The following is a 56,805-nucleotide window of genomic DNA, read 5'->3' on the forward strand; positions in this document are numbered from 1 at the left end:
CAAGCACCTGCAGCGAGCCGGCGCGCACGTGATACACGCCAAAGGCCTGTTCCACGGCCGGCTGGATGCCCGAATATTGGTCGAGCATCAGCACGTTGGCATCGTTGAGGTCGCCCCACCCTACCGTCTCGCGCGTAGCCAGCGGATGCTGCGATGGCAGCACGGCATGGAACGGATCGACGCACAGGCCCTCGCAGTAGAGATCGTCCCCGGCCTGCGGGTTCGTGGCGATGCCGAAGTCCACCTCGCCGCTGCGCACGCACTGCAGCACGGCCTCATGCGAGCGGTCCTTCAGGCTGATGCCGATGCCCGGCCAGGCCGCACGGCAACCCGCGAGCCAGCCCGGCAGCGACATCGACGACAGCACCGGATCGGACGCGATCTGCACCGCGCCCTGGCACGGCCTGGCGGCGCCCTGGCTCTCGCGCAGCGTCTGCTCGACTTCCTCGATCAAGTGGCAGATGCGCTGCGACAGGTGCTCGCCGGCGTCGGTAAGCTCGACCTGGCGCGTGGTTCGGTCAAACAGCCGCTGGTCGATCTCGTCCTCCAGCTCGCGCACGCTGCGGCTGATGGCGGACTGCGTCAGCCCGAGCTCAGCCGCGGCGCGGGTAAAGCTCTTCTGTCGCGCGACAGCCGCGAAGGCCTTGAGCTGGGGAAGCGAAATATTCATGATCACCCCTCCTGTATGCACTGAGCATTGGGCGCGCAGAGCGCGCTTTGCCATGCCCCGCGCTGCGCATCGTGATAGACGCCGGGCCCGGATTCGCGTCACGCGAGTCCGGGCCCGGCTGGTGATTCAGTCGATCTTGCGGGCGGAGAGTCCCGCCAGGTACGCCGCGGGATCGGTCGCCGGTACCAGGGCCTCGGCATGCCCGGTGATAAACCGTCGTCGCATCGGGGCCAGCACGAACCTGGCGGACAAACCAGCCGCGATGGTCACGATCGCCGCCACCGTAAAGACGGCATCCCACCCGCCACGCGCCGACAGGATCGAGGCCAGTGGCACCAGCATCGCCGCCGTGCCCTTGGCCGTGTACAGCGTGCCGGCATTGGCCGCGGCGAACTTGCTGCCGAAGGTATCGGCGCACAGCGCGGGAAAGATCGAGAAAATCTCGCCCCAGAACAGAAACGTCAGCGCCGCGAACGTCATGAACAGATAAGGGTTATGCCCGAACTCCATCAGGCCGAGCAGCGACAGTCCCTCGCCAATGAAGATAAAGAACATGGTGTTCTCCCGACCGATGCGGTCCGAGATAAAGCCGCACAGCGGTCGCGTAAAGCCATTGCACAAGTTGTCGATCGACAGCGTCATGGTGAGCAGCGGCAGCGTGAACCCCAGCATCGTCACCGGCATCGACGCGAAGCCGAAGTCCCGTGCAATGGGACCCAGTTGCGCAGTGGCCATGATGCCGCCCGCCGCGACCGCCACGAACGAGGCGTAGATGACCCAGAAGACTGGCGTCTTCACCATCCGGCCCGGCGTGAACTCGATGGGATTGGTCAGCACCGCCTTGGCCGCCACGGCGCCCACAGGCGGACGCGGCTTGACCAGCAGCAAGGCCATCAGCAGGATGCAAGCGCCTTGCAGGATGCCGAAGGTGATAAAGGCTTGCTCGTACCCCGAGCGCTGGATCATGTTGGCAATAGGAATCACGGTCAGCGCCGAGCCAGCGCCGAAACCAGCGGCGGTCAGTCCGGCCGCCAGGCCGCGCTTGTCCGGAAACCACTTGAGCGCGTTGCCAACGCAGGTGCCATACACACCGCCGGCACCGATGCCTGCGATCACCGCCGCCAGGTAGAGCTGCGGCAGGCTGGTCGCGTGCGCATTGATGACCCAGGCCAGCCCCGCGCACACCGCGCCGCATGCCACTACCGGGCGCGGCCCGATCTTGTCGACCAACCAGCCTTCAAGCGGCACCAGCCAGGTCTCGGTCACGATGAAAATGGAAAAAGCTACCTGGATGGCCGACTCGCCCCAGTGGTGCTTGGCATTCATCGGGGTCACGAATAATGTCCAGCCATATTGCAGATTGGCTACCAGCCCCATGCAGACCACACCGATCGCCAGCTGGAACCAGCGGTTGTGAAGCCAGCTCGGACGGCTTGCGGCCATTGCCGCCGATTTGTCGTGCGCCATGTCGTGTCTCCTGCATAGTGCGTGCGCGCTCTGTGGCGCGACGGGTAGGCTTCTCCGGGAGGGGGAGCCCTTGGTCACTACTTGATTGAGCGCGCCTGACATTGCGGCACGTGCATCCGTGGACTGATGCTAGTTCAAACTAAGTTCGGCACGGCATAAAGTTTTTTATTATGATCATTCACGATCCTCTATACATGGGACGGACGAGTGCATGAAGAACGCCACGCTGCGCCAGTTGAAGGTTTTCGAGACGGTCGCCCGGCACCTGAGCTTCTCCCGCGCGGCGGAGGAGCTGCACCTGACGCAGCCCGCCGTCTCGACGCAGGTGCGCCAGCTCGAGGGCCATGTTGGCCTGCCGCTATTCGAGCAGCTTGGCAAGAAGATCTACCTGACCCCGGCCGGCGTCGAGATGCTGCACTACAGCCGCAGCATCATGCAGCAATTCCGCGAAGCGGAAGACGCGATGTCGCAGCTCAAGGGCATCTCCGGCGGACGGCTCAATGTGGCCGTGATCAGTGCCGGCGACTACTTCTTCCCACGGCTGCTCGCGGAATTCATGCAGCGCCATGACGGCGTGACGCTCAACCTCGCAGTGCACAATCGCGAGGAATTGCTGCACCAGCTCGCGGGCAATCTGACCGACCTGGCGGTAATGGTGCGCCCTCCCGAAGGCATGGACACCATCAGCGAATCCTTCGCGCCCCATCCTTACGTCATCGTTGCCGCGCCCAACCACCGGCTGGTGGGCGAGCGCAACATCCCGCTGGCAGCGCTGGCCGACGAAGCCTTCGTTGCGCGCGAGAAAGGCTCCGACACCTGGAACTCCATGCAGGAAGGCTTCGCCGGACGCTTGTCCAACCTGCGCATTGCCATGGAGATCAAGAGCACCGAGACCATCAAGCAGGCCGTCATCGCCAACATGGGCATCGCGTTCCTGTCGGCACACACCGTCGGGCTGGAACTGCAGACGGGCAATCTCGCCGTGCTCGATATCGAGGGCTTCCCGGTCATGCTCAACTGGTACGTGGTGCATCGCAAGAACAAGCGCCTGCCACCCGTGGCGCTGGCCTTCAAGCATTTCCTGAGGGAAGAAGGCGCCACCCTGATCCAGCGCATCACCGGCGTGGACAACCTGATAAAGCATAAACGATAATTTATGGTTTATTAGTCTAACTTTAATTATCGTTAATTGATCGGAAAACCTATTCTCGTCTCAGGCCTAGTCTTTTCAGGCCCAACCTTTCACTGAGCGCCCGAGGAGTCCGATCATGAACCAGGTCCAGTTCGAAACCCGCACCAGTTCCCATGCCGACACCGCTGCCAGCGCACCGCGCGGGGTCGACGAATCGCAACTCGCCGCCTACAACGCCGCGTTCACCGAGCTTGGCCTGCGCTTTCGCTGGGACAGCGAGATGTACGCCTGGCTATGCGGCATCGAATGCGAGCACAGCCGCATCGCGCGCTACATCGAGCAGTATCACGCGCACCTGCTCAAGGCCTACGATGCCGGCTTCCTCAGCCGGCTGATCCTCGACAAGAAGGCCGACTACCTGCGTGCCAAGGCGCTCAAGGCCAACTGAGCAACGGCGCCTCCTTCCCCGGCGAGCCTGCCCCATGCACCAAAATCGCGCCGCAAGTGCGTCACCGCACATTTCAGGGATGCCAGGCTCGCTAATGTCTGCCTACCAATCAAAAACAAGGAGGCAGCCATGGGGTCACAGACGATGTTCGGCGCCGATGCGCCGGCCGGCACGCTCGCGCAACAGCGCGAAGGGGCTTTCGCCAGCACCGGCGATTTGCCGATGCAGAATTGCCCGATCGAACCCACCTGGATCCGCAGCGGGGCCCCGCAATCACGCGCGGCGCAGCATTCCCGTGCGATTGACGGCCTGGCGTCCACCAATGTGTGGGAGTGCACGGGTGGCACGTTCGAGTGGTACTACGACTGGGAGGAGACCGTGCTGATTCTGGAAGGCCAGGTCAGGGTAACCAGCGCCACCGGGCGCGTGCATGTGCTGCGGGCCGGCGACATCGGCTATTTCCCTGCCAACACGACCTGGCTCTGGGAGGTCGATGGCTATGTGCGCAAGGTAGCGTTCTGCCGCAAGCAGGTCCCGGTCACGTTGCGCTTCGCCACCCGCGTGCTGGCACGGCTGAACGTCACCAACCGCGCTGGCGAGGCCTGCGGTGCCGCCACGGCTGCCCTGCGCCGCGCGATGGCGCGGATTGGCCTGCGCGATACGTCCGCCCTCACCCTGCTGATGACGCTGCCGCTCTGACGCGGAACAGGGCGAGCGCCGGTGAGTACCGGCGCTTGCCTTGTTCCTTGCCGGATGCCAGCGCCCGGGCTATCGACTATCCGCGCATGTGGTTGACCAGCGATCCGATGCCCTCGATCGTGACCTCCACCACGGCGCCATCCTTCATTGAGCCAGCGCCGACCGACGTGCCGCAGGCAATCACATCGCCTGGCATCAGCGTGAGATCCTGCGAGATCAGGCTGACCTGCTGCTCGGGCGAGAAAATCAGGTCGGACAGCGGATAGTTCTGCCGCTGCGCGCCGTCCAGCCGCGTCACCACGCTGGCGGCGCGCCAGTCGAGCTCCGTGACGATCACCGGGCCCAGGCAGCCGAAGGTGTCGAAGCCCTTGGCACGGCACCACTGCGGGAAACTCGGATCCTGCGCGATCAGCTCGCCGGCGGTGACATCGTTGACCACGGTGTAGCCGAAGATATGCGCCGCGGCATCGTCCGGCGCCACGTTGCGGCATCGGCGGCCGATCACGATGCCCAGCTCGCCCTCGTAGACGACCTTGCCGCTGTAGCTGCGGGGCCGCAGGATGGCATCTCCCGGCCCCGCCAGCGAACTCGCCGGCTTGATCAGGAATAGCGGATGCGCCGGCACCGGTTTTTCCAGTTTGCGCGCCAGCGCATGAAAGTTGTTCCACAGCGCCACGATCTTGCCCGGCTCGCACGGGCTCAGCAGCCGCAGTCCCTCGCGCGGCAAGGTCGCGCCGGTGGGCTGCGGCCGCGCGTGGCCCGGTCCGTCGTACTCGATGACATGATCGCCCTCGATCCGGCCAAAGCCGACCTCGCCGTCACCGGTCTGGAAGCGAATCCACGTTTGCATCGCAAACTCCTTGGGCGAGAACGGCAAACTGCCCGTTTCCGCGCTTGTGCCGCATTGTCGAGAAACGGACCCGCGCCTGCGTACATGGCGGGCCCGGTTTTACCGCGTGGCGTTCAGGTCAGATCTTGCCTGCGCCGCGGGCCCACTTGTACTTGGCCCCCAGCACCGCGACCGGGATCTCGGTCGAGTACGCGTAGGACGGCACGCCGTGCTCGTACAGGTATTCGGCAGCCTCCTCCACCTGCACGTCGCCCGCCAGCGAAGCCACGATGGGCTTGTCGATGCCGCGTGCCGCCATCTCCTCCTTCACCTCCACCACCAGCTTGGCAAACACCATCGGCGGCGTGATGATAGTGTGCCAGTAGCCCAGGATGATGGCGTGGATACGCGGATCCTCCATGCCCAGCCGCAGGGTGTTCTTGTATGTGGTGGGCGGCTCGCCGCCGGTAATATCGACCGGATTGCCCGCCGCGCCAAAGGGCGGGATGAACTTGCGGAACGCCGCGTCGAGATCATCCGGCATGGTCATCAGCGACAGGTTGTTGTCCACGCAAGCATCCGACAGCAACACGCCCGAGCCGCCGGCGCCGGTGATGATCACCACGTTCTCACCCTTGGGCGTGGGCAGCTTGGGCATGCCGCGTGCGAACTCCAGCAGATCGCGCAGCGAGCGCGCGCGGATCACGCCGCACTGCTTGAACACGTCATCGTAGATCTTGTCGTTGCCGGCCAGCGCGCCCGTGTGCGAACTGGCGGCGCGTGCGCCCATGCTGGTGCGCCCGGCCTTGAGCACGACCACCGGCTTTTTCTTCGAGACCCGTTTCGCCGCTTCGGCAAAGGCGCGGCCGTCCTTCAGATCCTCGCAGTGCTGGGCGATGATCTCGGTGTTGTCGTCCTGCTCGAAGAACGTCAGCAGATCGTCTTCATCGATATCCGACTTGTTGCCCAGCCCGACGATGGCCGACACGCCCATCTTGGCCGAGCGCGAAAATCCGATGATGGCCATGCCGATGCCGCCGGACTGCGACGACAGCGCGGCCTTTCCCTTGACGTCATACGGCGTGCAGAAGGTCGCGCACAGGTTCTTGGGCGTGTAGTAGAAGCCGTAGATATTCGGCCCCATCAAGCGAATATCGTGCTTGCGCGCGATGGCGACGATCTCCTCCTGCCCGTCCACATTGCCCGTCTCGGCAAACCCGGAGGGAATCAGCACCGCACCCGGAATATGCTTCTTGCCCACCTCTTCCAGCGCCCCGGCCACCAGCTTGGCGGGAATGGCGAAGACCGCCACATCCACCTCGCCCGGCACATCGAGCACGCTCTTGTAGGCGCTCATGCCCATGATCTCGCCGCCCTTGGGGTGGATCGGGTAGATCTTGCCCTGGTAGCCACCGTTGATCAGGTTCTTCATCACCGAGTTGCCGATCTTGCCGTCCTCGTTCGAGGCGCCGATCACGGCTACCGAATCGGGACGCATGATGCGGTTCATCTGTCGGACGATGTCCTCCTGGCTGGGGCGATAGCGCGCCGGCTGCGGCGCGAAATCCACCACGATGCGCACGTCCGCGGCGATGGCGCCGTCCTTGCTGGCAAACACCGGGTTGAGGTCAAGCTCCGAGATTTCCGGGAAATCGCTCACCAGCTCGGAGACCCGCTGGACCATGCCGGCCAGCGCCTCGCGATTGGCCGGATCGGCGCCGCGCACGCCCTTGAGCACATCGGCGGCGGCAATGCCATCGAGCATCGACAGCGCATCCTCCTGGCTGGCCGGAGCCATGCGGAATGTGATGTCTTTGAGCACTTCCACCAGCACGCCGCCGAGGCCAAAGGCCACCAGCTTGCCGAACGACGGATCGGTGACCGCGCCAATGATCACCTCCTGCCCGCCGGCAATCATCTGCTGCACCTGCACGCCGACGATGTTGGCCTTGGCGTCGTACTTCTTCGCGTTCTCGATGATGCTCAGGTAACCGCTCTCCACATCCGCCGCGTTCCTCAGGCCCACCAGTACCCCACCCGCCTCGGTCTTGTGCAGGATGTCGGGCGACACGATCTTGAGCACCACCGGGTAGCCCATCTTGTCCGCCAGCTCGACCGCACCGGTGGGTGACTTCGCCACGCCCTCGCCCGGCACCGAGATGCCATAGGCGTCGCACACCAGCTTGCCCTCGGGCGCCGTCAGTGCATTGCGGCCTTCTTCCTTCACGGCGGCGAGGATCTTGCGCACCGCGTCCTTGTTGTGTGCCATGTCAGGTCTCCATCTGTTCATGGATTGCATAGGGATGAGCCGGTCCGCGCCCTCGCGTGAAACGCGAGGGCGGGCGGCTCGTGAACTCAGTTCGGGAGGTGCTTGAAGTAATGCAGGGACGCCCGGGGCGTCAGACCGCCCCTGCGGCGCGCAAGGCTGCGATCTGCGAAGGCGTGCGCCCCAGCCAGTCGAGGATTTCCTCGGTATGCTCGCCCAGCAGCGGCGAGCGCTCCACCTCCACCGGCGACGCCGACAGGGTAATCGGGCATCCCAGCTGCACGTACTGGCCGCGCTCCGGGTGATCCAGCTCCACCAGGTAGCCGCGCTCGTACATCGACTTATCCTCGATCAGGTCTTTCATCGACAGGATCGGGCCGCATGGCACATCGACCTCGTTGAGCGCCTCCATCACCTCGAACTTGGTGCGCGTGCGCGTCCATTTCTCGATGATGGAGAAGCACTCTTCCAGGCATTTGAGGCGGGCTTCCGGCGTCGCGAACTGCGCATGCGTGATCAGGTCCTCCCTGCCGCACAGGCGCATCAGCGGCTCCCAGCCTTGCGGCTGGACGATCACGTAGACGTAGTCGTTGGCCCCGCCCGGGGCACAGCGCAGCGCGGCGCCGGGCTGGCCACCGCCCGACGCATTGCCGGCGCGCGGCACGAAATCGTCGAACGCCTGGCTGGGATACTCGCGCATCGGGCCGGCGGCCAGGCGCTGCTGGTCGCGCAGCTTGACCCGGCACAGGTTCAGCACCGAATCCTGCATCGCCACTTCCACCCGTTGGCCGCGCCCGGAATGCTCGCGATGCAGCAGCGCGGCAAGGATGCCCACCACGCAGTGGATGCCCGTGCCGGAGTCACCGATCTGCGCACCAGTGACGGTGGGTGGGCCCTCGCTGAAACCCGTGGTGCTGGCCGAGCCGCCCATGCACTGGGCTACGTTCTCATACGCCTTGCAATCCGCGTACGGTCCCGGGCCGAAGCCCTTGATCGATGCATAGATCAGGCGCGGGTTGAGCGTGCGCAGACGGTCCCAGTCGAAGCCGGCGCGGTCCAGCACGCCGGGGCCGAAGTTCTCCACCAGCACGTCGCAGCGCTGCACCAGATCCTCCAGCAGCGCTTTGCCTTCCGGCGTCTTCATATTGAGCGTCAGGCTGCGCTTGTTGGAGTTGAGCATCGTGAAGTAGAGGCTGTCGGCGTTGGGCACGTCGCGCAGCTGGCTGCGCGTGATGTCACCGCGCCCCGGCAATTCCACCTTGATCACATCGGCCCCCAGCCATGCCATCAGCTGGGTGGCCGAAGGGCCGGCCTGCACATGGGTCATGTCCAGGATCCGCACGCCTTCGAGAGCCTTGTTCATGGTCTTGTCTCCTCGCACCGGGGTTACTTGTACATGGTCTGGTTCTTGGTGCCCGGCGCGTACTCGCGCGGATCCACCCAGATATTGATCACGGCCGATTTGCCGGTACGCTGGACCGCCTCGCGCCCGCGCTGCAGCGCGCCGGCGATCTTGCCCGGGTCGCGCACTTCCTCGCCGTAGCCGCCGAGCATTTCGGCGAATTTGGAGAACGGCACGTCCGACAGCAGGTTGCCCACGTTGCCGCGCGCCTCGCCGTACTTGGCAAGCTGGCCGTAGCGGATCTGGTTCATTGCCGAGTTGTTGCCGATCACCGCCAGGTAGGGCACGCCGAAACGGTTGGCGGTTTCCATGTCGAAGGCCGTCATGCCGAAGGAGCCGTCACCGTAGTAACAGAGGATCTCCTTGTTCGGGTTGGCAAGGCCGGCGGCGATGGCAAAGCCGGTGCCGACGCCCAGCGAGCCCAGCGCGCCCGGGTCCATCCACTGGCCGGGACGGCGCGGACGCACCGCCTGCGCGGAGATGGTCACCACGTCACCGCCGTCGCCGATGTACACGGTGTCCTCCGAGAGGAACTCGTTGAGTTCATACGCCACGCGGTACGGATGGATCGGCGTGTTTTCCGAGCGGAACAGCGGCATCAGCTTCTCGGCCGCCACGGCCTCGGCTTCGGTCAACTGGCCCATCCATTTCTGGCGTGCCTGGCGCTTGTCGTTCTTGATGCGCCCGCTGGCAGCCTGCAGCACAGCGCCGAGGATGGCTCCGGGGTCGCCCACCAGGCCAAGATCGATCTCACGGTTCTTGCCGACCGTGCGGTAGTCCATGTCGATCTGCACCAGCGTCAGCTCCTTGCTGATGCGCTTGCCGTAGCCCATGCGGAAGTCGAACGGCGTGCCCACGATGATCAGCACGTCAGCGTTGGCGAAAGCCTGCGTACGGGTGCGGTCGAAGTGATGCGGATCGCCCGGCGGCAGCAGGCCGCGGCTGGCGCCGTTGAAATAGCCGGGAATATCCAGGCCCTTGAGCAGCGCGATAGCCTCTTCATGACCGCGCGCGGTCCAGACCTGCTGGCCGTAGAGGATGGCCGGGCGCTCGGCATTGACCAGGATGTCGGCCAGGCGCTCGATATCCCTCGGGTCGCCGATGGATCGGGTGGAGGCGCGATAGTGGCCGGGGCGCGGAATCACCGCACGCGATACATCGACTTCGCGGTCGAGCACGTCACGCGGGATTTCCAGGTAGGCCGGGCCGGGCGCACCGTTGAAGCACTCTCGCGCCGCCATAGAGATCATGTCCGCCACCCGCTCGGTGCTGGGGATGGTGGCGGCAAACTTGGTGATGGCCGACATCATGTCCACGTGTGGCAGGTCTTGCAGCGAGCCCATCTTGTGCTGCGACAGCGCGCCTTGTCCGCCAATATGGATGATCGGGCTCTCCGAGCGGAAAGCCGTCGCCACCCCGGTCACGGCATTGGTGCAGCCCGGGCCGGCGGTGGTCACCACACAGCCCAGCTTGCCGGTCTGGCGGGCATAGCCGTCCGCCGCGTGCGCGGCAACCTGCTCATGGCGCACATCGATGATGCGGATGCCCTCGTCCACGCAGCCGTCGTAGATATCGATGATGTGGCCGCCACACAGCGTGAAGATGGTATCGACGCCTTCGTTCTTCAGGGCCCGCGCTACCAGGTGGCCGCCGGAAATCACACCGGCATCGCGGGTTTTCTGCTTCAGGGTGTCTTCGGCCGTGGTGGATTCAGGCCGCGTGGGTGCGACTGCAGACATGTCTTGGTCTCCTCGTTGACTGGGTTGCGACAGGCTGTGACCCGGACCTGGTCCGTTGTCACGACATCCTTTCGCCCTTTGCCGCTTGGCTGCCTGGCCGATGCCTGCCCTGCTTGTCACCTGGCCCTGCGACGCTATCGATCCTTTTCTCCGGATCTTGATGACATACGGTATGTGATATATCAACGAAGCTCAAGGAAAATTTCGGTCTTGAGGGAAGTGTTTCGACGACGCGATGCAGCAATTAAGCCAAAAAATGATGATGAATAAGCGAAATTGCTGAGTTCGTGCGCATTCATTCCGATTCCTCACAGGTTGAATCCGCTCACCGCCTCACACCGCCCCTTCAGGGGAAAATGGCCTTGTTTATCTTTGATATATTACATACCATATTTCACGGTGCGTCTTGCTGGACCATCCGGTTCCGCGGCTCGCCGGCACGCGCACTATCGAGAGCGAGGAGACTGTGAACATTCACGAATATCAGGCCAAGGAATTGCTCAGGCGCTTCGACGTCGCCGTACCACGCGGCGCGGTCGCCTTTACCCCCGAGGAAGCCGCCAGCGCGGCGCGCAAGATCGGCGGATCAACATGGGTGGTGAAGTCCCAGATCCATGCCGGTGGCCGCGGTGCCGGCCGCTTTGCCGGCGACCCCGACGGCGAGGGCGGCGTACGCGTGGTGAAGTCCGTCGACGCGGTGCGTGCGCAAGCCGAGCAGATGCTAGGCAAAGTGCTCGTCACCAAGCAGACCGGAGAGGCCGGGCGCGAGGTAAAGCGCCTATATGTGGAGGAAGGCTGCGAAATTGCCCGCGAGCTATACCTGGGCATGCTGATCGACCGCGCCACCTCCCGCATCACGCTGATGGCCTCGACCGAAGGCGGCATGGAGATCGAGGAAGTGGCCGCCCGCACGCCGGAGAAGATCCTGAAGGTTGCAATCGACCCGGCCAGCGGCATCCAGCCCTTCCATGCGCGCCGCCTGGCCTTTGGGCTGGGGCTCACCGGCAAGCAGGTAAGCGCGGCCTCGCGCTTCATCTTGTCCGCCTATCGCGCCTTTGCCGAACTGGACGCCTCGGTCGTGGAAATCAACCCGCTGGTCGTCACGCGCGCGGGCGACGTGATCGCGCTCGACGCCAAGTTCAATTTTGACGACAACGCGCTGTACCGCCATCCGGATATCGAATCCCTGCGCGACGAGACCGAGGAAGATCCCGCCGAGGCGGCAGCCGGACGCCACGGGCTGAACTACGTCAAGCTCGACGGCAGCATCGGCTGCATGGTCAACGGTGCCGGGCTGGCAATGGCCACCATGGACATCATCAAGCTCTATGGCGGCGAGCCGGCCAACTTCCTCGACGTGGGTGGCGGCGCCACCAAGGAGCGCGTGACGGCGGCCTTCCGCCTGATCCTGGACGACCCCAAGGTCAACGGCATCCTGGTGAACATCTTCGGCGGCATCATGCGCTGCGACGTGATCGCCGAAGGCGTGGTGGCCGCCGCGCGCGAGATCGACCTCACGGTGCCGCTGGTGGTCCGGCTAGAAGGCACCAACGTGGAACTCGGCAAGGCCATCCTGCGCGACTCGGGCCTGCCGATCCTGTCGGCCGATCATCTTGCCGACGCTGCCGAAAAAGTGGTCAAGGCGGTAAAGGCGATAAAGGCCGCGCAAGGTCACGTTCAAATACAGGGAGAGCATTGACATGGCCGTACTGATCCATCACGACACCAAGGTGATCTGCCAGGGCTTTACCGGCGTGCAAGGCACCTTTCACTCCGAGCAAGCGGTGGCCTATGGCACATGCATGGTCGGCGGGGTGACGCCCGGCAAGGGTGGCGAGACGCACCTGGGGCTGCCGGTGTTCGACACCGTGGCCGCAGCGGTAGCGCGCACCGGCGCCGACGCTTCGGTCATCTATGTGCCGCCACCCTTCGCCGCCGACGCCATCCTGGAAGCCGTGGACGCCGGTATCGGCCTGATCGTGTGCATTACCGAGGGCATCCCGGTGATCGACATGGTGCGGGTCAAGCGCGCGCTCTATGGTTCGGGCAGCCGCCTGGTCGGGCCCAACTGCCCGGGCGTGATCACGCCGGGCCAGTGCAAGATCGGCATCATGCCAGGCCATATCCACCGCCCCGGCAAGATCGGCGTGGTGTCCCGCTCCGGCACCCTCACCTACGAGGCCGTGGCGCAAACCACCGCCGCGGGACTCGGGCAAAGCACCTGCATCGGCATTGGCGGCGATCCCGTCAATGGCACCAGCTTCATCGATTGCCTGGACATGTTCCTGGCCGATGACGACACCGAAGGCATCATCATGATCGGCGAGATCGGCGGCTCGGCGGAAGAAGAAGCGGCTCAGTTCCTGCAGGACGCGCGCAGCGGCGGGCGCGTCAAGCCCGTGGTGGGCTTTATTGCCGGCACGACGGCCCCGCCAGGACGGCGCATGGGACATGCTGGCGCGATCATCTCGGGTGGCATGGGTACAGCCGAGGCCAAGATCGACGCCATGCGCGCTGCCGGGATCCGCATCGCGCGCTCGCCGGCAGAACTCGGCAAGACGATGGTGGAGGCGATGGGAGCGTAGCGGGTGGCTGCCTGATAAAGAACGGCGGACTATGTCCACCGTTCTTTATTGCCCGAGGCAGCCGCCTCGCGTTTCAGCCTTCAATCCAGGAAGTCGCAGTTCTTCTCGACATAATCCGCCAGATCCAGCGAATGCTGGCGCACCAGCTTCTCGGCCAGTTCGGTGTCGCGCTTTTCCAGCGCCTCGATGATGCGCAGGTGATCGACGATGGAACGCGAAGCGCGATCGCTTTGCGAGATCGTCATCTTCCGGATGGCGCGCACATGGATAAAGATGTTCTTGATCGAATCCATGATGATCTGCGACTTCGACAACTGCACGATCGCCTGGTGGAAGGCGATGTTCGCGTCGGAGTATTCCTCGATATGCTCGGCTGGCGTGGCATCGCGGAAACTGTCGAACATATGGCGCAGTTGCGCAATCTCCTGGTCGCTGGCGTTCAGCGTGGCCAGGCGCGCGGCCATGCTCTCGAGCGCGCCCCACACCTGGATCATCTCGACGATTTCGCGCTTGGTCTTGCGCATGATGTAGATGCCGCGGCGCGGCACCGTGCGCAGGAACCCTTCCTGCTCCAGCAGCGTCATGGCCTCGCGGATCGGGGTGCGGCTCACGCCCAGCGCCTCGCTCAGGACTCGCTCGTCCAGCCGGATTTCCTCGGTCGACTGATAGATGTCGGCGTCGGCAATGGCCTGACGCAGCATGGCGTACGCCTGGTCGCGCAGGCTGGCCCCGGCGTTGATGGGTTGGAGGGACAGGGTCAGTGCAGCAGGCTGGACCGCGGATTGAGTTTGCGCAGACATGAATGGGCTCTTGTTGAAACCAGCACCGCGGCGGACGGGACAGTCGCCTGCGGCTTCCCGCTTAGCTTACCAAAAGCAGCCATTGCATGAGCTGAATGCATAGGAAAATGCACAATTGATATAAATCGGCTGCCAGGGTGGCGGTTTTGCGTATATGGTATATCACATGGTGCGCCGCCGAAACCGGCCGGCGCCACCATTTCGTCCCGGCCGGCCCGGCACCCGCGCTCAAGCCGCCCGCGCCATCCGTTCACGCTGCTTGATCAGGCCCAGCACCGCGTCCACCATCGGCGTGGGCTGCTCCACCAATCGGCCCATTTCCTGCACCACTGTCAGCAGGGGGTCGATCTCCATGGCCCGCCCTGCCTCCAGGTCCTGCAGCATGGATGTCTTGTGTGCCCCGACCGCGCCGGCACCGTCGATGCGGCGCTCCACATCGACCCGGAACCGCACGCCAAATCGTTCCGCAATCGCTTGCGCTTCCAGCATCATTGCGCGCGATAGTCCACGGGTGGCCGGATCGGCGGTGATGATATCCAGCGTGGCATGCGTGAGCGCGCTGATCGGGTTGAAGCACAGGTTGCCCCACAGCTTGAGCCAGATCTCGTCGCGGATATTGTCGCGGATGGGCGCTTCCAGTCCGCCGGCTACCATCATTTCGCTCAGGTGGCTCACCCGCGCCGACTTGCTGCCGTCGGGTTCGCCCAGCGGGAACTTCTTGCCGTAGACATGGCGGATCACGCCGGGCGCGGCGATCTCGGCGGCGGGATAGAGCACGCAGCCGATCGCCCGCTCCGGGCCCAGGCCGCGCCACTGGCGCCCGCCCGGGTCGACGCTTTCCAGCCTGGTGCCCGCGAGCGGGCCGCCGTGCTGATGGAAATACCAATAAGGGATGCCGTTGACACCCGTCACCACCGCCGTCCTGGGCCCAAGCAACGGCTGCATCAGGTCCACCACGCCCGGCACGGAATGCGCTTTCAGGGTGATGAAGACATAGTCCTGCGGCCCTAGCGTGGCCGGGTCGTCTGTGCAATTGACCTTGGCCACCCTCTCCTCGCCCTCGCTCAGCAGCCGCAGGCCGTTGGCGCGCATGGCGGCAAGATGGGGGCCACGTGCGACCAGGCTGACCTCGGCGCCCGCCAATGCCAGCTGGACGCCGAGATAGCCGCCGATTGCACCGGCGCCATAGATACACACTTTCATGATGTCGTCTCCCGGTGGTTTTATGGGTGTACGTTTTGATATATCACATACTATATTCCACAAAGACCGAACACAACCTCAATCTGCCACCGCCATGGACCTTCCGCACGCCCAAGTCTGCACACACCGATCGCAAAATGGCACGTCAGGCACTTTTATCATCCGTGTTACGAACTCCCCGAGCACTAATGCCGAGCGGAACCGGATGCCCGGCAGGCGGCGGACGCCACCTCGATTGCCGCCCGCGCTGCCGGTGACCGACATAGCGCAAGCGTGATGTTGCCGAGCCTGGAGCGGGTATCATGTGCGACGCAGGTCAACGCACAACAATGCAAAACAACGAACAATCACCACGGGATCCCACCCGCCTAATGAATTCCGCAGATCCAGCCGGCGCGGCCGGCGCCGGCCCCGACGCCTCGCTGCCCCGTGCTGAGCGGGCCTACCAGCACCTGCGCAATGCGATCCAGGCCGGACAGCTGCCGTCCGGTACCCGCCTGCGCGAAGTGGAGCTAGCCGCCTCGCTGGGGCTGTCGCGCACGCCGGTGCGCGAAGCGCTGTCGCGGCTGGAGTCAGAAGGCCTGGTCGTCAACGAGCCCAACCGGGGCATGATGGTGACCCAGCTCGACGCCAGCATGGTGAGCGAGCTCTATGTCATGCGCGAGGTGCTGGAAGGCACCGCCGCCGCGCTCGCTGCGCGCCACGCTACCGATGTGGAAATCTCGCTGCTGCGCGACATCGTCCAGCGTGACCTGGCTATAACCGACCAGCCCGACAAGCTCGCCGCCAACAACCGGCTCTTCCACGAAACGCTGCACCGCTGCGCGCACAATCGCTACCTGCTCAAGACCTTGCGCTCGCTGCACGAGTCGATGGCGCTGCTGGGACGCACCACGCTGGCGCTGCCGGGACGCGCCCGGGTCTCCTACGAAGAGCACATTGCACTAGTGGAAGCCCTGGAGCAACGCGACCCCGCGCTAGCCGAGCAAATCACGCGCCGGCACATCCAGCAGGCGTACAAGGCGCGGCTATCGATGTGGATCGAGGAACAATCCGAGCCCTGAATCCGGGCATGCGGGCATGCGTGCGGCCATCTTCACTCAGGTCGCCGCAATCGCCCGCGCCCCGCGCCACGTCCCCAGGCTAAGCACCGCCAGCGCCCCCAGGATCAACGCTACCGCACCGAACGTCTGCGGCGCGATCTGCTCGCCGCCCAGCCACGCACCCACTGCCAGCGCCACTGGCGGGTTCACGTAGACATAGCTTGACGAAACCGTCGGCGAGACGTTTGCCACCAGGTACATATAGGCGGAAAACGCCACCAGCGACCCAGCCACCACCAGGTAGGCCCACGCCCACAACGCCTGGCTGCTGATTGTGCGCGGCCAGGGCTCGCCGAACGCAACGGACAGGACCAGCAAGATCGCCCCGCCCAGCAACATCTCCGCGGCAAACGCCACCGCACCCTGCGGCAAATCCAGGCGCCTGGCGATCTGCGAGCCGAACGACCAACTGCCGATAGCCACCAGCAAAGCCATCACGCCCGTGGCACTCGCGCGAAACTCCGCGCCGCCGGTCAGCACCAGGATGCCCGCGCTGCCCAGCGCAATGGCCAGCACTTCGTACCAGCGCGGCCGCGCACCGAAGCAAATCCCCCAGAACAGGCCAAAAATCGGCATCGCACCAATCATCACGGTAGTCGCCCCGGACGAGATGGTCTGCTCCGCCACCGCCGTCAGGCCCATCCCGCCGACCAGCAGGAAACCAGCCAGCACGGCGCAATTGCGCAGCTGGCGCAAGCTCGGCATGGCGGCGCCACGATAGCGCAACCATAGCGCCAGCAACAAACCCGCGCAGAGAAAACGCGAGCCCATCATCAGGAACGGCGCAAAGCTCTCCAGGGTGAAACGGATGGCAAGATAGGTCGTGCCCCAGACCAAGTAGGTAATCAGCAGGCAGAGCAGCAAGCGGAGCGAGATGGTGGGCACGGGAAGACCGGGAGAAGGCACAGGGGGCCTTCAAGATAGCGCGATCCGGTGCGCCCGCAAAAGGAAAATGACTCGCAAGGCTTGTGAGGCGATCTCACAAAGGTGCGCAGCGGAGCTGGCACCAATAAAAAAACCGGCCAAAAGGCGCTGCGCTCCTCGGAGCGACGCGTTGGCCGGTTTTGCCGCGCGAAAGAGATCCGCGCCGGTTTGACATGGTGTCGGCTGTCCCTCGCCAGGACAGATGCGTTAGCGCATCGCCGCGACGAGCAGCATCAAAGCCGTCAAACCAAAACTATATACATCAACAACAAACAACAGTTAACTACAACGCGCTACGGCAGCATTCACTCTTGATTCTTGATGTCGGTGCTCGGGCGATCAGCCGTTCGCGAAAACGATCTTTGCCTTGCGTGCCTGGTTCTGCAGGCGGCCCAGCACGGATTGCATGGTGGCGATGGCGCTCTTCACGTCGTCGACGAAGGCCGGGCTGCGGGGACCAAGTTCGCGTTCGATCAGTTCGCGTTCGAGTTGGTCGGTCATCTTGATGTCGGATTGGGTGTTCATGGCTTTCTTCCTCTCAGTGATAACCCTCATCGGGTTTTCCCTAATTGTAGCAAAGAAAATGACGCACAGCAGCATTAGGTGATAGTACGTACGGGCACCACGGCGGATGCCGAGTGGGAAGTACATCCATTCCTGGCCGATTGCACGCTTTTTGGTTGCCACAAAATACGGACACCTATTGGTTGCAACTGCCAATATTATTATTTATTAAGCACTTATTGCCATCTATTGCGATTTATTAAGCTCTTCTTGTATTCATGGAGCCAGAGGATTTTTGGCTGAGAAAATACGTAGCTTATTTGCGACGGCGCTATAAGTGAGCACCGCCCTGTCTCGCCTGAGTGTCGCAATAATCTCTTGGATGCGGATCCGAATGAGCTCGATCCGCTCAGCCTTCATCTCGCTCTGATAACGTTTGTGTGCCGCAGCTGCGGTAGCCCACAGCCCGGGATATCGATATCGCAGATAGCCTTGCGTGACACCGAGGGACGCGGCGACAGCCAGGCCAGACTGAGGACTGCTCAGGATGGAGCCACACTCCGCTTGAAGAGCACAGATCTGTCATGTAGGCCAGGTACAGCTCGCAGCACATCGCCCGCCTTTTTCGGCATACCGACGCGGTTTGGCCAAGCAGCCGCAGGGGCTGGCGCTCCTTGAAAAATGCTGGAAATCGAGATGCCCAGTTCGGACCCCATGGCGACAAGTAACCCCAAACTCGGGCCTCGGTACTGTGTTGGCTCGAAAATCTCGCCTCTCAAGGGCTTTGTTGCATAAATCGAGTCTGAAAACATGAGTTCCCACGTGCTGCAAAACTCAGGCGATGCGGACGGACTGCGGGCGTGCAAGCTCCACCATGCGGTTGAGCACGCCTGCACGGATGGCCACCTCAGTGGCCTGAGCACCGATTTCGCGTGCCCATAGACTGTGTCCCGTCAGTGTCTTGAGGTAGTGCATCAGGGTCTCGGCCAGCGAGCGCCGGTGATTGCCGCCAGTGGCTTTTCATTCGCATCGTCCCGGAAAAAATCCGAGACACTACGCCGCTTCGTCAAAAGACTGACTAACAGGGTCAGCGTTCCAGCCGTTGCGCGTAAACGTCAGGCGTGCTTACGGATTTGCGCAACAACGCCGTGTGCTGCAGGAACCCGGAATTGGCCGGACTGGCGTGAAATCCCGTGACGCTGAGCTAGGACCTGACGGTCGAGCCTGCCTGACTGCCGCCAGCGTCGGCAACCGGCTTCTGCCGTTCGCATTCTGGCTCAGTCTGTCATTCAAGTGGCCGTTGCGCTCAAAAGAGTTGAGGTGAGCCGTGTGGAGCTTGCGTCCGCCAGAGCGCTGCGGCCGAGCAACAAGAACGCCGGTCTCACCCCCGCCGCGTGCCGCGAGACTATCGCGCCACGGTCGATTTCCGCTGGAACTCGCGGATCACCGGGTTGCCAAGGATGGCATCCCTTCCCGCTTCAATCAGGCGATCGACGTCCCTCTCGGGCAGACGAAGTCTGGTCGGCACATCGTTCAGACTTGCAGCACGCTCCTTGTCGAGGGCATCAAACGAGATCCGCGTCACGAAGAATTCGACGTCTTCGCATCGCCAGCCTGGGTGTAGTGCAGCGATCTCCTGCTGCCGAGAATGCGGCATCCCACACCGATACGCCACGAGGTCGTCTCGCCACTGCTGCATCATGGGAACGAAGGCGTCATAGCTCATTCGAACGTTGGTCGCCATTGCCGCGTCGATGGCCGCGCTTGCGACTTCGATTCCCGATGGGCCGGCTTGGCTTTGGTTCCAATCGCCGCGCGGGCCCTGACCCGCGTCAACAACGATAAAAAGTTGCCGCCGCACATTGATCGCATCTTTTTCGCTCATGGGACCGTAAGCCGTGCCCAGCAGCAGTCGTGATTGGAAAATCGTAGCCAGGCCGTAGTTGTCTGTCACCCCGCCATCGACCAGCTTGATGTACTTTCCCTTCGAAATATCCCGGTGACCGCGAACGGCGTTTGCCAACGCGCCAAACAGCAGCGATTGCCCAGGCGCCTGGGCGTAGTCAAGGTTCGGCAGCGGTGCACTACAAGCCTCGGGATGCTTTTGAAGGACGATCGGTGCAAAAAAGAGCGGGACCGCCATGGATGCTGCGACAGCCTCGGAAACGGGAAAGCTCGCGAGATCACTGCATAGCGCATCGAATGCCAACTGGTTGAACGGAAACGCGACCCGGTAGTAGACGTTCGTGGCGTTGATCCAAACGATTGGCTTGCCGCGCCGGAACATGTCGGCGTACGTCGCGCCCTTGAACACGTCTTCGTCGAGCCATGTCCGGAGATCTTCCCGATCGTTGAGCCCACCCGCGAAGAGACGCGCAAGGTTAAGCGGATTCAGGAGACTGAAGCGAAGTCCCGCTTCTCCGTCTTTCAAGAGCACTGATCGAAAGTTCGCCAGGCTGGCCTTGCCGTGCAGACCGTAGTACGCAGCGGTGATGGAGCCTCCGGACACGCTGCTAATCAATGCGACGTCGTCGAGCAGTGACGCGCCGCCAGGACCTCTCACGGCGTCGAGCCCCTGCAGCGCTCCAAAGGCGAAGGCTGCGGCTCGCGTGCCGCCGCCAGAGAACGACATGGCGACGGTTGTCTGGCCGGCGACATCGGTAGGTTCGCGCAGGGCCGTGGAAGCGCTACCAGCAGCCGCGGCCTGAGGCAGGTTGCGCGGAACATTGTGAGGAAGCGACCCGCAGGCACTAAGTCCCGCAAGTAGAAACAGCATCAGAATGAGGTCTGCCCTGCCGCAGGCTATACGCCAACGCAGGCTACTCTTGCGGCGAAGAGCATGATCATGTCGAAATTTCCACATTTGGATTTCCACATTTGGACTAGGTCAGGAACGTGTCGGCGTGGTGGCGGCCCACAGGAAGAAAAGTTCGGGTTTTGCTGCCGCGCAAACGCACAATTGCTCCGCGGGCTCCCGCGTGACGTGGAACAACGGCAAGCTGACCGGACAAAAGCCGCCATTGAAACTCCAGGAAATCTGGGCGATTTTAACCAAGCTACAGATGTCTGCGAACATCCGTGAACTGGCAATGTTCTTATGATTGATAGCAAACTTCGTTATGTGACCTGACTCAGTTGCTGGCGCATTTGCACAAGGCAGTCATGCCTAAATGTGATTCAAGGCAGACAAATGAAGCCCGTCATTGATTGGCATCCCCGTGGCAAAATTTCGCCGTTCGGTCCCCTTGACCGGATCACCGGTACGGCAATTCACCTGCCCCACCAGGCGCCCCGAAACATCAAATACAGCTATCGACTTGAGAGCGGAACACGGCAGATGAACCCATTATTTTACTTCGGCCATGAGAGCGGTGTCAGCTTCCCGGTCGTATGGGAAGATGACGATCGCGTTGTCGGTAGAGGTTGGCTCCCCGGCCGAGATGGCATGCCAAAGGCTGTACTGGCTGTGTGGCACGCAGCCGAGCACCCGCGCCCCACTAGCCTCGCGCACGAATACGGCTTGAAGGACGAACTGGACGGCAGTTGGGCGGTAAGACCGCTGGAGCTTGTGCGCGAGCGTGGCCGGACTGTTTTACTGCTTGACGACCCAGGTGGCGAGCCGCTTGCCAAGCTGCTGGGCACCCCCATGGAGGTCGGCCGTTTCTTGCGCCTGGCCATCAGCATCGCCGCGGCCTTGGACCAGTTCCACCAGCGGGGTCTTATACACAAGGACATCAAGCCGGCCCATATCCTGGTGAACGATGCCCCAATCGAGGCCCGGCTCACGGGCTTCGGCATTGCCTCGCGCCAGTCGCGCGAGCGCCAGGCACCGGCGCCACCGGAAGAGATCGCCGGCACGCTGGCCTACATGGCCCCCGAGCAGACCGGACGCATGAACCGGTCAATCGACGCGCGGAGCGACCTCTATTCGCTCGGCGTCACGCTCTATCAAATGCTCACGGGCGTGCTGCCGTTCGCCACCGACGACCCGATGGAACTGTTGCACAGCCATCTCGCACGACAGCCAGTGCCGCCGGCAGAACGGGTACCGTCGATCCCGGCCTTGCTTTCCGCCATGGTGATGAAGCTGCTCTCCAAGACAGCGGAGGAGCGCTACCAGACCGCAGCGGGGCTGGAGGCCGATCTACGGCGCAGTTCGGTCGCATGGGAAAGCCGGGGAAGCATTGCCACCTTCCCGCTCGGCGAGCACGACCTGCCTGATCGCCCATTGATTCCGGAGCGGCTCTATGGACGGGAGCGCGAGATTGAAACCTTGCTCGCTGCCTTCGATAGGGTGGTGACCCAGGGCACGCCGGAGCTTGTGCTGGTCTCCGGCTACGCCGGTATCGGGAAGACCTCGGCCGTGCTTGCGTTGCGCAGCGCACTGGCGCTCAGGAATGGCCTCTTTGCCTCGGGCAAGTTCGATCAGTACAAGCGAGACGTCCCGTATGCGACGTTGGCTCAGGCTTTCCAGAATCTGGTCCGCCCACTACTGGGCAAGAGCGAGGCCGACTTGGCGCCCTGGCGCACCGCACTGGCGGAGGCGCTGGGCCCGAATGGCGGCCTCATGGTGCCGCTCATACCCGAGCTCGGGCTGATTCTGGGGCCGCAGTCGCCGGTGCCGGAACTGCCCCCGTGCGACGAGCAGCACCGATTCCAGATGGTTTTCCAGCGCCTGCTTGCCGTCTTTGCCCAACCCACGCATCCGCTGGCACTCTTTCTCGACGACCTGCAGTGGCTGGACGCGGCAACACTCGATCTGCTCGAGTATCTGGCGACCCAGCCAGAGGTACGCCACGTGCTGCTTATCGGAGCCTATCGGAATGACGACGTCAAGCCCGGACATCCGTTGCTACTGCGATTGCCGGCAATCCGCCAGGCCGGGGGGCGGGTAAATGACATCACGCTTTCCCCCCTTGGGTTCGACGATGTAATCAGACTCATCGTCGATGCCTTGCATTGCGCACCTGGGGACGCCGCACCTCTGGCCCGACTGGTGCAGGAGAAGACTGGCGGTAACCCATTTTTCGCCATCCAGTTTCTCACCGCCCTGACCGAAGAGGGGCTGCTCGTTTTCGATCATCGTGGCGCGCGCTGGTCTTGGGACCTTGAGCAGATTCGGGCCAAGGGTTTCACCGACAATGTGGTCGATCTCATGCTCGCCAAGCTGAGGCGCCTTCCCGCGGCGACCCGTAACGCCCTGAAGCAGTTGGCGTGTCTCGGCAATGACGCGGCGATCGCTAGCCTGGCCATGGTCCAGGATGCCAGCGAGGCGGAGCTGGACGCGGCTCTGCGGCCGGCGGTACGCGCCGGACTTGTGTTGCGTTTGGGAAATACCTACCGATTCCTGCACGATCGTATCCAGGAGGCGGCCTACGCGCTGATTCCTGAAGGCGCGCGGCCGGCAGCGCACCTCGCGATTGGCAGGCGGCTCGCTACGGGCACGCCGCCTGAAGCAATAGCGGAGCGTGTCTTCGAGATCGTCGGTCAGCTCAACCGTGGCACCGACCTTATCACCGCCGCCGAGGAACGGGAGCAAGTGGCCGAGCTGAATCTGCTTGCCGGCCAGCGCGCCAAGGCGTCCACGGCCTACGCCTCGGCGCTGACCTATCTCACCGCCGGCGCAGCGCTCATGCAGGGGGACGCCTGGAAGCGTCGGCCCAAGTTTGCTTTCGCGCTCGAGTTCCACCTCGCCGAATGCGAATTTCTGACCGGCGCGCCGGCCGCGGCGGACGCGCGCCTGGCCGAGCTTGCGTGCCGTGCCGCCAGCCTCCCCGATCTGGCCTCCGTCACCCAGCTGCGGCTGGAGCTGTTTCTGGCCCTCGGCCAGCGCGAGCGCGCCGTCGAGGTGGGCCTCGACTACCTGTACCGCGCCGGCGTCCAGTGTTCGGCACACCCGACAGATGAGGAGGTTCTGCAGGAATACGACCGGATGTGGCGGCAACTTGGCGACCGTCCGATCGAGGCGCTGCTCGACCTGCCGATGATGACCAATGCGGTCGCGTGCGAGACCATGGATGTTCTGACCGCGCTGATGCTGCCGGCCTGGTACACCGACGTGAACCTGGGCTCCCTCATCATCGGGCGGATGGCAAACCTCAGCCTCGAGCAGGGCAACAGCGACGCGTCGTGCCTCGCCTATACCTGGCTCGGCATGATCCTGGGGCCTCGGTCCGGCGACTACAAGGCGGCATTCCGCTTCGGCCAGCTTGGCCTGAGCCTGGTCGAGCAGCGCGGGCTGGACCGCTTCAGGGCGCGCGTCTACCAGGCTTTCGGCGGCCACGTGATGCAATGGACGCAACCCATCCGTGCCGCGCGCAGCCTGGTCCGGCGCGCTTTCGACGTGGCCAGCAAGCTTGGTGACCTTACCTACGCGTCCTTCGCGCGCAACAACCTCATTACGCAGTTGCTCGCCTGCGGCGATCCGCTTGCCGAGGTGCAGAACGAAGCTGAAGCCACGATCGGCTTCGCGCGCCGTGCGAGCTTCGGTCTCGCCGTCGACCGGGTTACCCCCCAGCTCCAGCTAGCGCGAACTCTGCGCGGACTGACCCCGGTGTTCGGCGTCTTCGATGATGATGATTTCAACGAGGAGGAGTTCGAGCGGTATCTGGATGAGGCTCCGGGCCCCGCCCTCGCCACCTGCTGGTACTGGATCCGAAAACTGCAGGCACGCTTCCTCGCCGACGACCACGCAGCCGCCATAGCGGCGGCGGACAGGGCAGAAAGTCTCCTCTGGACATCACCATCGTTCTTCGAGCAGGCGGAATACCACTTCTACACAGCGTTGGCGCGAGCCGCATGCTGCGGCACGGCCGCCGCGCCAGAACGGACCCAGCACCTGGCGGCATTGGCCGCACATCATCGCCAGCTCCTTGTCTGGTCCGAGCATTGTCCGGAGAATTTCGAGAACAGAGCCGCATTGGTTGGCGCGGAAATCGCCCGCCTCGATGGGCGCGAAGTTGATGCAATGGGCCTCTACGAGCAGGCCATCCGCTCCGCGCAGGACAATGATTTCATCCATAACCAGGCACTCGCCAACGAGTTGGCCGCGCGATTCTATGCTGCGCGTGGCTTTGAAAAGGTTGCCCGCGTGTATTTGCAGGATGCCCGCCATGGCTATCTTCGCTGGGGCGCCGGCGGCAAGGTGCGGCAACTCGATGCGTTGTATCCGCACCTCTGGGGGGAAGAGCGAGCACCCGCACCAACGACGACCATTGGGGCGCCGGTCGAACACCTGGACCTTGCCACCGTGATTGCCGTGTCGCAAGCTGTGTCCGGCGAGATCGTCCTGGACAAATTACTCGACACACTCATGCGCACCGCGATTGAACAGGCCGGCGCGGAACGGGGACTGCTGATCCTGCCCCGAGGGTCCGAGCAGCGCATCGCAGCAGAGGCTACGACCGGTGGCGATATTGTCACGGTGCAACTCCGCGACGAGAGCGTGACTGCGACTGCGCTGCCGGTATCAATGCTCCACTATGTCCTGCGCACCCGCGAGAACATCATTCTCGACAATGCGGCGACACAGATGCCGTTTTCCGACGATCCGTACATTCTGCAGCATCATGCCCGATCCATTCTCTGCCTCCCACTGCTTACGCAGGCCAAGCTCGTCGGTGTGCTCTACCTGGAGAACAACCTCGCGCCGCGCGTCTTCGTGCCAACCCGCACCACCGTGCTGAAGATGCTCGCCTCGCAGGCGGCGACCGCGCTGGAGATTACTTGTTTGTACCGGGATCTCGCACAACGCGAAGCGAAGATTCAGCGCTTGGTCGAGGCCAACATCATCGGGATCTGCCTCTGGCACATGGACGGCCGAATCCTCGAGGCCAATGACGCGTTCCTCCGCATGCTGGGCTACGACCGCGAGGACCTCGCCTCAGTCCCTTTGCGCTGGACGGACCTGACGCCCCCGGACAGGCGCGAGCGTGACGCAAGGTTGGTCCAGGACCTTCGGATCAGCGGGACCTTGCCGCCGTTCGAAAAAGAGTTCTTCCGCAAGGATGGAAGCCGCGTGCTCGTCCTGCTAGGGTGCGCGACATTCGAAGAGGGTGGGGAACAAGGTGTCTCCTACATGCTTGATCTAACCGAGCGCAAGCGCGCCGAGGAGGCGCTGCACCAGGCACAGGCCGAACTCGCACACGTTACCCGCGTGACGACGTTGAACGCGCTGACAGCCTCGATCGCCCACGAGGTCAACCAGCCGCTGGCCGCCATCGTCACCAACGCCAATGCGGCCCTGCGCTGGCTCGCTCGCCAGCCGCCCGATCTGGCCGAGGTGCGAGATACGTTGGGGTGCATCGTTCAGGATGGCCATCGGGCTGGCGCAGTGATTGAAGGCATGCGTGCGCTGCTTAAGAAGACGGCCGCAGTCACGGCGCGCCTTGACATGAACGCCCTTATCGAAGACGCGATTGCCCTCATCCAGGGAGAGATAAGCCGCCATCAAGTCCTGCTCCGGACGGAACTCGAGCCTGACCTGCCGCCGGTTGCGGGTGACCGGGTGCAGTTGCAGCAGGTGCTCCTGAACCTGATGATGAATAGCATCGAGGCAATGAAAGAGGTGGCAGAGCGGCCGCGGGGACTGCTGATTCGGTCGCACCTCGACGCATCAGGGACTGTGCTGGTTGCCGTTCAGGATGCTGGCGTCGGGCTGGAGCCGCAAGATCTGGAGCGAGTTTTCCAGACCTTCTTCACTACCAAGGCGGAGGGGCTGGGCATGGGCCTGGCGATCTGCCGGTTGATCGTCGAGGCACACGGAGGACGGCTGTGGGCGTACCCCAATGTGCCTTGCGGGGCCGTGTTTCAGTTCACCCTGCCGCCTCAGGACTAGATGCCTCCCGCCGACCGCGGGAGGCTACGGGGACTCAATGCGGACAAATGCCGAGTTGCTGTGCCATCAATACAAACCCGGCAAAGGTGCGCGCCTTCATCTTGCGCATGGCCTGGCCGCGATGAATTTTCACGGTGACCTCGCTGATACTTAGCTCGCTGGCGATCCGCTTGTTCAGCAGACCGGCCACCACCATGCGCATGACCTCGGCCTCGCGCGGCGTCAGGCTCTGGTAGCCGGATCGCAGTTCATCCAGCTTACGCATGCCATGGCGACGATGCTGATCCTTTTGCAAGGCGGCCGCCACGGCATCGAGCAGGTCCTGCTCGCGGAATGGCTTCGCCAAGAAATCCTCAGCACCAGCCTTCATAGCGGTAACGGTCATGGGGATGTCGCCGTAACCAGTCATAAAAATGATTGGGACCTGGACGCCCATTTGGGACAGCTGAGTCTGCAGGTCCAGGCCACTCTGCCCGCGGAGCCTGACATCGAGCAGAAGGCAAGTGGGCACGTCCGGGAGCGCGAATGCTAGCAGTTCGGCAGCGGATGCGAACAGTGCGACGCGCATCCCGACTGATCGGAAGAGGTTCTCCAACGCGCCGCGAAGCATCGCGTCGTCATCAACGATTAGCACCATCGCTTCATCACTCGCACTGGTGTCCGCGGTTACGAAGCTGTTGATTGTCACAGTCAATCTCCAGTGCACTCATCGGTGCGCGGGGTCTGGGCAGGCCCACTCACGCCAATTTGGCATGCCCCCCCAAAACATTGCATTACAGCACATTGCCGGGGTCCTGAGTACCTATACCTTGGGGTTAGTTCGACGTGGATCCTGGACCCAGCCCCAGCCAGCCGGTATGCAGGGTGCGACACATCAGAGTCGCACACAGCCCTATGTCACACCACGCCGCAAGGGCCGGCGAAGCTACTCCCGCTTGCTTTGGCACGGCCTAGCGGCGTCGCGATGAAACGACGGCCGCGCACGACTAATACGATTCGCCAATGGCCATGGCCGACAGCGCCGACTATCCTTGCGTCAGGTTGCGATCCGGATACGAACGCCAGTCGCGGCCCTTATGCTTAGCCGCCCCGACGCGGCACTGTCGCGGCGGCTGGTGCCGCGGCAGCCCTACTCTCGCCCCCAACAGGAGCAACGCAATGTCCAATCCCAAGCTTGAAGTCCTCACCCCGCAGAACAGCCAGCTGATCTTCATCGACCACCAACCGCAAATGGCGTTCGGCGTCCAGTCGATGGACCGCCAGGCGATGAAGAACAACGTCGTCGGCCTGGCCAAGGCGGCCAAGATCTTCAATATCCCGACGACGATCACCACCGTCGAGAGCGAGTCGTTCTCGGGTTTCACCTATCCGGAACTGCTCGACGTGTTCCCGGACCAGAAGACGCTGGAGCGCACCTCGATGAACTCGTGGGACGACCAGAAGGTGCGCGACGCGCTGGCCGCCAACGGCCGCAAGAAGGTCGTCGTCGCCGGCCTGTGGACGGAGGTCTGCAACACCACCTTTGCCCTGTGCGCCATGCTCGAAGGCGACTACGAGATCTACATGGTGGCCGACGCCTCCGGCGGCACCACCAAGGAAGCGCACGACTACGCCATGCAGCGCATGGTGCAGGCTGGCGTGGTGCCGGTGACCTGGCAGCAGGTGCTGCTCGAATGGCAGCGCGACTGGGCCCACCGCGACACCTATGACGCCGTGATGAAGGTGGCCAAGGAACACTCGGGCGCCTACGGCATGGGCGTGGACTACGCCTACACCATGGTCCATAAGGCTGCCCAGCGCACGGCCACGGGGCACGAATCCATCGCCCCGGTGCCCGCACGCTAAGCAGCTAATAAAGATGAAGATAGTCATCGTCCTACGCATGGTTTCCATGCGTAGGACGATGCTACCCGCCGGCACTTCATCACCTCGGCTGCCGCCCTCGGTGCGGCAGCCTCTTCGGAACTATTCGCCATGTCACCGAACCCGACTCCCGACCTCATTCTCGTCAACGGCAAGTTCGCCACGCTCGACCGTGCCAATCCGCAGGCCGACGCCGTGGCCATCCAGGACGGCCGCTTCGTCGCGGTAGGTACGCGCCAGGACATCATGAAGCTGGCGGAAACGCAGACAAGGGTGATCGACCTGAACGGCCGGCGGGCCATTCCCGGGCTGATTGACAGCCACATGCACATCATCCGCGGCGGCCTGAACTACAACATGGAGTTGCGCTGGGACGGTGTGCGTTCGCTGGCCGATGCCATGCGCATGCTCAAGGATCAAGTGGCACGCACCCCCGCACCGCAATGGGTGCGCGTGGTGGGCGGCTTCACAGAGCACCAGTTCGTGGAAAAGCGCCTGCCGACCATCGAGGAGCTGAACGCGGCGGCCCCGGATACGCCGGTGTTCATCCTGCACCTGTACGACCGCGCCATTCTCAACGGCGCCGCCCTGCGCGCCGTGGGCTATACGAAGGACACGCCGAACCCGCCGGGCGGCGAGATCGTGCACGACAAGGCCGGCAATCCCACCGGCTTGCTGCTGGCCAAGCCCAATGCGACCATCCTCTACGCCACGCTGGCCAAGGGCCCGAAGCTACCGCCCGAGTACCAGAAGAACTCGACGCGCCACTTCATGCGCGAGGTGAACCGCCTGGGCGTGACCGGCGTGATCGACGCCGGCGGCGGCTACCAGAATTATCCCGAGGACTACAACATCATCGAGGAGCTGCACAAGGAAGGCCACCTCACGGTGCGCCTGGCCTACAACCTGTTCACGCAGAAGCCCAAGGAAGAGCTGAGCGACTTCAAGACCTGGACGTCGACCGTCAAGCCAGGCCAGGGCGATGACCTCTATCGCCACAATGGCGCCGGCGAAATGCTGGTCTACACCGCGGCCGACTTCGAGGACTTCCGTGTTGAGCGCCCCGACATGGCGCCGTCGATGGAAGCCGATCTGGAGCCGGTGATCCGCCTGCTGGCCGAAAAGCGCTGGCCATGGCGCCTGCATGCAACCTATGACCAGACCATCACGCGCGCGCTCGACGTCTACGAGAAGGTCGCCAAGGACATCCCGTTCAACGGCCTGAACTGGTTCTTCGACCACGCCGAGACGATTTCCGACCGCAATATCGACCGCATCGCCGCGCTCGGTGGCGGCATCGCGGTGCAGCACCGCATGGCCTACCAGGGCGAGTACTTTGTCGAGCGCTATGGCGCACGCGCTGCCGAAGCCACACCGCCGATCAAGAAGATGCTGGAAGAGGGCGTGAAGGTCGGCGCCGGCACCGACGCAACACGCGTGGCCTCGTACAACCCGTGGGTCTCGCTGTACTGGCTGACCACGGGCAAGACCGTCGGCGGCATGTCGATGTATCCACAGGCTAACCTGCTCGATCGCGAAACGGCGCTGCGCCTGTGGACCGAGGCCAACACGTGGTTCTCATCCGAAGTGGGCAAGAAGGGCCAGATCAAGGTGGGCCAGTTGGCCGACCTGGCCGTGTTGTCGGCCGACTACTACTCGGTGCCGGGCGACGACATCCAGGACATCACGTCGGTGCTGACCGTGCTCGGCGGCAAGGTGGTCTATGGCGACAGCGAATTCGGCAAGCATTCGCCCGACATCCCGCCCGCGATGCCCTACTGGTCACCGGCCCGCCATGGCAGCCAGTACCAGCCGCGCCCGCAGGCCCAGGCGCGCGCACTGGCGCTGAACACCGCGTGCGGCTGCGCCAGTTCGTGCGGCGTGCATGGCCATGCGCATGCCAATGCGTGGACCTCGAGCGTGCCGACGTCGGACGAAAGCACGTTCTGGGGCGCGCTAGGCTGCTCGTGCTGGGCATTCTGATCCACATTGATCACATCGGAGAGCGACCATGACCATCTCGACGACCTCGCTAGCCACGGCCGGCAACAATACGCACCGGCTGCCTCGCTGGATGCGCTGGATCGCCCTGCTTTTGCTGTGCGCAGCCTACCTGCAGGGCGGATTGGTCAAGCTGTTCGACTTCTCCAGCGCAGTGACGGAGATGCAGCACTTCGGCTTGTCGCCCGCCGGGCCGCTGGCTGCGGCGACGATTGCGCTGGAGCTTGGTGCGTCGGCAATGATCCTGACCGGCTTCTGGCGCTGGCTAGGCGCACTGGCGCTGGCGGCGTTCACGCTGATGGCCACGTTCCTGGCCAACCGGTTTTGGAGCGCGCCGCCCGAGGCGCAGTTCATGATGGCTAACGCGTTCTTCGAACATCTGGGCCTGGTGGGTGGGTTCCTGCTCGTGGCGTGGGATGACCTTCGCACGCGGAGACAACCATGACGCAATCTGCCATCTCGGCGGCCAAGCCTGCATCGGGCGGCACGTTTTCCCCGCTGGCCCAACCCACCTTTTCGGTACTGTGGGTGGCCACGATCCTCGGTTACATCGGCATCGGCCCAGGCTTGCCGCCGGCGTAACGTCGCACCGATTTCCCCCTCCCCAACCTTGTCACATATGAAGCTCTATCTCATCTCCCTTGGCGCCGGCATCCTGGTCGGCATCATCTATGCACTGATGCAGGTCCGCTCGCCTGCGCCGCCCGCAATTGCTTTGATCGGGCTGCTGGGCATGCTGATTGGCGAGCAGGTTGTGCCGCCGGTCAAGCGCATGCTGGCAGGAGAGCCCGTAACCATGGCATGGTTCCGCGGCGAATGCGTTCCGAAGATTACGGGCACACCGCCCAATGCGGACACGGCCGTTGAACCGTCGGCATCCCTCCCCGCACGTAGCAAAGAAGGGAACCAATAACAGCATGAGTCGTTCCCGAAAGCAGCCCGAAGCACTTACCAGCCGCACTAACGCAATCGCGCGCCGGCGCATTCACGTCGCCTTGGCTGCCTCTTTGTCCGCGGCCGCGGCACCTGCCATGGCGGAAAACAACGTCGTGATCTATGGTCGGCTGAACACGGCAATCGAGTATGTGACCGTGACCACCGCAACCGACGGCACTAGATTGGGCAATACGGCGCGCCTCACGAATAACCGCTCTGTGTTCGGCATGCGGGGCGAGGAACAGTTGGCCAACGGGATCAAGGCGATCTGGCAGATCGAAAGCGCCCTGTCGATTGACAACGGCGCTGGGCAAATCGCGGCGCGGGATACGCGGGTCGGCCTTCAGAGCCCGTACGGCACCCTCTTCATGGGCAACTGGGACACGCCGTACACAAGTGCAACCAAGAACTACGACCCGTATTACCCCACCACTGCGGGTTACATGGCGCTAATAGGAAATGGCGCTGCGTCTACCAGCGACAATGTCCAGAACACCAGCTCATTTGATCGACGGCAGAAGAACTCGTTGCACTACCAGTTGCCGACGTGGCACGGCTTGAGCGGCGCCATCGCCTGGGGATTGCCGGAAGAAAAGACCACGGTGCCGCGCAATCCAGCGTTGTATTCCTTTGCCACGGCCTATGACCACGGCAACCTGAACCTGACGCTTGCCTATGAAATCCACCAGCACTATCAGACCAACGGACGCAACGACGACGCAATCAAGGCAGGAATTTCCTACCAGTTCCCCTCGACGCGCATCAGTGCTCTGTATGAACGCCTGCACTATCGTACCGCCACTGGAGACCTTACGCGCAATGGCTACTACGTCTCGCTGATACAGGAGCTTGGCCCCGGCAGCATACGTGCCGGCTTCGCCTTTGTCGGCGATGGCACCGGCACAGCCATGGAAACGATTGGATCCGTCCGAAGTGGTTCGGATACCGGCGCATTTCAGGTAACCGTCGGCTATGACTACCCCCTTTCCAAGCGCACCGCGCTATACGCCTACTACAGCCGCATCAACAACCGCAGCAACGCGACCTATGACTTCGCCATCAACAACCTCGGTATCAAGGCTGGCGCAGACCCGCAGACGTTCGCCATTGCGATGCGGCACAGCTTCTGACCGTCCGCTGACCAACCATCGTGAGAGACCGCGTTGACACCCACACAGCTTCCTGACGCCGGTCGCCGCGCTGATCTTTCAGGACCGGCGTTCGGCTGCATCCTGGCCTTCGTCGCCGGCTATGTAGACGTGGTCGGGTTCATTTCACTATTCGGCCTATTTACGGCGCACGCGACAGGAAACTTCGTGATGATCGGCGTCGACATCGCCGGTGATTCTGCGGGCCTGCTCGCCAAACTGCTTGCGCTGCCGGCTTTTGCCTTGGCGGTTGCGGCCGCCAGGCTGACCGAGTCACGCATCGTACGGGACAAACAATCGGCACCCCCGCTGTTGCTATTTGCCGAGGCCGTGGCGCTGGTTCTCTTCATAGTTGTCGGGGTCCACGCCTCTCCCATTTCCGATCCAAGCACACCTGCAGCCGTCGGCGCCGGCATGCTTGCCGTAGTGGCCATGGGTATTCAGAACGCACTGTCCCGGACGTCCTTGTCAGACCTCGGCCCCACCACCATCATGACCGGAAATACGACGCAAATTATCATTGACCTGGTGGACCTGCCATCCGCATCTGAGGCGGAAGGCAAAGCCATACGCGGTCGGCTCAAAAAGATGGTACCGGCGCTCGCGGGTTTCGCATCGGGCGCCGCTCTCGGCGCCCTTGGCTATTCGATGCTTTCGCTCTGGTGTGTAATGCTGCCAGCCGTATTGCTGACGGCGCTCAGTTTCTTGACTTGGCACAATGGCGCAAACGGCCTTCAGAAGTGAATTGGCAGACGAGCGAATTCGAGACGCCCTCGCCTTCATGCGGTTCACCGTTGTCACATCGCCGCTGCCAGTGCCGAGCTGAGCAAACAGCATTCCAAAGTCCGCAACCATGCCGAAGACTCAGCCAGCTGATACGAACAGACAATGGCCACATCCTGCATCGCCAATTCATCTCTCCTGGTTTTGCAGGATCACGATAGCTGGCTGGCTCGCTATCGCTGGGGGACTGATTTTCCTGGCTAGCGTGACTTCATCGCAACGTAGCGTCGGACGTGCACCCGAAGAATTGGCAAAACCATCGTATGATTGGGTGTGGACCGGTTCGGCGCTACTCTTCCAGCAGAGCATTGCCAGCGCTCAGTGCGTATACAAGGAGTCAGTGTGATAGCTCGGCCCACGATCGCGATAGTTGACGACGATGTCGCCGTGCGAATTGCCATGGGGGGGCTGCTGCGTTCGCTCGATCTTAGCGTGCAATTGTACGGAGGCGGTCAAGAGCTACTGCAGTGCACTTCGCTGCCTTGCATGTCCTGCGTGATCACAGACGCGCAAATGCCCGGCATGGACGGCTTCGCTTTGATAGAGGCACTGCGCGCGCGCAATCTCGATATGCCTGTCATTTTCATGACAGGATTTGCGCATGTCGGATTCGATCAGCGTGCCATGGCATTGGGTGCAACGTGCGTTCTTTATAAGCCATTTCAGGACACGGACATGATCCAATGCATTGAAAATGCATTACGTCCTCGCAAGACCGAATCTCCTCCATCGTGAGTGTGTCGTGCGGTGGATCGATGAGACGTCCTTATATGACCTTCGTCCTCTGCACGCTGCCCGACGCCGTCGCTAAGCTATGGTTGCGGCGCTAAGCTGTCGAGGCTGCAGCCGGATGGCAGGCTGCTCGTCAGCTTCGGACTTAGAGGGAAGCAGCGCGAGACCGAGAGTTTGCGCAAGAAGCACCAGATCGGCGAAACTCCGAGTCCTCATTTTTCGCATTGCCTGGCATCGATGAACTCTGACAGTCACCACGCTGATGCACATGGCGGCGGCAATCTGAATCGACGCCAGCTTCCGACCAAGCCTTGGTTGGGCGACGAGAGAAGCGGATATCGCAGGAGCAATCGCAGCGTTCAGGCGTGGGATTGCGACGATCAAATTTTCACACCACGCCATATCGCGAGCATGAGCGGGCCAAGGAACTGGCGCTCAAGGACGGTGGTGATATCGGTAAAGGCTGGCATATGTCCAATATTCCTAGCGACAACCCTTAATTTGCCTCTCGTGGTGGACATCGAAAATGTCCCGCGACGGGAGCCGGCCATAAGCCATCGGCTCGAAATCGGCACACTGAGGCGGTCTTCATTCCGGTCGACCTCGTAGTCGCACGATCGGTCGGATCTGACCCGATGCGGCAGCGGCGGCAAGAACATCCTCACGCACCAACGCGCATGCTAGGGCGCGCGCAAAAAACGAGTAAAAACATCATAAATTCAAGTATTTGTGACAAACCATTGAAGTTCGGCCAGGTTATCGTTGAATAGCACCCGCCGACGGCTGCCAAGCCAATCTCAGCCGCCGCAGCCAAGGCCGTTACCTGTTCGACGCACCAGGAAACACCTCACAACCCTTGGAGTACGCGCTGCACCAGCAGAGCGGACAGGACGAACATGGTCGTACCGATGAGACCATCCAGCACCTGCCAGGCCCTCGGCCGGGCGAACCACGGCGCCAGCCAGCGTGCGCCAAAGCCCAGAAGCCCGAACCAGAATAGGCTGGCAGCACTGGCGCCCGCCACGAACCAGCCTCGCAGCGCCGCCGGTTGCTGGGCACCGATGCTGCCCACCAGCAGCACCGTATCCAGATAAACATGAGGATTGAGCAGCGTGAACGCCGCCGCCTGAGCCAACGCGGCACCCCTGCTGAGCCCCTTCCCACCGTCAGATGCCTTCAATGGACGAGCATGCCGCGCACGCCGCAGCGCCTGCCATCCATATATCGCCAGGAACGCGGCACCGGCCAGCGCCAGCACACGCGCGAGGCCGGGGCGCTCCCCCAATGCCTGGGCCATGCCCATGACACCCGCCGCAATCAGCAATGCGTCCGCCATGGCGCACAACAGCACCACGCTTCCCACATGCTCGCGACGCAGACCCTGGCGCAATACGAATGCGTTCTGTGCGCCGATGGCCACGATGAGGCCCAGGCTCAGGGCCAGGCCTTGGAGGGAAGCGGATAAGGCAAGCGAGGTGTTCATACATCTAGCTTGCCTGCACTGGCAAATGAAGACAAACTACCTGTGCTTCATTCTATTTAGCTGAACTTAACTTATGCTGGATTACTCCGCTCTATCCGCATTGGCTGCCGTGGTTCGGGAGGGCAGCTTCGAGCGTGCAGCCCGCGCTCTCCATGTAACGCCATCGGCAATTTCGCAGCGCGTTCGGCTGCTGGAAGAGCGCGTAGGCTGCGCGCTGGTGGTGCGCGATCAGCCCTGCCGGGCCACGGAGACGGGCCGCCGGCTTTGCCAGCACATTGACCGTGTCCGGCTGCTCGAGCAAGAGTTGCAAGGGGCGCTACCGGCGCTTGCCCCGGAGGGCATGGCACGGGTAGCGCTGCCCATTGCGGTGAATGCCGACAGCCTGGCCACCTGGGTCGCGCCGGCCATCGCCGCCTTCGCTGCAGAAAGTCCCGTGCTGATGGAGGTGGCGGTGGACGACCAGGACCACACCACGGAGTGGCTGCGCAGCGGCGCAGTGCTGGCCGCCGTAACGGCCACAGCCCGTCCTGCCGCTGGCTGCAACAGTCGTCCACTGGGCTCCATGCGCTACCTGGCGGCCGCCAGCCCGGCTTTCATCCAGCGCCATTTCGGCGATGGCGTGGGCGCCGGCAGCCTGACGCTGGCGCCCAGCCTGATGTTCAATATCAAGGATGAGTTGCAGGCGCGGTGGGCACGGCGTTTGTGCCATCGGCACGTGGAGCTTCCCCGGCACACGTTGCCTTCGTCCCATGCCTTTGTGACCGCAGCGTTGGCCGGCATGGGCTGGGGCTTGCATCCGGAGGCACTGATCGCCCCTCATCTCGAGGACGGTTCACTCGTCGAGTTGGTGCCGAACACCCCGCTTGATGTACCGCTTCACTGGCAATACGCACGCGCGGCGTCAGGGTTGCTCGCAGGTTTGAATCGCGAGGTTCTCGCCGCCGCCCAAGCCGCGCTGTTACCACCCTGAGTGGCGCCGGGTCAGACGCACATTGTCTGAATCGGATGCATGCCTGCTTTTGTTGAGGGTTGTCTGATGCCCGCCCTCACGCACAGGCCTGCCAATCTGCGCCAGAACTGGCGGGCGGGCCGATCAGCCGTTCGCGTAGACGATCTTTGCCTTGCGTGCCTGGTTCTGCAGGCGGCTCAGCATATGCTGCACGGCGAAGATGGCGCTCTTCACATCTGCCACCAGGCTGGGGCTGCGGGGACCAAGTTCGCGCTCGATCAGATCGCGTTCCATTTGGTCGGTCATCTTGATGTCGCTTTGCGTGCTCATGGCTTTTTCCTAGGGATTACCCTTACCGGGTTTTCCCTAATCATAGCAAAGGAAATGGCGCGGCGCAGCATCAGGTGATAGTACGTATGCAGAAAGGCAACGCTTTCCCGCGAGCAAGCCTCGGCCTACTCAGCCGGCGCGACGCGCCGAGACCCCTTGTGCGCGGGGCGTCCATGGCTGCAGGCTTAGCGCAGGCGCCATGGATGATCATGCGCCCCTTCAGCCTTTTGCCAGCACCTCCCGAATGGCATTCTCGAACGCCTCCACCGGCTGCCCGCCGCTCACCAGGTATTGGTCATTGAAGATGATCGAAGGCACGGAACGGATGCCCATGTCCTGATAGCGCTTCTCCATCTCGCGGACTTGCGCCGCATACGCGTCGCCCGATAGCACGGTGCGTGCCTTGTCGGCGTCCAGGCCGGCCGCAGCCGCTGCCTCGACGAGGACCTCGTGATTGCTGGAATCCTTGGACTCCGTGAAATACGCACGGAACAGCGCCATCTTCAGCGGCAGCTGGCGCCCCTCCAGGTTTGCCCAATGCAAAAGCCGGTGCGCGTCGAACGTGTTGTATACGCGGGTACGAGAGCCAAACTCAAAGCCGACGTCGGCGCCACGCTGGCGGATCATGGCCTGGCTCTGCACGATTTCCTCCTCGGTGCGGCCATACTTGCGCGCCATGTAATCCTGGATCGATTCGCCTCCCGGCCCCATGTCCGGATTAAGCTCGAATGGGCGAAGCGTGATTTCTGCCGAAACGGCATCGCCAAGCCGCGCCAGCGCCTGTTGCAGCGAACTCAGGCCCACGGCGCACCACGGGCACGCGACGTCGGAGACAAAATCGATTTTCAGTGTCTTTTGCATTGTGTTTTCCCGGTGTCAGTCCATCACTGCGCGACAGGGTAGCTGCAATTCCCATTGGCTGCAGGGCCGGGGGGCAGTGCCTCACTCCTTCAGGGTTTTCCCGCAAGGCGGCCGCGACCGGACGCCCCCTCCCCTGGCATCTGTCCGTGGCCCGCCAGCCACACAGTCCTGGCGCAGATCGGGAAACGTGCACCGCGCCCACTCCTCAAGCGGCGCGGCGCGCGGTAATATCTTTCCAACAGGTCATCGGTGCACGATGATCCATTCCCAGAGAAGGATTGAAGCGAATCATGGAAGAAGGCTCGGCAGCTCCACTCGAGATCGCCCCTTCCCTCCCCCTGGTACCGAGTGACGTTCACGGTGCTCCATCGGACTTTCTCGCCAGTGCCAGCACCAGCCTCGGCGCCAACGCACGGCAGCTCTTCCTGAACCGTGAGGCCAGCCAGCTGGAGTTCCACCGGCGCGTGCTCGCCCAGGCCGAGAACCATGACATTCCGTTATTGGAGCGATTGCGCTTTCTCTGCATCTTCAGCAGCAACCTGGATGAGTTCTTCGAGATCCGCGTTGCCGGCCTGAAGGAGAAGATCAAGCTGCAGGCGCCAGCGACCACCGGCCCGGATGGACTGGACGTGCGGCAGATCTACGCGCTTGTCAGCGCCCGCACCCACAAGCTGGTCGCGGAACAGTACCGCCTGTTCAACGAAGTGCTGGTTCCGGACCTGGACCGCGAGGGAATCCGCTTCCTGCGCCGTCCACACTGGACGCAGGAACAGGGCGAATGGATCCGCAGCTATTTCTTCCGCGAGCTGATGCCGGTGCTCACCCCCATTGGCCTTGATCCGGCGCATCCGTTCCCGCGTGTGCTCAACAAGAGCCTGAACTTCGCCGTGGAACTCGAAGGCAAGGATGCCTTTGGCCGGGAGGCGAACGCGGCCATCGTGCAGGCGCCCCGGGCCCTGCCCCGCGTGATCCTGCTGCCCAAGGAGATTTCCGGCTGCGAACACGGCTTCGTGTTCCTGTCGTCCATCCTGCATGCCCACGTCTGCGAGCTGTTTCCCGGCATGCGCGTGCGCGGCTGCTATCAGTTCCGCGTCACCCGCAACAGCGAGCTGTTCGTCGACGAGGAAGAAATCAAGAACCTGCGCGATGCGCTGCAGGGAGAGCTGCCGCAGCGGCATTTTGGCGACGCGGTGCGGCTCGAGGTCGCGGACAACTGCTCCGAGGAGATGACCCGCTTCCTGCAAGACCAGTTCGGCCTGGAAGATGCCGAGGTGTTTTCGGTGAATGGCCCGGTCAACCTGGTGCGCTTGCTGCCGGTTCCTGACAGCGTGGACCGCGATGACCTGAAGTACCCGCCGTGCCGCCCCGGCCTGCCCAAGGCGCTGCAGGACCAGCCCGACATGTTCCGCGCCATCCGCGACGGCGATATCCTGCTGCACCATCCGTATCAGTCGTTTTCGCCCGTCGTGGATTTCATCCGCCAGGCCGCGGAAGATCCGGAAGTGATGGCCATCAAGCAGACGGTGTACCGCGCCGGCAACGACTCGGCCCTGCTGGAGGCGCTGATCGGCGCCGCGCGCAGAGGCAAGGAAGTCAGCGTGGTGGTGGAGTTGCTCGCCCGCTTCGATGAGCAGGCCAATATCAACTGGGCAGCCCAGCTTGAAGAAGCCGGCGCGCACGTGGTGTACGGCGTGGTTGGCTACAAGGCCCACGCCAAGATGGCCATGGTGGTGCGGCGCGAAGGGAAGAAACTCAGGCGCTACGCGCATATCGGCACCGGCAACTATCACTCGCAGACGGCCAGGAGCTTCACGGACTTCGGCCTGTTTACCTGCAAGGAAGCCATCGTCGACGATGTGGCCAACGTGTTCTCCCAGTTGACCGGGCTCGGCCACCCCGGCACGCTGGCGCACTTCTGGCAATCGCCGTTCACCATGCACACGGCGCTGCTCGAAGCCATCCGCCGCGAAGGCAAGCACGCCAAGGCTGGCCGCAAGGGATTGATCATCGCCAAGATGAACGCCTTGCTGGAGCCCAAGCTCATCCAGGCCCTGTACCAGGCATCCTGCGATGGCGCCCGGATCGAGCTGATCGTGCGCGGGGCCTGCGCATTGCGCCCCGGCATTCCGGGCCTGTCCGAGAATATCCGGGTGCGCTCCGTGCTTGGCCAGTTCCTGGAGCATGCGCGGATCTTCTACTTCTACAACGACAAGGCCGAAGACGTGCGGCTATCGAGCGCCGACTGGATGGACCGCGACTTCTTCCGGCGCATCGAAGTGTGCTTCCCCGTGCTGGACAAAACGCTCAAGGATCGCGTGATCGAGGAAGGGCTGAAGGTCTACCTGAAGGACAACCGCGACACCTGGGAAATGGACGCGGAAGGCAACTACCGGCGCAAGCGGGGCCGCAAGCCGGTATCCGCGCAGGACATCCTCAGGGAGAAGCTGGCCTGATCCCTGTTCGCGCCGCGGCCCCGCCGGGGCGGCCGGGATACTGGCGCATGCCGATTGACGGGCGACGGTTGTAAGGCCGGCCTTCGTCCACGTCATAGTCAACATCAACAGGCTGCGCCACCCCTGCGGCGCCCTAGTGCGCGCCCGGGGACGCGCAGCGATACACGTTGCCCGACAGCGTCACGTTGGTTTGCTCCAGGCGATCCTTGCTGCCGGTCTGGCCTGCGCGCTGGGTGAGCAGGTACACCAGGTTGCCACCCATTGCCGCTGCCTTGTTCTTGATGTCGTTGCGTGCACCGGTTTCCAGATCCGCATTGGCCGTGATGGCGCCCCGCACAAAATCGCCCTGGCTGCCGGTCACGTCGCCAAGATAGGTGCATCCCGCGGCAGGCTCGTTGTGGGTGATCCTGACCGCCGATGCGGCCGGGCTGGAGAGCTGCGTTGGCGCACAGCCGGCAAGCGCGTAGCATGCCCCGATCCATGCAACGCCTGCGATTGTCCTGATGGTCATAGCCATTGAAGTATTGAAGGTCTAACGTTGTTGGACGATCCTCCCGCCCAGCCAGGCGTGCTCGTACTGACTTTGTCGCGGGCAATATTGAGGTCGCCGCCGACGTACCAATAGTTGGCGGCAAGTTCCGCGGCTGCGGCATGCGCAGGCACAACCGACAAAAGCACCAACATGGCAGCAGGCGCGATGGGAAAGAGGCGGCCAGGGAAGGCTATGGGACGCATATAATTTAATCTCCGACGAATATAAATTACTGCAAAACGATAATACATTGCTGTTTTACAGTAATTTTTTGCCATGCGCAATCCATTCAGGAGACCGGCATGCCGCCCCCCCTTTCCCTTCCCTTGCCCGCTGATGGCGCCCTAATGCGCGTTAGCGTCATCGCGCGCCGCATGCAGTGGCTGACACTGTGGTGCGCCGTCGTGACGACGGCGGGGCTGATCGCCTTCTGGTTCTTGCTTTCCGATGCGGAGCTGGACCGGAACCTGCGCACGTTCCTGGCCGGGCCTGCGCCAGGCGGGCAGTTGCTGGTGTCGATGCCGTACCGGCTGCTCGGGCTGGCCATCACGAGCGTGGCCACGGCTTTGCTGGTCAGTGGACTGATGCAAGCGCACAGGCTGTTCGCGGCCCTGGCGGGCGGCGCGGTCCTTACCCTGGAGACGGCCGTACGCCTGCGCCGCGTGGCGCTGGTGGTGACGGCGTTCAGCGTGGTGGTTCCGCTCACCAAGACGCTGCTGGCCATGACCCTGGCCAGCACGGCTGCCAACGGCCCCTACATGGTGGTGATCATCACCTTTGGCGACGTGATGCTGGGCTTGCTGCTGGCCATCGCCTGGGCAATGGTCGAGGCCGCGCGCGTCGCGCAGGAGAATGAAGGCTTTGTTTGAGTTTGTGTTTGCGTTTGAGGCACCCTGACCCTATGACTATCCTCGTCCGGCTTGACGTCCTGCTTGCTGAGCGCAAGATGAAATCGCGCGAGCTCGCCCAGTACATCGGGATCACCGAGCCCAATCTCTCCTTGCTGAAATCCGGCAAGGTCAAGGGCATCCGTTTCGATACGCTGGAGAAAATCTGCGAGGCGCTGAATTGCCAGCCGGGCGACCTGCTGGAGTACCGCGCCGATACGCCTGGCGAAGATCAGGCCTGAGCGCCTCGCCTACCCCGCCAGCGCAGCCCGCGCTGGCGGGGTGAACTGCAAACAATTGTCTCTCCCCGCTGCGGCATTTCCGCCAGAGCGGCCACCAGCCTGGCCTCGCTGCCAGCACAGTCACCTGCCCCCCCAATCGAGTGATACCGCATGGAGAGTGATCTTGCGCATACTCGCACCTTCTTGAACTACTCGCCCCCAAGCGGGCGCGAAGCAAGGTGCTTATGCTGATCCTCATCTACTGCAGTTATGCGGTTGCCTGCATCGTCGCGCTCTGGAGAGCGGCGCGCTGGGTGGAAAAGCACCATCCGGCCCTGCGCGACAGCCACCCGCCGCGGCATGACGCGCGCGCAGCCTGCAAGCCCCCGGAAGAGAACCTGCCTGCGAGCCGGCGCCGCCACCTGGAAATGCCGCCCGCCGGGCCCGCCTGCGTGCCGCAACGGCCCGGCGCCAGCGCCAGCGCTGCCGCCTGCATGGTCCTGTAGCCCCCTGGACGATGGCCCGTATCTGGTTCTCGACATTCATCCTTGAAAAAACCGCATTACTGTATATATTTACAGTAACTGTATGGATGAACAGTATCTACGGGAGCCGATCATGGAACACCTGGTCCGGGTGCAGAACGAATACGACAGGCAGGTCCTGGCCTGGTTGCGCGAACGCGTAGGCGATGCGGCGGTGCAAGCCGCGGCACAGCGGCTGGCGGGAGACCGCAAGCCCTACCTGTCAACGATCTGCCGCAGCCTGAACATCACGCCACCGGCCCGCCGTGCCCTGCGCGCCCAGTCGAACCGGGCCAGCCGGGAAGTTGGCGACCGCTATCTTGCGTCGATCCGCGCGCTCCTGGCGCGGCCGGCACCGGCGCATCGGCATTCGCAGCAGCAACCCGCGCAACCCCAACCCTCGCAATACCAGGATCCGCATTAGTCCCGCGCCTTGGGTACGCGCCGGGCCGCGGCATTGTTCACCGGAATGTGCACCCCACCTCGCCCCACCCCGCTGGCGTCATGGCTTTCTTGACTTATCATTCCCTATCGATGATAGTTAATTGAAATTTGTTCTCTTTTTAAGAACCAATTTCAACCGAAGGATTGCCGTGGATCTGGCCGAACTTGAGATTTTCCGAGCCGTTGCGCTTGAAGAAAGCGTCACGCGGGCTGCCAAGACCCTGGACCGCGTGCAGTCGAACGTCACCACGCGCGTCAAGCAGCTCGAAGAGGAACTCGGCGTCGCCCTGTTCCTGCGCGACAGCAAGCGCATGACCTTGACGCCGCAAGGGCAGCGCTTCCTGGGCTACGCCGAGCGGCTGCTGGCGCTGGCCGAAGAAGCCCGCCAATCCATGCGCGGCGATGCGCCCTCGGGTACGTTGCGCGTGGGCAGCATGGAAAGCTCGGCCGCGAGCCGGCTGCCCCGCCCGCTGGCTCGCTATCACGGCAAATGGCCGGACGTGCGGATCGAGATCCAGACCGGCACCACGCAAGCCTTGATCGACGCACTGCTGGCGCATCGCATCGACTGCGCCGTGGTGGCCCATCCCGCCGATGGCGTCCCGGACACGCTCGACATGGACGTGCTCGGCCCCGGCCTGGAAGGCACGTTCCTGTTCTCCGAAGAACTGCTGCTGGTGCTGCCGCACAGCCATCCGCCGGTGCGTACGCCGCAGGACATCCAGCTGCGCAGCCTGGCCACGTTCTCGCGCGGCTGCACGTACCGCCTGTGTGCCGAGGACTGGCTCGCCAGCGGCGAAGGCCCACGGCTGGCGCTGAACGTGCTGGAACTGGCGTCTTACCACGCGATCCTGGCCTGCGTGACGGCGGGCTCGGCAGTGGCCATCCTGCCGAAGTCGCTGCTGGCGCTGCACCCCGATGCCGCAAGCCTGCAAACCGTGCCCGTGCGAGTCGCGCACACCTTGCTGGTGCGCCGTTCGGGTTTTGCCACGTCGGCATACGCGGCGTTTCTCCAGGAGCTGCAGCATGGCTAGGATCCGGACCGTCACAGCAGCGCCGCAGTCCTTTGGCAAGACCATGGCGCCATGGATGCCCTCACTGGCCGCCGCGCTGGTGCTGGCGGTGGGCATGGGCTTCGGGCGCTTTGCGTTTACCGGCATGTATCCGCTGATGGTGCGCGACGGCCTGCTGAGCGTCAGCGCCGGCTCGCTGGCCGCGTCCGCCAACTATGCCGGCTATCTCGTGGGCGCCCTCGCGGTCAGCCGCATGCCGCAGCGCGTTGCGCCACGCTTTTGCCGCATCGCCCTCTTCGGCACCGCCCTGTGCCTGCTGGCGCTGGCAGTGCCGGCCGCGCCCTGGTTCTTTATCGGTGTGCGCTTCCTGGCGGGCGTGCTCAGCGCCATCGCGCTGATCTGCGCGTCCGTGTGGCTGTTCCAGGTGGTAGGACATCCGCATGGCGCGCCGCTGTTGTTCTCGGGCGTCGGTGCCGGCATCCTGCTGTCCGCCGAGCTCATTGCCGCCGGCAACCTGGCCGGTTGGCACAGCCCTTTGCTGTGGCTTGCCATCGGCGGTGGCGCCGCCGTGCTGAGCGCGCTGGCATGGCCGTATCTTGCGGGCCGCGTGCCGGCACCCCAGCCGCATGCCACTGCCACGGACGAGGCCAATGCCAACGGGCCTGGTCCGTGGCCGCTGGTGGGCAGCTACGGGCTGGCGGGGTTCGGCTACATCGTCACGGCGACCTACCTGCCGCTCTTTGTGCGCGACGCGCTCGGCCACATCGACCCGATCCATATCTGGGCAGCGTTCGGGCTTGGCGCGGCACCTTCGTGCTTTCTCTGGCACGCGCTGCACGGCCGCCTCGGCACCCGGCGCGCACTCGCGCTCAACCTGCTGGTGCAGGCGGTGGGCGTGATCCTGCCCGCGCTCAGCCACTCGGCCGTGGCCTACCTGGCTAGCGCGCTGCTGGTGGGCGGCACCTTCGTTGGCACCGTGACCATCGCCATGCCCGCCGCGAAACGCGTGGCCCACCGCGTGACATTCAACCTGCTCGCCATCATGACCGCCGCCTATGGCGTAGGCCAGATCGCCGGCCCGCTGGTATCCGATGCGCTGATGGCGCACAGCCATGGCTTCAGCGGCCCGCTTGCCGCCGCCGCTGCCGCGCTGCTGGCATCTGCCGCCTTCTGCTTCCTGTGAAGGCCAGCGCATGCCCGGCGTGCGGCACGGAACCCACCCCACAGAACCCGCCCCCACAGCATCCACCCATTACCGAGGAAACGAGGAACCCGCCATGACCGACCCCATCCACGCCACGCAACCACGCTCGCTGCTCTCCCGGCTCGGCCTTGCCGCCCCGATCATCCAGGCGCCAATGGCAGGCGTCAGCACACCGGCGCTTGCCGCGGCAGTGTCGAATGCCGGCGGCCTGGGCTCGCTCGGCGTCGGCGCCATGGACGCCGAGGGCGCCCGCAAGACCATCCGCGAAACCCGTGCGCTGACGGACAAGCCCTTCAACATCAACCTGTTCTGCCACGCTCCCGCCGTCGCCAACCCTGCGCGCGAGGCGCAATGGCTGGCCTACCTGGCGCCGAGCTTCGCCGAATTCGGCGCCACGCCGCCCGCCAGCCTGCGCGAGATCTACACCAGCTTTGTCGCCGACGACGCCATGTTCGCGATGCTGCTGGAGGAGCGGCCCGCGGTAGTGAGCTTCCATTTCGGCCTGCCGGCGCAGGCCTGGATCGACGCGCTGCACGCCGCCGGCATCTTCCTGATGGCCACGGCCACCAGCCTGGACGAAGCGCGGCAGATCGCCGCTGCCGGCGTCGATGCCATCGTTGCCCAGGGCGTGGAAGCCGGCGGCCACCGCGGCACGTTCAAGCCCGAAGGGCATGACGAAGGCCTCGGCACCCTCGCGCTGGTACGGCTGTTGGTCCGCCATACCGCCCTGCCCGTGATCGCCACCGGCGGCATCATGGACGGCGCCGGCATTGCGGCGGCCCTGGCGCTGGGCGCGCAGGCCGCGCAACTCGGCACCGCCTTCGTGGCCTGCCCGGAGACCGTGGCCGACGCGCCCTACCGGGCCGCCTTGCTGGCGGACCGGCCGGCCAGCACCACGCTGACCCGCTCCATCTCCGGCCGGGCCGCGCGCGGCTTCGCCAACCGGCTGACGGCGCTGGGCGAGGCGGCGGACCGCCCGGCGATCCCCGATTACCCCATCACCTACGACGCCGGCAAGGCCCTGCATGCGGCGGCCAAGGCGCGCGGCAACGCGGACTACGCAGCGCAATGGGCGGGGCAAGCGGCGCCACTGGCGCGCGCCCTGCCAGCGGCGCAACTCGTGGCAACACTGCGCGAGGAGCTGGCGCAGACGATTGCGGCACTGAGCGGGGCGGGATTCGGCGCTAACTGAGTGGGGCCTGCCGAAGCCGGTGGCGCGTGCGTCATGCTGCTACCTCTTGCTGCTACCATCTCGCCACGCGCATCGGCCGCATGCCGGCCCGCAGCGAACCCCCTCCTTCCTGACGAGACAAAGCCATGGACGCACTCACATCCACATTGGCCATTGGCGGCGCGCTGGCGCTCGGCGCGGTCAGCCCCGGCCCGAGCTTCGTCATGGTGGCCCGCGCCGCCATTGCCCGCTCCCGCGCCGATGCGCTCTACATGGCGCTGGGCATGGGGCTGGGCGGCGTGGTGTTTGCCGCGGCCGCGCTGCTCGGGCTCAAGCTGTTGCTGGCGGCGGTGCCCTGGCTGTACATGGCGATGAAGGCGGGCGGCGGCATCTACCTGGTGTATCTGGGCGTGCGCATCTGGCGCGGCGCCAGCGCGCCCCTGGCGATGGCGGCCGGCGCGGCAGAAGGCGGTCAAGCGCCCGGCACCGGGCGCGGCCGTGCCTTGCTGAGCGGTTTCGCCACGCAGCTGAGCAACCCCAAGACGGCGGTGGTCTACGCCAGCGTGTTTGCCGCGCTGTTGCCCGCCGAGGTGCCGGCCTCGCTGCTGCTGGCGCTGCCGCTGATGGTCTTTGCCATCGAGACGGGCTGGTACGCGATCGTGGCGATCGCGCTCTCCTGCGCCAGGCCGCGTGCCTTCTACCTGCGCTTCAAGCTGTGGCTGGATCGCGCCGCCGGCGGGGTAATGGCGCTGCTCGGCATCCGGCTGCTCACGTCGCTGCGCCAGTAGCAGTGGCAGCGGCACCCTGAGACGCGGGATCCGCCATGCTCGGCGGAAACAGCAGCCTGAAGACCGTGGTTCCCCCGACTTCGGACTCCACCTCAACGTGCCCATGGTGCAAGTCCATGATGGACTTCACGATGGCCAGGCCGATGCCCGCCGACTCGCCCGAGTTGGCGCGGGCAGGATCGCCGCGAAAGAAGCGATCGAACAGCTTGGGCAGGTGTTCCGGCGCGATGCCGGCCCCGGGGTTGCGCACTTCGATACGGCTGCCTGCGGGGCCGGTGCGTGCCGCCATCACCACCGTCTGCCCGGCGGGTGTGTAGCGGATGGCATTGGCCACCAGGTTGCTGACCGCGCGCCGCAGCAACAGCGGATCAGCCAGCACGGCGCCCCCGCCATCCACCGCGATCGCCACGCCGCTCGCCTCCGCCAGCCCCTCGAAATAGTCGGACAGCGCGCCCAGTTCGCGCGCCAGGTCCAGGCGCACCGGGTTGACCGCCACGCGGGCGTTCTCGGCCCGCGCAAGGAACAGCATGTTCTCGATCATGCGGGCCAGGCGTTCATATTCCTCGATATTGGACGCCAGCAGCGCCTGGTATTCGTCGGCGCTGCGCTCGCTAGACAGCGCGACCTGGCTCTGCCCGAGCAGGTTGCCGATGGGCGTGCGGAAGTCGTGCGCCAGGTCCGCGGAAAACTGCGACAGGCGTTCGAACCCATCCCGCAACCGGTCCATCATCTGTTGCAGGGCCGCAGCCAGTTCCGCCAGTTCGGGCGGCAGCCGCGCCGGGTCGACCGGCAGCGCGAGCCGCCGCACCGTGACCGACGATGCCCCGGCGGCGATGCGCCGCAGCGGCGCCATGCCGGCGCGCAGCACCAGGTAGCCAAGCCCGGCCACGGCCAGCGTGCCCAGCAGCCCTGTCAACAGCAGTTTCGCGCGGTATGCGCGCAGCAACGTGGTGCGGGAAATGGCGGTCTGGTAGAGCGTGAAGGCCAGCGTCCGCGTGGCGGCGCCAGTGCCGGCAGTACCTGGACCGACAGGAACCAGCGCCTGCACGCCGTGCACCGGGTAACCCTGCCGCGTGGTCCAGGCACGGATCGCTTCGGGCCCGAGCTGCGCAGCGGGCGCCACCGGCTCCAAGGCGGGCGGCCCTTCGCCGGCATTGGCCGCAAGCAGCACGGCGCCGCCAGCGGCGCGCACCACCAGCGCAAACTCGTCGTTGCCGGACACCACGCCGGCCACTTCCCGCCAGTCGCTGTCGGGCCGGGCGCCCTGCTCCATCAACTCGGCCCTCGCGCGCGCCACCTTGCGCAGCAGTTCCGCGTCGTCGCGCTCGATCACCTGCATGGCCAGCGCGCGGTAAAGGTAAGCACCCGCGCCGCCGAACACGATCGCGGCCACCAGGCCAAAGGCCAGCGCCAGGCGGGCAGTAAGCGAGAGACTGCGCATCAGGCTTCCCGGCGCTCCAGCACATAGCCCATGCCACGCACGGTGTGGATCAGCTTGGGCTGGAAATCGTCGTCCATCTTGGCGCGCAGGCGCCGCACCGCCACATCCACCACATTGGTATCGCTATCGAAGTTCATGTCCCAGACATGGGAGGCGATCTGGGTACGGCTCAGCACCTCGGTGTGACGGCGCGCCAGGAAATGCAGCAGGGAGAACTCACGCGGCGTCAGCTCGATGCGCCGGCCGGCGCGCGTCACGCGGTGACGGATCAGGTCGATCTCAAGGTCTTCGATCTCGATGCGGTCGGCTTCGCGCACCGGGCCGCGCCGCAGCAAGGTGCGCACCCGCGCCAGCAGCTCGACAAAGGCGAAGGGCTTGGCCAGATAGTCGTCGCCGCCCAGCTCCAGCCCGCGCACGCGGTCCTCCACTTCATCGCGCGCGGTCAGGAACAGCACCGGCGTGTCCTTGTGCTCGCGCAGTTGCTTGAGCACATCCCAGCCATTCATGCCCGGCAGCATCACGTCAAGGATGATCAGGTCGTACACCACCTCCAGCGCCTGGTGCAGGCCGTCGGCGCCGGTCACCGCCAGGTCGACCACGAAGGACGATTCGGTCAGCCCCTTGCGCAGGTACTCGCCCGTCTTGGGCTCGTCCTCCACCACCAGAATTCTCATGTCCGTCCTCGCCTGGCCAGTAACGGCAGGGCGCGCTCCGGGCGCCTTGCATGCTCGGATGATAGCCGTTGGCGCGGTGCTCCTGAATGACAAATCTGTAATCGATTCGACAGCATTACCGACTCCCCTGGCTTCCTAGAATGCGGCCATCGCACACCGCGGCCACCGCAGCAAAGCGGCCGTCGCGGCCCCCACCCCCGCATCCCGGAGTGCACACCATGTGGATTGTCAGGCTCGCGCTGAGCCGCCCCTACACCTTTGTGGTGCTGGCGTTGTGCTTGCTGCTGGCCGCCCCGCTGGTGCTGCTGCGCACGCCCACCGATATCTTTCCGGCCATCGACATCCCGGTGGTCAGCGTGGTGTGGACCTACAACGGCCTGTCCGCCGAGGACATGGCGCGGCGCATCGTCACCGGCTACGAACGCTCGCTGACCAACAGCGTGGATGATATCGAGCATATCGAGTCGCAGTCGCTCGCCGGGGTGGCGGTGATCAAGATCTTCTTCCACCCCGGCGCCGACATCAACCGCGCGATTGCCGAGACCTCGTCGGGCGCGCAATCGATGCTGCGCAACATGCCGCCGGGCACCACGCCGCCGCTGATCCTGAGCTACAGCGCCTCCACCGTGCCGATCCTGCGGCTGGCGCTGGCCAGCGACCAACTGCCCGAGCAGCAGCTTTACGACCTGGGCAACAACTTCATCCGCACGCAACTGGCTACGGTGCAAGGCGCGTCGGTGCCGCTGCCTTACGGCGGCAAGGTGCGCCAGGTGATGGTGGATCTCGATACGCGCGCGCTGCAGGCACGCGGCCTGGCGCCACTGGACGTGGTCAACGCCATCAATGCGCAAAACCTGGTGCTGCCCGGAGGCACCGCCAAGATCGGCGCGCTCGAATACCGGGTCGACCTGAACGGCAGCACGGCCACCGTGGCCGGCCTCAACAACCTGCCTGTCAAGAGCAGCCCCGGCGGCACGGTCTATGTGCGCGACGTGGCCCAGGTGCGCGACGGCTACGCGCCGCAGACCAACGTGGTGCGCCGCGACGGCAAGCGCGCCGCGCTGCTGGAGATCGAGAAAAGCGGCAACACCTCCACGCTGTCCATCATCGCCCAGGTCAAGGCCATGCTGCCGCGCATCATGGCCGGGCTGCCGTCTTCGCTGCGGGTGCAGCCGGTGTCGGACCAGTCGGTCTTTGTTACCTCCGCCATCCACGGCGTGCTGCACGAAGCGCTGATCGCCGCCTGCCTGACCGCCGCGATGATCTTGCTGTTCCTGGGCAGCTGGCGCGCCACGCTGATCATCGCGATCTCGATCCCGCTCTCTGTGCTGGCCGCGCTGATGGCGCTCAGCGCGCTCGGCGAGACGCTCAATATCATGACGCTGGGCGGGCTGGCGCTGGCGGTGGGCGTGCTGGTGGACGACGCCACCGTAGCCATCGAGAACATCACCCACCACCGCGAGCTGGGCAAGCCGCTGGAGCAGGCGATCCTGGAAGGGTCGGCGCAGATCGCCGTGCCCACGCTGGTATCCACGCTGTCGATCTGCATCGTGTTCCTGCCGATGTTCCTGCTCACCGGCGTGGCGCGTTACCTGTTCGTGCCGATGGCCGAGGCCGTGGTGTTCGCCATGGCGGCGTCCTACTTCTTCTCGCGCACGCTGATTCCTACGCTGGCGCATTACCTGCTGCGTGGCGAACGCAACGACGAACACAACGACGCCGTGCAAGCGCGCGGCCCAAGCCGCTTGCGCCGCGCCTGCGCACGGCTGCAGGCGCGCTTTGAACACGGGTTCGAAGGCGTCCGCACGCGCTACGCCGCTACCCTCGCTGCAGCACTGCGCCACCCCAGGCGGCTGGCCGCGGCCTTCCTGGCCTGCTGCGCCGCATCGATGGCGCTGGTGCCCTTCCTGGGGCAGGATTTCTTCCCCAGCGTGGACAGCGGCGAGATCCGCCTGCACATGCGCGCACGCACGGGCACCCGCATCGAGGAAACCGCGCGCATCGCCGATGCGGTGGAGAACCGCATCCGCGCGGCCATCGGCCCGGACCAGGTGGCCGGGATCATCGACAACATCGGCCTGCCTGTCAGCGGCATCAACCTGACCTATGACTCAGCGCTGCCGATCGGCACGTCGGACGCCGAGATCCTGGTGTCCCTGAAGCCCGGCCACAGCGCCACGGCAGGCTACGTGGACCAGCTCGGCAGCTTGCTGCCCAAGGCATTCCCCGGCGTGAGCTTCTCCTTCCTGCCGGCCGATATCGTCAGCCAGATCCTGAATTTCGGGCTGCCAGCGCCGATCGATATCCAGGTGGTGGGCAACCAGCTGGCAGCCAATCGCGAGGTGGCGCAGAAGCTGCTCGGCCAGTTGCGCGCGGTGCCGGGGCTGGCCGATGTGCATATCCAGCAGCCGGACGACCAGCCTGCGCTGACGGTGAATGTGGACCGCACCCGCGCACTGCAGGCCGGGCTATCGCAACGCGAGGTGGCGCAGAACCTGCTGATTTCACTCTCCGGCAGCGGCCAGACCTCACCCAACTTCTGGCTCAATCCGCGCAACGGCGTGAGCTATCCGCTGATGGTGTCGGTGCCGCAGTCCGCCATGGGCTCGCTGCAGTCGCTGTCCAACATTCCAATGGGACTTGGCGCCGCCACGCCGGGCTCCGGCAGCGGCGGCGACCTGCTCGGCTCGCTCGGCAACGTGGAGCGCTCCAGCCAGCAAGGCGTGGTGTCGCACTACAACGTGCAGCCTGTGATCGACATTTTCGGTTCGGTGCGCGGGCGCGATCTTGGTGCGGTGGCGGGCGACCTCGGCCGCATCGTCGATGCCGCGCGCAAGACACTGCCGCCCGGCTCCGAGCTGGTGGTGCGTGGACAGGTGCAGACCATGCACGCCTCTTTCGCGGGGCTGCTTAGCGGCCTGGCGATTGCGGTAGTGCTGGTGTATCTGCTGATGGTGGTGAACTTCCAGTCCTGGCTTGACCCGCTGGCCATCATCGGCGGCCTGCCGGGCGCGCTGGCGGGCATGGCGTGGATGCTGTTTGTCACGCGCACCACCATCAGCGTACCGGCGCTGACCGGGGCCATCATGTGCATCGGCATCGCCACCGCCAACAGCATCCTGGTGATCAGCCTGGCGCGCGAACTGCGCGCGGCGGGCATGGCGCCCCTCGAGGCGGCGCTGCAGGCCGGCATCGGGCGCTTCCGTCCAGTGGTGATGACCGCACTGGCCATGCTGATCGGCATGATCCCGATGGCGCTTGGCGCGGGCGATGCCGGCGCGCAGAACGCCCCGCTCGGCCGCGCCGTGATCGGCGGGCTGGCCTGCGGCACCGTCGCCACGCTGGTGCTGGTGCCCACCCTGTTTGCGCTGCTGCACCGGTGGCTTGCCGCTCGTGCGCCGGCCCCCATCCCCGTCCCTGAATTGCATCCCGCTCTCGGTCTCGACCAGAAAGGCCCGGCATGACTCTCCCTGCTCCCCCCATGTCCCCATCCGGCGACGCCGCCGCCCCAGGCATGGCACCCGCGCGCACTCGCCGCCTGCGAGCCAGCTTGCTGGTACTGGCAGTGCTTGGCGGCGCGCTGGCCGCCGGCGTCCTGCCCAGGCTGCATGCCCATGCCACGCTGGCCGCGCGCACCGCCGAAGCCCTGGCCACCACCGTCTCGACGGTGCGGCCTGCCAGCACGCCAGCGCTGCAGGCGCTGACCTTGCCAGGCGACGTGCGCGCCTTCCAGGACGCACCTGTCTATGCGCGCGTCAACGGCTACCTGCGCCGTTGGTACGCCGACATCGGCACCCCGGTCAAGCAAGGCCAGTTGCTGGCAGAGATCGACGCGCCCGAGGTCAGCGACCAGCTGCGGCAAGCACACGCCGACGAAGCCATCGCCGCGGCCAACTACGCGCTGGCCAAAAGCACCGCCGAGCGCTGGCAAGACCTGCTCAAATCCCGCTCGGTGGCGCAGCAGGACACCGACCAGAAAGTGGCCGACATGCAGGCCAAGGCCGCCACGCTCGCCTCCGCCCGCTCCAACACGGCACGGCTGGCGCAGCTCGCCTCGTACACGCAGATCCGCGCGCCCTTCGACGGTGTGGTGACCGCGCGCAACGTGGACACCGGCGCGCTGATCGATGCCGGCAGCGCCGGCGGACCCGGCCGGGAGTTGTTCCATCTCTCGGCCGGCACGCGGCTGCGTGTGTATGTGCAGGTGCCGCAGGACGCAAGCGGCATGGTCGGCCCGCAGATGCAGGCATGGCTGACACTGCCGCAGTTCCCCGGCCAGCGCTTTGCCGCTGCCGTGGCGCGCAATGCCGGCGCCATCGACAACGTCACGCGCAGCCTGCGCGTGGAGCTGGACGTGGACAATGCGGGGGGACGGATCCTGCCGGGCGCCTATGCGGAGGTCCACCTCAGCGCGCCGCAGGCAAGGGCCGGCCTGACCCTGCCTGCCAACACGTTGATGTTCCGCCCGCAAGGCACCTGCGTGGCCGTGGTGGGCGCGAACGGCATGCTGTCGATCCGGCTGGTAACGCTGGGCCGAGACTTTGGCTCGCATGTGGAGATCACGGAGGGCTTGCAGGGCGGCGAGCAGGTGGTGGTCAACCCCGGCGACGGCCTGCTGGCGGGCGATCGGGTCCGGGTGGCGGCGAATGCGCCCGATATACCGGCCACGCCGGCCACGCCGGCCACCCAGCCGGCAACCACGGCCAGCCAGGCAAAGTAGGCCCGCCATGCAGACTCCCAAGCGTTCTCATCAAACCCGCGTGCCTGCAGCCCGGCCACGCCGGCTGGCGGCGCCGCTCGTCGCCTTGGCACTGGCAATGCTGCTGACAGGCTGCGCCACCGCGCCGGCCTACCAGCCACCCACGGTCGACACGCCCGCCGCCTACAAGGAAGCCGGCGCCAGCGCCGCGCATCCTGGCGGCCCGGCGGGCATCGCGCCCGACTGGTGGCGCGTGTATGCCGACGCGCCGCTCAACGCGCTCGAAGCCCGCATCGACGTTTCCAGCCAGACGCTGCGCAAGGCCGTGGCCCTGCTGGAAGACGCCCGTGCCCAGGCCCGGGCCGCGCATGCGGCTTACTTTCCCACCATCAGCGCCGGGCTGAGCGCCAGCAGCAGCCATACCTCGGCCAATGTGGTTGGCCGCTCGCTGGCCGGCAAGACCGAGCCAGACCACCTGCTGGGGCTCACCGCCTCCTGGGAACCCGACCTGTGGGGACGCATCGGCAATGGCGTGGATGCCGCCCAGGCGCGCGCCCAGGCCAGTGCGGACGACGTGGCGGCGGTGCGCCTCGGCCTGCAGGCCGAACTGGCCGCCGACTACTTCGGCCTGCGTTCGGCCGACCGGGAGATCGATCTGCTCAGGCGCACCGTCGACGCCTACGGCACGGTCCTGCAACTGGCCAACAACCGCTACCGTGGCGGCATCGCCACCGAAGGCGACGTGGCGCAAGCCAAGGCACAGCTCGAAAGCACCAGGGCGCAGCTAGCCGACCTGCGCCTGACCCGCACACAGCTGGAGCATGCCATCGCCACGCTCCTGGGCGAGCCCGTGGCGCGCTTCTCGCTGCCGCCACTGGCCGATACCGCCGTGCTGCCTACCCTGCCGGCCATGCCGGCCGCCCTGCCCTCGCAGCTCCTGGAGCGCCGCCCCGACATTGCCGCCGCCGAACGCCGCGTGGCAGCTGCCAATGCACAGGTCGGCGTGGCTCGCGCCGCGTTTTTCCCGAGCCTGCTGCTCGCCGTCGGTGGCGGCCTGGAGAGCACCAGCCTGGCCAGCTGGCTGACCGCGCCGAGCCGCTTCTGGGCGATCGGCCCGGCACTGGCCGCCACGCTGTTCGACGGTGGCCGCCGCCAGGCGGTGGCCGACAGCGCGCGCGCCCAGTTCGATGCCAGTGCCGCCGACTATCGCGCAAGCGTGCTGCGCGGCTTCCAGGAGGTGGAAGACAACTTTGCCGCGCTGCATGCGCTGCAGGAAGAGGCCACCAGCCAGCAAGCCGCCACCGAGGCGTCCAAGCGCGCCCTGGCGCTGGGGCTGGACCGCTACCGCAAGGGCGCGGTCGCCTACCTGGATGTCAGCGTGCTGGAGAGCACCGCGCTTGCCAGCGAACGGGCCGCCGAGCTGGTGCACCGACGCCAGTTGATCGCGAGCGTGATGCTGGTCAAGGCACTGGGCGGCGGCTGGCAAAGCACTGCCGTGGCACCATAGCGCTAAGCCGGCATTGGCAGCACCAGCCCTGTCCTTCGCGCAAAGCGAGCAGGCGCCACTCACCCGTGCCGACGTCCGCGCCGACCTGATCCGGCTAGTGCAAGCCGGCTACCAGCCGGGCCGCGTCAAAGCTTGCTCAACAGACTGGGGCAAAACGCGCAATTGCATGTCCTCGCGGCGGCAGGCCTTAAAATCTCTCTCATGTTCGTTTCGAGATGTCGAATCTCGCCAAAACCATGATGAAGAAGCGCCCCCTCCTCGCCGCCCTCCTGTTCGCGTCGATCGCCGCCCAGGCACAACCACCCGGCAAGGACGCGGCCCCCCTCGGCCTTGAGCTTGGCAAGACCAAGTGCGCGCGGATGACGCCCGGCCCGAATCGCGTCAAGACAGGCACCACGCCGTGGGCCGGCGGGGACACGGTGGAGCTCAAGCACCTTGAACGTTTCAATCTGCCGGGCCTGACCCGCGCGATCGTGAACTGCGACGCGGGCGACGCGGTGGCGCTCGTCACGCTGACGTTCGATCGGTCCGTGCTGGATGACGTCAGCAAGAAGCTCGACGCCCGCTACGAGTCCAAGCGCAAGACCGAGCCCGGTGCCGAGAACGGCTACGCCGCGTGGGAGGCAGCTAACGGCAGCCTCGAGATGCTCTACGCGCGCGACAGCAAGCAGTTCACCCTGGCGTATTGGGCCAAGGGCGCCAAGGCCAGGTACTTCGCCTACAGCGGCACGAACGACAAGAAGCCCGCCGCGCCAGCACAGTCAACTCAGCCAGCGCAGGCACCCCAGACACAGCCTGCGCCGCTGTAACAGCCGCCCCGAAATGGGCTTTACGCCCCCGCCCTCAACGCACTTGCTGCAACCGGCGCAGCAAGCGCCGTCCTGCATCGACCACGCCCGGATCGGCCGTCATCTGGTACCGCACGATCATGCCCTCCACGCAGAGCATTGCCTCTTCGGCGATGGCGTCGGGCTCCGGCAGGCCAAGCCGCCTGGCCAGCGAAGCGATAAAGGCCGCCAGTTCCGCCTTGTGCGCCACGGATTGCGCCACCTGAGTGCCCTCGCCGGAGGCGCCCGCCTCCGCCACCGCATTGATAAACGCGCAACCGCGAAAATCCGCGTCGGAAAACCAGTCGGCCAGCGCGTGCGCGATGACCTCCAGGCCGGGGCTGGCGGCAAAGCGCGCTTCCACGTCCTGCTCGAACCAGCGCATCCAGCTCTCGTGGCGCCGGTCGAGGAAGGCCGCGATCAGTTCGTTCTTTGAGGCGAAATGCCGGTACAGCGACATCTTGGCCACGCCGGACTCGGCGATGATCTTGTCGATGCCGGTCGCGCGCAGCCCGTCCTGGTAGAACAGGCGGGCTGCGGTATCCAGGATGCGCTCGCGGGCGGAAGGCGTGGCCATGGCTGAAGTGTTCCTTGCTGCGAAAAGTGGGGCGATTATCCCTGATCGGGCCATGCGGACTAAGAGGCTGTTTCAAAATGAAGCGAAGCGGTTCTGGCTAGGCGCGCGGCCGCAGACAGTACAACTGGTACGGCAAGGCCGCGCAACGAC

Annotated in this window: 49 protein-coding genes and 4 pseudogenes (1 of these 53 only partly in view); 31 read left to right on the forward strand and 22 right to left on the reverse strand. The window is 64.6% G+C overall.

Annotated features, from left to right (window positions below; genetic code table 11):
• Together RR42_RS31330 and oxlT are read right to left on the reverse strand one after the other, a co-directional pair.
• Nucleotides 1–670 carry the 5' portion of a LysR family transcriptional regulator gene (locus tag RR42_RS31330; RefSeq protein WP_043355739.1) on the reverse strand. Its footprint begins 242 nt before the window's first position, so only the first 670 of its 912 coding nucleotides appear in the window; it begins with the start codon at nucleotides 668–670; its stop codon lies beyond the left edge, outside the window.
• Nucleotides 671–796: 126 nt separating this feature from the next.
• Nucleotides 797–2,137 carry an oxalate/formate MFS antiporter gene (oxlT, locus tag RR42_RS31335; RefSeq protein WP_043355741.1) on the reverse strand — a complete coding sequence of 447 codons (1,341 nt, stop codon included), beginning with the start codon at nucleotides 2,135–2,137 and terminating at the stop codon, nucleotides 797–799.
• A 211-nt stretch (nucleotides 2,138–2,348) separates the two neighbouring features.
• Here oxlT and RR42_RS31340 point away from each other — a divergent pair, with 211 nt between their 5' ends.
• The 3 genes from RR42_RS31340 to RR42_RS31350 all read left to right on the forward strand — a co-directional run bounded on the left by RR42_RS31340 (nucleotide 2,349) and on the right by RR42_RS31350 (nucleotide 4,416).
• Nucleotides 2,349–3,290: a LysR family transcriptional regulator gene (locus RR42_RS31340; RefSeq protein WP_043355742.1), complete on the forward strand. Its 942-nt coding sequence runs from the start codon at nucleotides 2,349–2,351 to the stop codon at nucleotides 3,288–3,290.
• Between the two features lie 115 nt (nucleotides 3,291–3,405).
• On the forward strand, nucleotides 3,406–3,717 hold the full coding sequence (locus tag RR42_RS31345; RefSeq protein ID WP_043355743.1) for a hypothetical protein: 312 nt from the start codon (nucleotides 3,406–3,408) through the stop codon (nucleotides 3,715–3,717).
• Between the two features lie 129 nt (nucleotides 3,718–3,846).
• Nucleotides 3,847–4,416: a cupin domain-containing protein gene (locus tag RR42_RS31350; protein WP_236702086.1), complete on the forward strand. Its 570-nt coding sequence runs from the start codon at nucleotides 3,847–3,849 to the stop codon at nucleotides 4,414–4,416.
• 76 nt (nucleotides 4,417–4,492) lie between these two features.
• Here RR42_RS31350 and RR42_RS31355 read toward each other — a convergent pair whose 3' ends face one another.
• From RR42_RS31355 to RR42_RS31370, 4 genes are all read right to left on the reverse strand, one after another.
• Nucleotides 4,493–5,266 carry a fumarylacetoacetate hydrolase family protein gene (locus tag RR42_RS31355; protein WP_043358268.1) on the reverse strand — a complete coding sequence of 258 codons (774 nt, stop codon included), beginning with the start codon at nucleotides 5,264–5,266 and terminating at the stop codon, nucleotides 4,493–4,495.
• A gap of 118 nt (nucleotides 5,267–5,384) precedes the next feature.
• On the reverse strand, nucleotides 5,385–7,514 hold the full coding sequence (locus tag RR42_RS31360; RefSeq protein ID WP_043355747.1) for an acetate--CoA ligase family protein: 2,130 nt from the start codon (nucleotides 7,512–7,514) through the stop codon (nucleotides 5,385–5,387).
• A 130-nt stretch (nucleotides 7,515–7,644) separates the two neighbouring features.
• Nucleotides 7,645–8,874 (reverse strand): formyl-CoA transferase, encoded by a 1,230-nt coding sequence (frc, locus tag RR42_RS31365; protein WP_043355749.1) that lies wholly within the window; start codon nucleotides 8,872–8,874, stop codon nucleotides 7,645–7,647.
• Nucleotides 8,875–8,897: 23 nt separating this feature from the next.
• Nucleotides 8,898–10,652: a thiamine pyrophosphate-binding protein gene (locus RR42_RS31370; protein ID WP_043355750.1), complete on the reverse strand. Its 1,755-nt coding sequence runs from the start codon at nucleotides 10,650–10,652 to the stop codon at nucleotides 8,898–8,900.
• A gap of 466 nt (nucleotides 10,653–11,118) precedes the next feature.
• Between RR42_RS31370 and sucC the strand changes: the two genes are divergently transcribed.
• Both sucC and sucD read left to right on the forward strand, forming a co-directional pair.
• The gene (gene sucC / locus RR42_RS31375; RefSeq protein WP_043358269.1) at nucleotides 11,119–12,351 is read left to right on the forward strand and encodes an ADP-forming succinate--CoA ligase subunit beta; all 1,233 of its coding nucleotides are present in this window, start codon (nucleotides 11,119–11,121) and stop codon (nucleotides 12,349–12,351) included.
• Between the two features lies 1 nt (nucleotide 12,352).
• Nucleotides 12,353–13,237 carry a succinate--CoA ligase subunit alpha gene (gene sucD / locus RR42_RS31380; RefSeq protein WP_043355751.1) on the forward strand — a complete coding sequence of 295 codons (885 nt, stop codon included), beginning with the start codon at nucleotides 12,353–12,355 and terminating at the stop codon, nucleotides 13,235–13,237.
• 80 nt (nucleotides 13,238–13,317) lie between these two features.
• On the opposite strand, the gene RR42_RS31385 is transcribed toward sucD, so the two are convergent.
• Together RR42_RS31385 and RR42_RS31390 are read right to left on the reverse strand one after the other, a co-directional pair.
• Entirely contained in the window at nucleotides 13,318–14,037 is a 720-nt protein-coding gene (locus RR42_RS31385; RefSeq protein ID WP_043355753.1) for a GntR family transcriptional regulator, read from the reverse strand.
• A 228-nt stretch (nucleotides 14,038–14,265) separates the two neighbouring features.
• Nucleotides 14,266–15,240: a 2-dehydropantoate 2-reductase gene (locus RR42_RS31390; protein ID WP_043355755.1), complete on the reverse strand. Its 975-nt coding sequence runs from the start codon at nucleotides 15,238–15,240 to the stop codon at nucleotides 14,266–14,268.
• Nucleotides 15,241–15,611: 371 nt separating this feature from the next.
• Between RR42_RS31390 and RR42_RS31395 the strand changes: the two genes are divergently transcribed.
• Nucleotides 15,612–16,304 carry a GntR family transcriptional regulator gene (locus RR42_RS31395; protein ID WP_043355756.1) on the forward strand — a complete coding sequence of 231 codons (693 nt, stop codon included), beginning with the start codon at nucleotides 15,612–15,614 and terminating at the stop codon, nucleotides 16,302–16,304.
• Nucleotides 16,305–16,340: 36 nt separating this feature from the next.
• Here the strand turns inward: RR42_RS31395 and RR42_RS31400 are convergent, their stop codons facing one another.
• The 4 genes and pseudogenes from RR42_RS31400 to RR42_RS31410 form a co-directional block, all read right to left on the reverse strand.
• A complete protein-coding gene (locus RR42_RS31400) occupies nucleotides 16,341–17,219 on the reverse strand; it encodes an EamA family transporter (RefSeq protein WP_043358270.1) in 879 nt (292 codons plus the stop codon).
• A 387-nt stretch (nucleotides 17,220–17,606) separates the two neighbouring features.
• On the reverse strand, nucleotides 17,607–17,792 hold the full coding sequence (locus RR42_RS31405; protein ID WP_043355757.1) for a hypothetical protein: 186 nt from the start codon (nucleotides 17,790–17,792) through the stop codon (nucleotides 17,607–17,609).
• Nucleotides 17,793–18,605: 813 nt separating this feature from the next.
• Nucleotides 18,606–18,791, reverse strand: a pseudogene (locus RR42_RS39065) (IS5/IS1182 family transposase); the annotation flags it as partial.
• Nucleotides 18,792–19,176: 385 nt separating this feature from the next.
• Entirely contained in the window at nucleotides 19,177–20,634 is a 1,458-nt protein-coding gene (locus RR42_RS31410) for a patatin-like phospholipase family protein (protein WP_236702087.1), read from the reverse strand.
• A gap of 115 nt (nucleotides 20,635–20,749) precedes the next feature.
• Here RR42_RS31410 and RR42_RS41315 point away from each other — a divergent pair.
• Together RR42_RS41315 and RR42_RS31415 are read left to right on the forward strand one after the other, a co-directional pair.
• A pseudogene (locus tag RR42_RS41315) lies at nucleotides 20,750–20,909 on the forward strand (integrase); the annotation flags it as partial.
• Nucleotides 20,910–21,108: 199 nt separating this feature from the next.
• Entirely contained in the window at nucleotides 21,109–26,607 is a 5,499-nt protein-coding gene (locus RR42_RS31415) for an ATP-binding sensor histidine kinase (RefSeq protein ID WP_043355759.1), read from the forward strand.
• A gap of 34 nt (nucleotides 26,608–26,641) precedes the next feature.
• Here RR42_RS31415 and RR42_RS31420 read toward each other — a convergent pair whose 3' ends face one another.
• Nucleotides 26,642–27,244, reverse strand: a complete 603-nt coding sequence (locus tag RR42_RS31420) for a response regulator transcription factor (protein ID WP_052495295.1) — start codon at nucleotides 27,242–27,244, stop codon at nucleotides 26,642–26,644.
• Between the two features lie 521 nt (nucleotides 27,245–27,765).
• Between RR42_RS31420 and RR42_RS31425 the strand changes: the two genes are divergently transcribed.
• The 8 genes from RR42_RS31425 (at nucleotide 27,766) to RR42_RS31455 (ending at nucleotide 34,073) form a co-directional block, all read left to right on the forward strand.
• Nucleotides 27,766–28,452 carry a hydrolase gene (locus RR42_RS31425; protein WP_043355763.1) on the forward strand — a complete coding sequence of 229 codons (687 nt, stop codon included), beginning with the start codon at nucleotides 27,766–27,768 and terminating at the stop codon, nucleotides 28,450–28,452.
• Between the two features lie 129 nt (nucleotides 28,453–28,581).
• Complete coding sequence (locus RR42_RS31430; RefSeq protein ID WP_043355764.1) at nucleotides 28,582–30,453, forward strand: amidohydrolase; 1,872 nt, start codon at nucleotides 28,582–28,584, stop codon at nucleotides 30,451–30,453.
• A gap of 28 nt (nucleotides 30,454–30,481) precedes the next feature.
• Nucleotides 30,482–30,916 carry a DoxX family protein gene (locus RR42_RS31435; protein ID WP_043355765.1) on the forward strand — a complete coding sequence of 145 codons (435 nt, stop codon included), beginning with the start codon at nucleotides 30,482–30,484 and terminating at the stop codon, nucleotides 30,914–30,916.
• A complete protein-coding gene (locus RR42_RS40575; RefSeq protein WP_158408327.1) occupies nucleotides 30,913–31,053 on the forward strand; it encodes a hypothetical protein in 141 nt (46 codons plus the stop codon). Before RR42_RS31435 ends, RR42_RS40575 begins: the two co-directional genes overlap by 4 nt.
• 37 nt (nucleotides 31,054–31,090) lie before the next feature.
• Complete coding sequence (locus RR42_RS31440; RefSeq protein ID WP_043355767.1) at nucleotides 31,091–31,384, forward strand: XapX domain-containing protein; 294 nt, start codon at nucleotides 31,091–31,093, stop codon at nucleotides 31,382–31,384.
• Between the two features lie 4 nt (nucleotides 31,385–31,388).
• Complete coding sequence (locus RR42_RS31445) at nucleotides 31,389–32,537, forward strand: porin (protein ID WP_082055167.1); 1,149 nt, start codon at nucleotides 31,389–31,391, stop codon at nucleotides 32,535–32,537.
• A gap of 33 nt (nucleotides 32,538–32,570) precedes the next feature.
• Nucleotides 32,571–33,299, forward strand: a complete 729-nt coding sequence (locus tag RR42_RS31450) for a YoaK family protein (protein ID WP_043355770.1) — start codon at nucleotides 32,571–32,573, stop codon at nucleotides 33,297–33,299.
• Nucleotides 33,300–33,680: 381 nt separating this feature from the next.
• Nucleotides 33,681–34,073 carry a response regulator transcription factor gene (locus tag RR42_RS31455; RefSeq protein ID WP_043355771.1) on the forward strand — a complete coding sequence of 131 codons (393 nt, stop codon included), beginning with the start codon at nucleotides 33,681–33,683 and terminating at the stop codon, nucleotides 34,071–34,073.
• A gap of 72 nt (nucleotides 34,074–34,145) precedes the next feature.
• Here RR42_RS31455 and RR42_RS40135 read toward each other — a convergent pair.
• A pseudogene (locus RR42_RS40135) lies at nucleotides 34,146–34,367 on the reverse strand (LuxR C-terminal-related transcriptional regulator); the annotation flags it as partial.
• 550 nt (nucleotides 34,368–34,917) lie between these two features.
• Nucleotides 34,918–35,553, reverse strand: coding sequence for a LysE/ArgO family amino acid transporter (locus tag RR42_RS31460; protein WP_043355773.1), 636 nt, complete (start codon nucleotides 35,551–35,553; stop codon nucleotides 34,918–34,920).
• 73 nt (nucleotides 35,554–35,626) lie between these two features.
• Here RR42_RS31460 and RR42_RS31465 point away from each other — a divergent pair, with 73 nt between their 5' ends.
• Complete coding sequence (locus RR42_RS31465; protein WP_043355774.1) at nucleotides 35,627–36,523, forward strand: LysR family transcriptional regulator ArgP; 897 nt, start codon at nucleotides 35,627–35,629, stop codon at nucleotides 36,521–36,523.
• Between the two features lie 123 nt (nucleotides 36,524–36,646).
• Here RR42_RS31465 and RR42_RS31470 read toward each other — a convergent pair whose 3' ends face one another.
• Both RR42_RS31470 and RR42_RS31475 read right to left on the reverse strand, forming a co-directional pair.
• Nucleotides 36,647–36,832 carry a hypothetical protein gene (locus RR42_RS31470; protein WP_043355776.1) on the reverse strand — a complete coding sequence of 62 codons (186 nt, stop codon included), beginning with the start codon at nucleotides 36,830–36,832 and terminating at the stop codon, nucleotides 36,647–36,649.
• Nucleotides 36,833–37,051: 219 nt separating this feature from the next.
• Nucleotides 37,052–37,693 carry a DsbA family oxidoreductase gene (locus RR42_RS31475; protein WP_043355778.1) on the reverse strand — a complete coding sequence of 214 codons (642 nt, stop codon included), beginning with the start codon at nucleotides 37,691–37,693 and terminating at the stop codon, nucleotides 37,052–37,054.
• 290 nt (nucleotides 37,694–37,983) lie between these two features.
• Between RR42_RS31475 and ppk1 the strand changes: the two genes are divergently transcribed.
• Nucleotides 37,984–40,146: a polyphosphate kinase 1 gene (ppk1, locus tag RR42_RS31480; protein ID WP_082055169.1), complete on the forward strand. Its 2,163-nt coding sequence runs from the start codon at nucleotides 37,984–37,986 to the stop codon at nucleotides 40,144–40,146.
• A 133-nt stretch (nucleotides 40,147–40,279) separates the two neighbouring features.
• Here the strand turns inward: ppk1 and RR42_RS31485 are convergent, their stop codons facing one another.
• Both RR42_RS31485 and RR42_RS40140 read right to left on the reverse strand, forming a co-directional pair.
• Complete coding sequence (locus RR42_RS31485) at nucleotides 40,280–40,657, reverse strand: DUF4156 domain-containing protein (protein ID WP_144409998.1); 378 nt, start codon at nucleotides 40,655–40,657, stop codon at nucleotides 40,280–40,282.
• Entirely contained in the window at nucleotides 40,654–40,956 is a 303-nt protein-coding gene (locus RR42_RS40140; protein WP_144409999.1) for a hypothetical protein, read from the reverse strand. Before RR42_RS40140 ends, RR42_RS31485 begins: the two co-directional genes overlap by 4 nt.
• Before the next feature lie 24 nt (nucleotides 40,957–40,980).
• Here RR42_RS40140 and RR42_RS31490 point away from each other — a divergent pair, with 24 nt between their 5' ends.
• The 8 genes from RR42_RS31490 (at nucleotide 40,981) to RR42_RS31525 (ending at nucleotide 46,930) form a co-directional block, all read left to right on the forward strand.
• Nucleotides 40,981–41,547, forward strand: coding sequence for a DUF2975 domain-containing protein (locus RR42_RS31490; protein ID WP_144410000.1), 567 nt, complete (start codon nucleotides 40,981–40,983; stop codon nucleotides 41,545–41,547).
• A gap of 32 nt (nucleotides 41,548–41,579) precedes the next feature.
• Nucleotides 41,580–41,807: a helix-turn-helix domain-containing protein gene (locus tag RR42_RS31495; RefSeq protein ID WP_043355780.1), complete on the forward strand. Its 228-nt coding sequence runs from the start codon at nucleotides 41,580–41,582 to the stop codon at nucleotides 41,805–41,807.
• Between the two features lie 224 nt (nucleotides 41,808–42,031).
• Nucleotides 42,032–42,292, forward strand: a complete 261-nt coding sequence (locus RR42_RS31500; RefSeq protein ID WP_043355781.1) for a hypothetical protein — start codon at nucleotides 42,032–42,034, stop codon at nucleotides 42,290–42,292.
• 112 nt (nucleotides 42,293–42,404) lie between these two features.
• Complete coding sequence (locus RR42_RS31505) at nucleotides 42,405–42,734, forward strand: hypothetical protein (protein ID WP_043358275.1); 330 nt, start codon at nucleotides 42,405–42,407, stop codon at nucleotides 42,732–42,734.
• Between the two features lie 169 nt (nucleotides 42,735–42,903).
• Nucleotides 42,904–43,788 carry a LysR substrate-binding domain-containing protein gene (locus tag RR42_RS31510; protein ID WP_043355783.1) on the forward strand — a complete coding sequence of 295 codons (885 nt, stop codon included), beginning with the start codon at nucleotides 42,904–42,906 and terminating at the stop codon, nucleotides 43,786–43,788.
• A complete protein-coding gene (locus RR42_RS31515; protein WP_082055170.1) occupies nucleotides 43,781–44,950 on the forward strand; it encodes a YbfB/YjiJ family MFS transporter in 1,170 nt (389 codons plus the stop codon). Before RR42_RS31510 ends, RR42_RS31515 begins: the two co-directional genes overlap by 8 nt.
• Before the next feature lie 94 nt (nucleotides 44,951–45,044).
• Nucleotides 45,045–46,163, forward strand: a complete 1,119-nt coding sequence (locus RR42_RS31520) for an NAD(P)H-dependent flavin oxidoreductase (protein WP_043355785.1) — start codon at nucleotides 45,045–45,047, stop codon at nucleotides 46,161–46,163.
• Between the two features lie 125 nt (nucleotides 46,164–46,288).
• Nucleotides 46,289–46,930, forward strand: coding sequence for a LysE family translocator (locus tag RR42_RS31525; protein ID WP_043355787.1), 642 nt, complete (start codon nucleotides 46,289–46,291; stop codon nucleotides 46,928–46,930).
• On the opposite strand, the gene RR42_RS31530 is transcribed toward RR42_RS31525, so the two are convergent.
• Both RR42_RS31530 and RR42_RS31535 read right to left on the reverse strand, forming a co-directional pair.
• The gene (locus RR42_RS31530) at nucleotides 46,911–48,371 is read right to left on the reverse strand and encodes a heavy metal sensor histidine kinase (RefSeq protein WP_043355789.1); all 1,461 of its coding nucleotides are present in this window, start codon (nucleotides 48,369–48,371) and stop codon (nucleotides 46,911–46,913) included. The genes RR42_RS31525 and RR42_RS31530 overlap by 20 nt on opposite strands.
• Entirely contained in the window at nucleotides 48,371–49,045 is a 675-nt protein-coding gene (locus tag RR42_RS31535; protein ID WP_043355791.1) for a heavy metal response regulator transcription factor, read from the reverse strand. The genes RR42_RS31530 and RR42_RS31535 overlap by 1 nt, the downstream gene beginning before the upstream one ends.
• Nucleotides 49,046–49,263: 218 nt before the next feature.
• Here RR42_RS31535 and RR42_RS31540 point away from each other — a divergent pair, with 218 nt between their 5' ends.
• The 5 genes and pseudogenes from RR42_RS31540 to RR42_RS31555 all read left to right on the forward strand — a co-directional run bounded on the left by RR42_RS31540 (nucleotide 49,264) and on the right by RR42_RS31555 (nucleotide 56,060).
• Nucleotides 49,264–52,509, forward strand: a complete 3,246-nt coding sequence (locus RR42_RS31540) for an efflux RND transporter permease subunit (RefSeq protein WP_043355793.1) — start codon at nucleotides 49,264–49,266, stop codon at nucleotides 52,507–52,509.
• Nucleotides 52,510–52,526: 17 nt separating this feature from the next.
• Complete coding sequence (locus tag RR42_RS31545) at nucleotides 52,527–53,765, forward strand: efflux RND transporter periplasmic adaptor subunit (protein WP_052495100.1); 1,239 nt, start codon at nucleotides 52,527–52,529, stop codon at nucleotides 53,763–53,765.
• A gap of 97 nt (nucleotides 53,766–53,862) precedes the next feature.
• Nucleotides 53,863–55,251: an efflux transporter outer membrane subunit gene (locus RR42_RS31550; RefSeq protein ID WP_052495101.1), complete on the forward strand. Its 1,389-nt coding sequence runs from the start codon at nucleotides 53,863–53,865 to the stop codon at nucleotides 55,249–55,251.
• A pseudogene (locus tag RR42_RS39080) lies at nucleotides 55,235–55,369 on the forward strand (DUF4148 domain-containing protein); the annotation flags it as partial. The gene RR42_RS31550 and the pseudogene RR42_RS39080, both read left to right, overlap by 17 nt.
• A gap of 97 nt (nucleotides 55,370–55,466) precedes the next feature.
• Nucleotides 55,467–56,060, forward strand: coding sequence for a hypothetical protein (locus RR42_RS31555; protein WP_043355795.1), 594 nt, complete (start codon nucleotides 55,467–55,469; stop codon nucleotides 56,058–56,060).
• A 34-nt stretch (nucleotides 56,061–56,094) separates the two neighbouring features.
• Here the strand turns inward: RR42_RS31555 and RR42_RS31560 are convergent, their stop codons facing one another.
• Nucleotides 56,095–56,655: a TetR/AcrR family transcriptional regulator gene (locus tag RR42_RS31560; protein ID WP_043355797.1), complete on the reverse strand. Its 561-nt coding sequence runs from the start codon at nucleotides 56,653–56,655 to the stop codon at nucleotides 56,095–56,097.
• Nucleotides 56,656–56,805 lie beyond the last annotated feature (150 nt).

Source organism: Cupriavidus basilensis (genome assembly GCF_000832305.1).
In the GTDB taxonomy this organism is placed as follows: domain Bacteria; phylum Pseudomonadota; class Gammaproteobacteria; order Burkholderiales; family Burkholderiaceae; genus Cupriavidus; species Cupriavidus basilensis_F.

Excerpts from the sequence above, each read along its gene's own strand:
- RR42_RS31405 (WP_043355757.1), bottom strand. The coding sequence starts at position 17,792 with ATGAACACCCAATCCGACATCAAGATGACCGACCAACTCGAACGCGAA.
- sucD (WP_043355751.1), top strand. The coding sequence starts at position 12,353 with ATGGCCGTACTGATCCATCACGACACCAAGGTGATCTGCCAGGGCTTT.
- ppk1 (WP_082055169.1), top strand. The coding sequence starts at position 37,984 with ATGGAAGAAGGCTCGGCAGCTCCACTCGAGATCGCCCCTTCCCTCCCC.
- RR42_RS40140 (WP_144409999.1), bottom strand. The coding sequence starts at position 40,956 with ATGGCAAAAAATTACTGTAAAACAGCAATGTATTATCGTTTTGCAGTA.
- RR42_RS31370 (WP_043355750.1), bottom strand. The coding sequence starts at position 10,652 with ATGTCTGCAGTCGCACCCACGCGGCCTGAATCCACCACGGCCGAAGAC.
- RR42_RS31385 (WP_043355753.1), bottom strand. The coding sequence starts at position 14,037 with ATGTCTGCGCAAACTCAATCCGCGGTCCAGCCTGCTGCACTGACCCTG.
- RR42_RS31540 (WP_043355793.1), top strand. The coding sequence starts at position 49,264 with ATGTGGATTGTCAGGCTCGCGCTGAGCCGCCCCTACACCTTTGTGGTG.
- RR42_RS31545 (WP_052495100.1), top strand. The coding sequence starts at position 52,527 with ATGTCCCCATCCGGCGACGCCGCCGCCCCAGGCATGGCACCCGCGCGC.
- frc (WP_043355749.1), bottom strand. The coding sequence starts at position 8,874 with ATGAACAAGGCTCTCGAAGGCGTGCGGATCCTGGACATGACCCATGTG.
- RR42_RS31515 (WP_082055170.1), top strand. The coding sequence starts at position 43,781 with ATGGCTAGGATCCGGACCGTCACAGCAGCGCCGCAGTCCTTTGGCAAG.
- RR42_RS31495 (WP_043355780.1), top strand. The coding sequence starts at position 41,580 with ATGACTATCCTCGTCCGGCTTGACGTCCTGCTTGCTGAGCGCAAGATG.
- RR42_RS31430 (WP_043355764.1), top strand. The coding sequence starts at position 28,582 with ATGTCACCGAACCCGACTCCCGACCTCATTCTCGTCAACGGCAAGTTC.
- RR42_RS31550 (WP_052495101.1), top strand. The coding sequence starts at position 53,863 with ATGCTGCTGACAGGCTGCGCCACCGCGCCGGCCTACCAGCCACCCACG.
- RR42_RS31555 (WP_043355795.1), top strand. The coding sequence starts at position 55,467 with ATGTCGAATCTCGCCAAAACCATGATGAAGAAGCGCCCCCTCCTCGCC.
- oxlT (WP_043355741.1), bottom strand. The coding sequence starts at position 2,137 with ATGGCGCACGACAAATCGGCGGCAATGGCCGCAAGCCGTCCGAGCTGG.
- RR42_RS31560 (WP_043355797.1), bottom strand. The coding sequence starts at position 56,655 with ATGGCCACGCCTTCCGCCCGCGAGCGCATCCTGGATACCGCAGCCCGC.
- RR42_RS31530 (WP_043355789.1), bottom strand. The coding sequence starts at position 48,371 with ATGCGCAGTCTCTCGCTTACTGCCCGCCTGGCGCTGGCCTTTGGCCTG.
- RR42_RS31465 (WP_043355774.1), top strand. The coding sequence starts at position 35,627 with ATGCTGGATTACTCCGCTCTATCCGCATTGGCTGCCGTGGTTCGGGAG.
- RR42_RS31520 (WP_043355785.1), top strand. The coding sequence starts at position 45,045 with ATGACCGACCCCATCCACGCCACGCAACCACGCTCGCTGCTCTCCCGG.
- RR42_RS31490 (WP_144410000.1), top strand. The coding sequence starts at position 40,981 with ATGCCGCCCCCCCTTTCCCTTCCCTTGCCCGCTGATGGCGCCCTAATG.
- RR42_RS31500 (WP_043355781.1), top strand. The coding sequence starts at position 42,032 with ATGCTGATCCTCATCTACTGCAGTTATGCGGTTGCCTGCATCGTCGCG.
- RR42_RS31360 (WP_043355747.1), bottom strand. The coding sequence starts at position 7,514 with ATGGCACACAACAAGGACGCGGTGCGCAAGATCCTCGCCGCCGTGAAG.
- RR42_RS31415 (WP_043355759.1), top strand. The coding sequence starts at position 21,109 with ATGAACCCATTATTTTACTTCGGCCATGAGAGCGGTGTCAGCTTCCCG.
- RR42_RS40575 (WP_158408327.1), top strand. The coding sequence starts at position 30,913 with ATGACGCAATCTGCCATCTCGGCGGCCAAGCCTGCATCGGGCGGCACG.
- RR42_RS31525 (WP_043355787.1), top strand. The coding sequence starts at position 46,289 with ATGGACGCACTCACATCCACATTGGCCATTGGCGGCGCGCTGGCGCTC.
- RR42_RS31340 (WP_043355742.1), top strand. The coding sequence starts at position 2,349 with ATGAAGAACGCCACGCTGCGCCAGTTGAAGGTTTTCGAGACGGTCGCC.
- RR42_RS31470 (WP_043355776.1), bottom strand. The coding sequence starts at position 36,832 with ATGAGCACGCAAAGCGACATCAAGATGACCGACCAAATGGAACGCGAT.
- RR42_RS31485 (WP_144409998.1), bottom strand. The coding sequence starts at position 40,657 with ATGACCATCAGGACAATCGCAGGCGTTGCATGGATCGGGGCATGCTAC.
- RR42_RS31445 (WP_082055167.1), top strand. The coding sequence starts at position 31,389 with ATGAGTCGTTCCCGAAAGCAGCCCGAAGCACTTACCAGCCGCACTAAC.
- RR42_RS31505 (WP_043358275.1), top strand. The coding sequence starts at position 42,405 with ATGGAACACCTGGTCCGGGTGCAGAACGAATACGACAGGCAGGTCCTG.
- RR42_RS31410 (WP_236702087.1), bottom strand. The coding sequence starts at position 20,634 with ATGTGGAAATTTCGACATGATCATGCTCTTCGCCGCAAGAGTAGCCTG.
- RR42_RS31355 (WP_043358268.1), bottom strand. The coding sequence starts at position 5,266 with ATGCAAACGTGGATTCGCTTCCAGACCGGTGACGGCGAGGTCGGCTTT.
- RR42_RS31460 (WP_043355773.1), bottom strand. The coding sequence starts at position 35,553 with ATGAACACCTCGCTTGCCTTATCCGCTTCCCTCCAAGGCCTGGCCCTG.
- RR42_RS31390 (WP_043355755.1), bottom strand. The coding sequence starts at position 15,240 with ATGAAAGTGTGTATCTATGGCGCCGGTGCAATCGGCGGCTATCTCGGC.
- RR42_RS31535 (WP_043355791.1), bottom strand. The coding sequence starts at position 49,045 with ATGAGAATTCTGGTGGTGGAGGACGAGCCCAAGACGGGCGAGTACCTG.
- RR42_RS31435 (WP_043355765.1), top strand. The coding sequence starts at position 30,482 with ATGACCATCTCGACGACCTCGCTAGCCACGGCCGGCAACAATACGCAC.
- RR42_RS31420 (WP_052495295.1), bottom strand. The coding sequence starts at position 27,244 with ATGGTGCTAATCGTTGATGACGACGCGATGCTTCGCGGCGCGTTGGAG.
- RR42_RS31425 (WP_043355763.1), top strand. The coding sequence starts at position 27,766 with ATGTCCAATCCCAAGCTTGAAGTCCTCACCCCGCAGAACAGCCAGCTG.
- RR42_RS31350 (WP_236702086.1), top strand. The coding sequence starts at position 3,847 with ATGGGGTCACAGACGATGTTCGGCGCCGATGCGCCGGCCGGCACGCTC.
- RR42_RS31475 (WP_043355778.1), bottom strand. The coding sequence starts at position 37,693 with ATGCAAAAGACACTGAAAATCGATTTTGTCTCCGACGTCGCGTGCCCG.
- RR42_RS31345 (WP_043355743.1), top strand. The coding sequence starts at position 3,406 with ATGAACCAGGTCCAGTTCGAAACCCGCACCAGTTCCCATGCCGACACC.
- RR42_RS31395 (WP_043355756.1), top strand. The coding sequence starts at position 15,612 with ATGAATTCCGCAGATCCAGCCGGCGCGGCCGGCGCCGGCCCCGACGCC.
- RR42_RS31440 (WP_043355767.1), top strand. The coding sequence starts at position 31,091 with ATGAAGCTCTATCTCATCTCCCTTGGCGCCGGCATCCTGGTCGGCATC.